Origin of the sequence: Plantactinospora mayteni, from assembly GCF_016862935.1 — a bacterium.
Classification (GTDB): Bacteria; Actinomycetota; Actinomycetes; order Mycobacteriales; family Micromonosporaceae; genus Plantactinospora; species Plantactinospora mayteni.
Genome location: NZ_BONX01000023.1, coordinates 115,343 through 173,013, shown reverse-complemented (window position 1 = coordinate 173,013; position 57,671 = coordinate 115,343). Strand labels below are relative to the sequence as shown.

Below are 57,671 nucleotides of genomic sequence, written 5' to 3'. Positions count from 1 at the left end.
GGGCCGGGGCGGCGACGCCGGTCCCGCCGGGGCCTCGGCCGACGTGTGGGAGGGGCGTGACCCAGTGACGGGCACCTCACCGACGACCGACGGTGGTGCGGTCAACTGGCGGGTAGCCGGGCAGGTCACATACGGTGCGTGGCCGTGGAGCAGCAACGCAACTTCCCGGAAGAACAGGCGCCCGGCTGGCGGTCCGACGGCCGTGGCTATCCCGACCAGCGATGGCCCGGCGTCGGCGAGGACCGGCACCCCGGTACGGAGCAGTCGGCCGCGTCGACCCCGCGCGGCGGTCCAGCGCCGGACGGCCGGTACGGCCAGCCCTTCGAGGCCGGCACCGAGCGGTACGCCGATCCGACCCGGTACGGCGCAGCCGGACCGGACCAGTACCAGGTGCCGGACCCGCGTGGCGGGAACCCTTTGGACGGCGGCTCCGGCGCGACCCCCGGATCCGACTTGCGGGGTTTCCCCGGCTTCGTGCCGACCGTCGCCTCTGATCCGGCCCGGTCCTCCCTGGAGGTGCCGTTGCCGAGCTTCGGCGCCGCCCCGATCGGGGCCGGTTCCGGGCATTCGCCCAGCCCATGGGCGGCGGGCCCGATCGGGCAGGTCGGCGACACGGCATCCGGCGCCGCCGACGTCACCGCTCGCATCCAGTCCCCGGACACCACGAGCCGCATTCCCGTCGGGACGGGGCACGAGACCGTTCCCGCCACCCCGGACGAGGGGCGGGTCGCCGGGCGACACGATGCCGGCCCACCCGCGCCGGAGGAGGGCTGGGGTGCCGGGCGGCACGGCGTCGCACCGGCCGAACCGGGTCACTCGGCTGCCGCGTTCACCGAACCGGGTCGGCCGACTGCCGGGTCCGCCGATCCGGGTCAGTCGGCTGCCGCGTTCGCCGATCAGGGACGGTCGGCTGCCGGGTCCGCCGATCCGGGGCGCTCGTCCATGACGGCTGACCCGAGCCGGTCGCCGCTGAGCGGGTACCCGATCGTGCAGCCGGGCCGTGGCGGCGACTCCGGCCTGCCAGGCCGTGGCGGCGACCCGGTCCAGCCGGGCCGTGGCGGCGACCCGGTCCAGCCGGGCAGTGCCGGCGATTCCGGCCTGCCGGGCCGTCGGGACGACCCCGGCCAGCCGGGGCACGGCTTCGACCAGGCCGGCGTGCTGGACCAGCCGACCAACCTGGTGCCGCAGGTCGATCGGCGAGCCGGCGCGGGCGGCGTACCGATCGGTGCCGGCCTGGCGAGCCAGCACAGCGAGCCGATCGACCACGCGACGCCGCACCGGCCGACCGCCCCGGGAGCGCCGGGCCACCCGGCGCCGGGTCTGCCCGGTGGACTCGGCCTGCCGGCCGGTGACGGCGTGTACCGGACCCGCCGGCCCGTCCTGGCCGTGGTCCTGGCGGTGCTCGCGGTGATCTTCGAGGTGCCGGCGGTACGCCTGCTTCTCGACGGTGCGCTCGGCGATCCGGTCCTGCCGTCGGCGGTACTCTCCGGGATCTTCCTGGTGCTGGGGTTGCCGATCTTCGCCGCCGGTCTGTACGGCCTCGTCACCAGCGCCGCAGCCCTGGCCGATCCGGGTCGGGCCTGGCTTCGCCCACCGACCGGGTATCTCACCGTCGGCCTCGTGCTCTTCGTCGCGGCGGCACTCGCCGCCGGCTGACGGGCCGCCCGTCGGCCGCTGTCCGGGCGCCGGGTGACGGCAGTGCAGGGGCGACGGCAGTTCAGGGCGACGGCCGGTCGGGGTGACGGCGACCGGAGGTACCCCGAACGGGGGCGCGGGACGGGACTGGCGGCCCGGCCGGTCCGGAGGGTGACGACCGGACCGGCCGGGCCGGGACGCCCCGAAACCGGGCACTGCCCACGGGGTTCGGCGGCCGGGTTGGACCGGATCCGCCGGTGAGCGGTGGTGGGTGGGGGTTTGTGTGCTGCTGGGTACGGCGGGGCGTACACTTGGCGATTGGCGACCGCCCCGTGCGGTCGACCTCGCGTGCCCTCCCCACGGTCCGTCCGTGGGGCGACGGCCCCCTGGTCCCGATTCCGATCGGGTCCGCCATGGCCGGCGACCAGGCGCCAGGACGCCAGGCCGCCGGCCCGGCGTGACAACCAGGGACAACTAAGGAGCACCCCACCATGGCCGTAGTGACCATGCGCCAGCTGCTGGAGAGCGGTGTCCACTTCGGGCACCAGACCCGGCGCTGGAACCCGAAGATGAAGCGCTTCATCTTCACCGAGCGCAACGGCATCTACATCATCGACCTGCGGCAGACCCTCGACTACATCGAGAAGGCCTTCGAATTCGTGCGCGGGACCGTCGCCGAGGGTGGCAGCATCCTCTTCGTTGGCACCAAGAAGCAGGCCCAGGAGGCGATCGCCGAGCAGGCGACCCGGGTCGGCCAGCCGTACGTCAACCACCGCTGGCTCGGCGGCATGCTGACCAACTTCCAGACGGTCTACAAGCGGCTCCAGCGGATGAAGGAGCTCGAGGCCCTCGGCGACCTGTCGGGCACCGCGCAGGGCTACACCAAGAAGGAGACCCTCCAGCTCTCCCGCGAGAAGGACAAGCTGACCCGCACCCTCGGTGGCCTGCGGGACATGCAGAAGGTCCCCGCCGCGATCTGGGTGGTCGACACCAAGAAGGAGCACATCGCCGTCGACGAGGCCCGCAAGCTGGGCATCCCGGTGATCGCCGTGCTCGACACCAACTGCGACCCGGACGAGGTCGACTTCCCGATCCCGGGTAACGACGACGCGATCCGCTCCGCCGAGCTGCTGACCAAGGTCATCGCGGCGGCCGTCGGCGACGGTCTGATCGCCCGTTCCGGCAAGCGCCGCGGCACCGACGAGAAGCCGGAGCCGGGTGTGGTCGGTGCCGACGAGCCGCTCGCCGAGTGGGAGCGCGAGCTGATCGAGGACAACGAGAAGAAGGCGACCGGCGAGGCGGAGCAGAAGGCGGCCGGCGAGGCGGAGCAGAAGGCCGGCGAGCCGGCGGGCGTCGCCGCCGAGTGACCTTCGTTTCGGGTTCCGCCGGCTGATCGTCCGGCCGGCGGACCCCGATCGGGTACGAGGCACGGCGGATCCCGATCCGGGTAAGCCGTACAAGACCATCCGGGTAATCCGCAGAAGACCACGAATCAGCCGCGTTACACACCGAAGAGAGAGTCATGTCCAACTTCACCGCCGCGGACGTCAAGAAGCTCCGGGACCTCACCGGCGCCGGCATGATGGACTGCAAGAAGGCCCTCATCGAGGCCGAGGGCGACTTCGACAAGGCTGTCGAGGTCCTGCGCGTCCAGGGCGTCAAGGACGTCGGCAAGCGGGCCGGCCGGACCGCCGCCAATGGTCTGGTGGCGCACTCCGGCAAGGCACTGCTCGAACTCAACTGCGAAACGGACTTCGTCGCCAAGAACGCCGACTTCGTCGCGTTCGCGCAGCTCCTGGTGGAGCACGGCGCGCAGGCCGGGGTCGTCGACGCCGAGGGTCTGCTCGGCAGCACGCTGCCCGACGGCCGGACCGTCGCCGACGCCGTACAGGAGCAGTCCGCCAAGATCGGCGAGAAGCTGGTGCTCAACCGCTTCGCCGCGGTGGACGGGACCGTCGCGGTCTACCTGCACCGCAAGGCGCAGGACCTGCCGCCGCAGGTCGGCGTGCTGGTGGAGTACGCGGGCAAGGCCGACGAGGCGGCCGACGCCGACGCGCGCGGTGTCGCCATGCAGATCGCCGCGATGCGCCCGAAGTACCTGACCCGGGACGAGGTGCCGGCCGAGACCGTCGCGTCGGAGCGGCGCATCGCCGAGCAGACCGCCCGCGAGGAGGGCAAGCCCGAGGCCGCCCTGCCGAAGATCATCGAGGGTCGGGTCAACGCGTTCTTCAAGGACTACGTCCTGATCGAGCAGGCGTCGGTCGCCGACAACAAGAAGTCGGTCAAGCAGGTGCTGGCCGGGGCCGGCATCGAGGTGACCCGGTTCGTCCGGTTCGAGGTCGGCCAGGCCTGACCGCTACCGTGGGCCCGGATCGCCGCGACTTGGGCCCACGGCGGAGTCGACACGGACGGGAGGCCGCAGGTGTACGTGACGGACACCGCGGCCTCCTCGTCACGTAGGGTCAGCAGCGGCAGGTTGGCTGAACTGGGCGCCGGCGTACCGGCGTGGGAAAGGCGGGTCGGATGACGCAGGTTGTGAATGACCGGACCCTCGCGGCGGACGATCCGACGGCACCGCCGCCCGGGCGAGCCCGCCGGGTGGTGCTGAAGCTCTCCGGCGAGGTCTTCGGCGGTGGGGCGATCGGCGTCGATCCGGACGTCGTCCAGGCCATCGCGCGGCAGATCGCAACCGTGGTACGCCGGGGTGTGCAGGTCTCGGTGGTGGTCGGCGGCGGCAACTTCTTCCGTGGCGCGGAGTTGCAGAAGCGTGGCATGGACCGGGCCCGGGCCGACTACATGGGCATGCTCGGCACCGTGATGAACTGCCTCGCGCTCCAGGACTTCCTGGAGAAGGAGGAGATCGAGACCCGGGTGCAGAGCGCGATCACGATGGCCCAGGTGGCCGAGCCGTACATCCCGCTGCGGGCCATCCGGCACCTGGAGAAGGGCCGGGTAGTGATCTTCGGCGCCGGCGCCGGCATGCCGTACTTCTCCACCGACACCGTCGCCGCGCAGCGGGCCCTGGAGATCCGCGCCGACGTGGTGCTGATGAGCAAGAACGGGGTGGACGGCGTCTACACCGCCGATCCGCGTACCGACCCCGACGCCAGCAAGCTTGACAAGATCACCTTCTCCGAGGTGCTGCGTCGGGGCCTCCGGGTCGCCGACGCCGCCGCGTTCAGCCTCTGCGAGGAGAATGGCCTGCCGATGCTGGTGTTCGGCGCCGAGGGCGACGACACCATCATCCGGGCGGTCGCGGGCGAGCCGATCGGCACGTTGATCACGACGTGAGTCGGGCAGGGACCCGGGCCGACGGGTGGGGGCCCGGGTGGAGTATTTCGGGAGCAGCAGCCAGCAGAGGGAGGCGAAGGAGCAGGTGATCGACGACACCCTCCTCGAGTCCGAGGAGAAGATGGAGCGCGCGGTCGAGCACGCCAAGGAGGAGTTTGGCGCCATCCGTACCGGGCGGGCCACTCCGGCGATGTTCTCCAAGATCATTATCGACTACTACGGCAGTCCCACCCCGCTGACCCAGATGGCCTCCGTCGGAGTGCCCGAACCGCGGATGGCGATCATCAAGCCGTACGACGCGTCGCAGTTGCAGGCCATGGAGAAGGCGATCCGCGACTCCGACCTCGGCGTGAACCCCAACAACGAGGGCAACCAGCTGCGCATCCTGCTGCCGCAGATGACCGAGGAGCGGCGCCGGGACATGATCAAGGTGGCCCGGCACAAGGGTGAGGAAGCCAAGGTGGCGATCCGGAACATCCGTCGGCGCGGCAAGGAGGAACTCGACCGCATCGTCAAGGACGGCGAGGCGGGCGAGGACGAGGGCCGGCGTGCCGAGAAGGAACTCGACGACCTCACCCACAAGTACGTCTCCCACGTCGACGAGTTGGTGAAACACAAGGAAACCGAGTTGCTCGAGGTCTGATGTCCCACGTCGACCCCTACGGCGATACCGCCGAGCCGCGTGGCTGGCAGCGGCCGGAGCAACCACGTGGCCCGGAGTGGTCCCGTGGCCCGGGACACCAGGACGGGCCGTCGGGCCGACAGTGGCCGGCCGGCGACGACGACGCCTGGGCTCGGGCGCGGCGCGGCGGTGCCGCGCCCGACGCCTATTCGGCCCCGACGGACGCGTATCCGATCACCTCGGAGTCCTATCCGGCCGCCCCGGAGGCGTACCCCTCCTCGGCGGACGCCTACCCGGGCGGGCCGTACCCCGGCCGGGGCGGGGCGTACCCGGGCACGCCCGGGGATCGTCCCGAGGAGGCGTACCAGGACCCGGCGGACGGGTACCGGGGCCCGGCGGACGGGTACCGGGCCGCGCCGAACGGCCATCCGGGGGCGGCGGAGACGTATCCGGCAGCACCGGAGGGCTATCCGGGGGCGGGTGACGGCTACTCCGACGCCGACCGGCGGGGAGGGTCGACCGGGCACCGCAACGGCCAGCGGGCCGAGGGCGTACCGGATCCGACGGCGGAGTGGCGTTCTCCCGAGCCGGCGCGTTCCGAGGAGGGCGCGGCGGCGTACCGCGATCGGGCCGACCGCGCCCGAAACCGTGCCGAGCCGGCGGCGGACGCCCCGACCAACCCGGTCGGCTGGCCGCTCGTCGACCCGGATCCGCAACCGGACCCTGACCCGGCGCCGCCCGGCCGTCCCGGCCCGGGCCGGCGTCGGGCGACCCGGTCCGGCAAGCCCGCCGGGCAGTCCCGGGCCGGCCGGAACCTGCCGGCCGCGATCGGCGTCGGCCTCGGGCTCGGCGCGGCGATCGTCGTGCCGCTCTTCCTGTTCCGCCCGGCGTTCCTGGTCGTGGTGGCGCTCGCGGTCGCCGTCGGCATCTGGGAGATGACCCGGGCGGTACGCCCCGCCGGAATGCACCCGCCGCTCGTGCCGCTGGTCGCCGGCGGGCTGCTGATGGTCGGGCTGGCCTGGTGGGCCGGTCCGGACGCGCTCAGCCTCGGGCTGCTGGTCACCGTGCTGGCCACCATGGTCTGGCGGCTCGGGGACGGGCCGGCCGGTTACCAACGGGACATGATCGCGGCCACCCTGATCGCGGTCTACGTGCCGTTCCTCGGCGGGTTCGCGGCGCTGCTCGCCGCCGAGCCGGCCGACGGCGAGCTGCGGGTGCTGGTCACCCTGGTCGCGGTGGTCCTCTCCGACACCGGCGGGTACGCCGCCGGAGTGGCCTTCGGCAAGCATCCGATGGCCCCCTCGGTGAGCCCGAAGAAGTCCTGGGAGGGCTTTGCCGGCTCGGTACTGGCGGCTGCGCTGGGCAGCTCGCTGCTGCTGGCGTACCTGCTCGACGTGGAGTTGTGGTGGGGCGCGCTCTTCGGGGTGGCGGTCTCGGTCGCGGCCGTCCTCGGCGATCTCGCCGAATCCATGATCAAGAGAGACCTCAAGGTCAAGGACATGAGCAACCTGCTGCCGGGGCACGGTGGGCTGATGGACCGGCTGGACTCGATCCTCTTCGCGGTGCCCACCGCGTACCTACTGTTGGCGATCTTCGTCCCGGCCGGCTGAGAGGTGAGATGAGCCCGCCCATCCGCGAGCTGCGAGCCTGGTCACGGGTTCGGCACCTCCGGCCAGGTGCGTTGTCGCGCCGACGTGGGAGACTGGACAGGCCATGACGAGCCTGCCCTTGATCCAGATCGCCTCGGACGACCCGACCGGGTCCACGTCGCGTCGCGCGGCGATGCCGCCCCGACACCTCGCCGACCTCGACCTGTCCGGACGGCAGGCGGTCGTCACCGAGTTGGGGGAGTCCGCGTTCCGGGCCCGGCAGATCTCCACGCACTACTTCGGGCGGCTGGTCCGGGAGCCGGCACGGATGACCGACCTGCCCGCCGCCGCCCGGGACCGGATCGCGGCCGAGCTGCTGCCGAACCTGCTCACCCCGGTACGCGAGGTCGCCACCGACGACGGCGCGACCCGCAAGGCGTTGTGGCGCCTGCACGACGGATCGCTGGTCGAGAGCGTGCTGATGGGTTATCCGGACCGGGTCACCGTCTGCATCTCCAGCCAGGCCGGCTGCGGCATGGCCTGCCCGTTCTGCGCCACCGGTCAGGCCGGGCTGACCCGCAACCTCTCCACCGCCGAGATCGTGGACCAGGCCGTCTACCTCGCCGGGGTGGCCGCGTCCGGTCTGCTCGCCGGCTCCCCGTCCCGGCTCTCCCACGTGGTCTTCATGGGCATGGGCGAGCCGCTGGCCAACTACGCCCGGGTGGTGGCCGCCGTCCGGCGGTTGACCGCTCCCGCCCCCGAAGGGCTCGGCCTCTCGCAGCGGCACGTCACCGTCTCCACGGTCGGCCTGGTCCCCGCGATGCGCCGGCTGGCCGACGAGGGACTGTCGGTGACTCTTGCGTTGTCGCTGCATGCGCCCGATGATGAGCTGCGCGACGAACTGGTTCCGGTCAACCAGCGGTGGAAGGTTGCCGAGGTGCTGGACGCCGCATGGCACTACGCGGAGCGTACGGGGCGTCGCGTGTCCATTGAATACGCGATGATCAGAGATGTGAACGACCAGCCGTGGCGGGCCGACCTCCTCGGTCGGCTGTTGACCGGTCGACTGACCCACGTGAACCTGATCCCGCTCAACCCGACTCCGGGGAGTCGTTGGGACGCGAGCCCGAAGCCGGTAGAGCGGGAGTTCGTCCGGCGGCTCCGCGCGGCCGGTGTCTCGACGACCGTCCGGGACACCCGGGGGCGCGAGATCGACGGGGCGTGCGGCCAACTGGCCGCCGCAGCGGTGACGCAGTGAGCGACCGGGTCAACAGGCTTAGTAGTGCCGCTTGCGGCGCCGACGCGAGTGGCGGGGCGGCGGCGTGAGCGAGCGAAGCGAGCGAGCGAACCAGGAGACATAGTGGCGAGTCAGGGTCAGCGTTTCCGGCGCAAGGCGCTCCGGCGGGGCTACAAGGTCGATGAGGTGGACACCTTCCTGGATCGTGTCGAGGCCACGCTCGCCGGTGAGTCGCTGGGCGCACCCGTCGCCTCCCAGGAGGTACACGACGTCGTCTTCCGGGTGCGCTTCGGCGGGTACGACGAGTGGCAGGTGGACCTGCATCTCGACCGGGTGGAGCGGCAGATCGCCGAGCTGGAGGAGCGCGGCGGCGGCCGGGGCGGAGACCCCCGGCTGGCCGACCGGGGGGCACCGGACCGGATGGGCCCGCCCGACCGGATGGGACCCCCCGACCGGATGGGACCCCCCGACCGGATGGGACCCCCCGACCGGATGGGCCCGCCGGACCGGATGGGACCCCCCGATCGGCTCGGCCCGCCGGATCGGATGGGGCCGCCGGATCGGATGGGGCCACCGATGCGCGACGACCGTGGTCTTCCACCCGGCCAGCCTCCGTCGCGGCCGATGCCGGCCCAGGCCGGTCCGCCCAACGACCCCTACGGCCAGTACGACGAACCGACCGGCACCTTCGGCGGCCAGCGCGGCGGATTCGAGCCGCAGCGCGGCGGGATGGAACCGCAGCGTGGGGGCTTCGACCCGCAGCGCGGCGGGTTCGAGCCCCAGCGCGGCGGGTTCGAGCAGCAACGCGGTGGTTTCGAGCCGCAGCGCGGGGGTTTCGAGCCCGAGCGCGGGGACTTCGATCCCCAGCGCGGGGACTTCGATCCCCAGCGCGGGGACTTCGAGCCGCAGCGGGGCGGGATGGAGCCACCGCCGCGCGGCGGGTTCGACCCGCAGCGGGGTGGTCCGCCCGAGCCCCAGCGGGGTGGCTTCGAGCCGCAGCGGGGCGGGTTCGACCCGCAGCGCGGCCCGGGGGCGGCACTTCCGCCGCGTACGCCCGGCGGTCCGGGTGGTCCGGGTGGTCCGCCCGGCGGCTTCGGGTCGAACGAGCGCTTCGACGGGTTCGACGCGGGGCGGCCCGGCCGGGCCGACATGACGGCCGAGATCCGGATGCCGGACCGAGACCCTCGTGGCCCGGGGCGTGGCATGGGCGACGCCCTGCCGCCGATGCCCGGGCCGGCCGGCGGGCCGCCGATGGGAGGCCCACCGGCCGGCGGCCCGGGGCTCGGCGGTCCGCCGCCGATGGCCCAGCCGGGCAGTGAGATGGCCCGGATCGACCACATCCGGCGCTCGTTCCAGGTACGCCGGTTCGGCAGCGGCTACGACCCGGACCAGGTCGACCGGTTGTTCGAGGGGATCCTCGGCAGCATGGCGGGCAGGGGCCCGATGCCGGTCAACCCGGCCGACCTCGACACCACCCGGTTCGGGCTGGTCCCCGGCGGCTACTTCGAGGCCGAGGTCGACGCCGCGCTCAAGGAGGTCAAGGACCTGCTGCTCGGCCACTGACGCGGATCCGGCCCCGGCCGCGCGCCTGGCACGGCGACAGGGCCGGACCACAGCCGCGGCCGGCGCCGGTCAGCGCCGGCCGCCACTGCGTGTCGAGTCGGCCGGCGCCACTGCGCGTCGGGTCGAGCGCCGGGTCTGTCGAGCGCGCCGGGCATGCTGCCCGACGTCGCGTCGAGAGCGGTCGGGAACCAGACCGTCGAGGGGTCAGGAACGCAGGCCGGCGAGGGCCTGGAACGCAGGCTGTCGAGGGTCAGGAACGCAGACCGTTGCGGCGCAGGATCGCGTCGCCGACGACGGCGAGGACCAGGGCGGCGGCGATCGAACCGAGCCAGATCTTCGCGGTGCCGCTGACCTCATTGTTGTTGAACATCATCAGCACCAGCGCCGCCGCGGAGAGGATCGCGCCGATCTGGCCCGCCCTGCGGTGCCCCGGCTTGCGTTGGTCAGGTGACGTCACCGGCTCGCTTCCAGCCACTTTCCGGTCCTTCCTCACGATCGGATGCCGGTAAGTCTGGCATGTGCCGCCCGGCGCACGGCGCACGGGCCGGGCCTTCCAGCCCGGCCCGGCAGCCCGGCTTCGCGGGTCGGCCGGTACGGGGCCTCCGTTGACCTCCTCCGCCGCCATGAATGGCGGAGATTCCCTCCGCGCTGCGTGCGGAAGGCGCAACGCCCCGGTGGGTTCCTGCTTCACTGCGGCCAGCCGGGACAAGTCCTGGTCTTGCGTCCGCTCCACAGGCGTTTAACGTCTCCGCAAGCCCTGCGGCGACAATGTCACGCTGTGTCCGTCGTGACGCTTCGGGGCTTCCGGAACTACCCTTCGCCCCGCACGTGGGCACCGTACCACCGGACGTAACGTCGACAAAAACGGCACGGCTCGGGCCTTGCCCCGCGCGGGCCTTCACCCCCGCCCTGAAGGGCGGAGCACCGGCCCGCATCTTGGTAGCGTTTGGGCGTACGCCTTTGATCGCCTGGGGCGAGGGACGAGACAGGGGGACTGTGCGGTGCGTTTGACCGGTACGGGGCACGCGAGCATGCGGATCGACACCGGTGCGGGCAGCATCCTGTGCGACCCGTGGGTCAACCCGGCCTACTTCGCCTCATGGTTCCCTTTCCCGGACAATTCACAGCTCGACTGGGAGACCCTCGGCGACGTCGACTACCTCTACGTCTCCCACCTGCACCGGGACCATTTCGACGCGGCGCACCTCAAGCACTTCGTCTCCAAGAAGGCGACCGTCCTGCTGCCGGAGTACCCCACCTCGGAGCTGGAGGACGAGCTGCGGGAACTCGGCTTCACCAGCTTCCTGAGGACGAAGAGCGACGAGGTCGTCGAGCTGGACGGCGGCCTGAAGGTGATGATCCAGGCGCTGACCAGCCCCACCGACGGCCCGATCGGCGACTCCTCGCTCTGGGTGGAGTACGACGGCGTACGGCTGCTGAACCAGAACGACGCCCGCCCGACCGATCTCGGCGTCTTCGCCGAGCTGGGGCACGTGCACGCGCACATGCTCCAGTTCTCCGGAGCGATCTGGTACCCGATGGTCTACGAGCTGCCCAGCGGGGCGAAGACCGCGTTCGGCAAGCAGAAGCGGGACCGGCAGATGGACCGGACCATCCGCTACATCGACGACCTCAAGGCGTCCTGGGTGTTCCCGATCGCCGGGCCGCCGTGCTTCCTCGACGACGCGCTGTGGCAGTTCAACGACATCCACGGCGACGAGGGGAACATCTTCCCCGACCAGCAGGTCTTCCTCGACCACTACACCGGGCTCGGCTACGACAACGGGGTGATCCTGCTCCCCGGCACCGTCTCCGAGATCGGCACGGAGAGCGTGCACACCACGCACCCGGTGCCCGACGTGCGGGAGTTCTTCGACCGCAAGGAGGAGCACCTGCGGGCGTACCAGGAGCGGGCGCGGCCGGTGATCGAGGCGGCGAAGGCGTCCTGGCGGCACCCGGAGATCGACGTACTGGCCGGGATGAAGCGCCGGATCGAGCCACTGCTGGACGAGTCGATCTATCTCGCCAAGGGTGTCGGCGGGCCGGTCCGGTTCGACCTGGTCGGACACTCCGAGGAAGATGGCGGGGAGACCGTTGAATCGATCCTGGTGGACTTCCCGGGCAAGGAGGTCCGGCCGTACGCGGACGAGAAGGTGCGCTACCGGTTCCGTACCGAGCGGGCGCTGATCGAGCACCTGCTGCACATCGACGAGGTGGACTGGGTCAACTCGCTCTTCCTCTCCTGCCGCTTCTCGGCGGCCCGGATCGGCCAGTACAACGAGTTCGTCTACGCCTTCTTCAAGTGCCTCTCCGAGGAGCGCCTCCAGTACGCCGAGGGCTGGTACGACGAGCACGAGCGGAGCACCGACGCCGAGGACGTCACCCTCGGCGACTGGGTGGTGCAGCGGCGCTGCCCGCACCTGAAGGCGGACCTGACCCGGTTCGGCATCGTCGAGGACGACCAGCTCACCTGCCAGTTGCACGGCTGGCGGTTCGACCTGGCCAGCGGGCGCTGCCTGACCAGCGTCGGGCACTCGATCCGGGCGCACCGCGCCGACGAGGCCCCGGCGACCGCGACCGCCGCCGCCGAGTCCGAGACCGCCGGCTGAGGCTCAGGCGGCCGGGCCGACCCGGCCGAGGTCGGTGAGGATGCGTCGGGCCGCGTTGTGCCCGGCCGCGCCGATCACGCTGCCGGCGGGGTGGCATCCGGCACTGCCGGCGTAGAGCCCGTCGATCCCGGTGGCGTAGGGCATCCGGTCGGTGAACGAGACGGTGTTGTCGACGTGGTGGATGTGCCCGCCGGTGATCCCGAAGTGCGCCTCGATGCCGGGCGGGGTCAGCGGCACCGCGTCGGCGACCAGTTCGGTGGTGCCGGGGGCGTACCGGTCGCAGATCTCCAGCAGCCGGGCCACATACCCGGGCAGCAGTTCGTCCCACGTGCCGCCGGTCGGGGCGTACGGGACGGACTGCACGAAGAGCGCCGACGAGTGGTGCCCGGCCTCGTCCTTCAGCGACGGGTCGACGGTGGTGTGCAGGTACCACTCGATGGTCGGCTCGGCCGGCAGCCGCCCGGCCCGCACGTCCGCCCACATGCCGCGCAGTGCCGCCATCGGCGAGTCGCCGGCCGAGCCGGGCAGCAGCGCCGCGGAGCCGGGCAGCAGGTGGATGGTGGCGCCGAACGGGCTCGGCGCCCCCTCGGGCAGGCAGGAGAAGTCCGGCAGCCCGGCGAGCGCCAGGTTGACCTTGAGGGTGGTGCCGGTGCGCCGGACCGCCGCCATCCGCTCGGTGAGCGCGGCCGGCAGCGCACCGTCGGGCACCAGCTCCATCAGCCGGTACGGGTCACCGGCGCCGAGCACCACCTCGGCGGCGACCGTCCGCCCGTCGTCGAGTACGACCCCGCTGGCCGCGCCGCCGTCCAGGGTGATCGCGGCGACCGGGGTACCGCTGCACAGCCTCGCCCCGGCGGCCCGGGCGGCGTCGGCGAAGGTACGACTGACAGTGCCCATCCCACCGGCCACGATCATCCAGGTGCCGCCGGCACCGGGCAGCCGGCACATGTTGTGGGCCAGGAAGTTGTATCCGGTACCCGGGTCGTCCGGCCCGGCGTTCAGTCCGGAGAGGCCGTCGGTGACCGCGTACATCGAGACCAGCAGTTCGGAGCGGAAGTCGAACCGGGCGAGGTAGTCGGCGACCGAGCCGCGTACCAGGTCGACGAAGACCTGGCGCAGCGCGGGCCGGATGTAGCGGTCGGCGGTCTCCGGCACCGGCAGCGGCTCGGCCAGCCAGGCCGGCGCCAGGTCGTCGCGGAGCGCGGCGAGTTCGGCCTGCATCGCGTCGTCGGCGGCCACGTCGGCCCGGGAGAAGAACCGTTCCATCTGCTGCCGGGTCGCCTCCCGGTCGGCGCCGAAGAGCAGGTACGGCGAGCCGGGCCCGCCCGGGGTGGGCAGGAAGTAGTGCGGGTCCCGGCGCAGCACCGGCAGCTTCACGTCGAGCAGCCGGATCAGTTCCGGCGGCATCAGGCCGAGCAGGTACGAGCCGGTGGAGTGTCGCAGCTCGGGCACCTTCGGGAACGGGTTCTCGGTGCGGGCGGCTCCGCCGATCGTGTCGGCGGCCTCCAGCACCAGCACGTCGAGGCCGGCCCGGGCCAGCAGGATCGCGGAAACCAGGCCGTTGTGGCCGGCGCCGACGATCACGACGTCGGCGCGGGAGGGTAGCTCGGCGGTCATGCTCGGGAAGCCTAGTGCGATTGGGTCGCCCCGGTGCGGGCTTGGCCGGTGCCGGCGCGGACTACCGCCGAGTGCCGCCGCCGAGTGCCACCGCCGCGCTGCCGCCGCCGCGCTGCCACCGTCGAGCTGCCGCCGCCGAGTGCCGTCGCCGAGCTGCCGCTGGCGGGTGCCGCCACAGCGCTGCCGCTGGCGGGTGCCGTCGCCGAGCCGCTACCGCCGGCTACCGCCCACTGCCGCCGTCGAGTTGCTGGAGGAAGGCGGCCAGCTCGGCGTCGAAGAGTGCCTCCGGATCGGTCACCGCCCAGCGGAGCTGGTGGTAGACCTCCATCGAGACCAGGCCGTAGAGCATGGTCCAGCCGGAGAGCATCAGGCAGGCCACCTCGACCGGCAGCTCGGGGTGCTTCTCCCGCAGCGGGGCCAGCGCCTCGGTCAGGCCGGCGTCGACCTGCCCGGCCAGCGGCACCGGGAACGGTCTCCGCCGCCACAGCTCCACCAGCGGTGTGATGAAGACGTCGCCGAGCCGGGCACCGGGGTCGCCGGGGTACCCGCAGTCGTCCGGGAACGCGTCGACGCCGGGCATCAGATTGCCGAAGACCAGCCGGAACTCGACCGGATGCCGGACGGACCAGCGCCGGAAGGCCCGGGCGGTGCCGACGAGCTGGTCGATCGGCTCGGCGCCGGCCGCGTCCCGGGCCGCTTCGAGGTGTTCGCAGAGTTCGTCCAGCAGATCGCCGGCCAGGTCGAGGACCAGGGCTTCCAGGCTGGGGAAGTACCGGTAGATGGCCGGAGCGGTCATGCCCATGTCCCGGGCGATGGCCCGCAGCGAGATGGCCTGCGGGCCGCCGGTCACCAACAGCCGTCGTGCCCCGTCCTTGATGTCGGAGACGGCGGCGGTACGCAGGCGTTCCCGGCGGGTCGGTGCCGTCATCGCGTACCCCCGTCGGCCGGAGAGAACGCCGTTTGCGATAGTAAACGGCGTTCACTCATTTGCAGACTTGTTACGGGTAAGACCCTAGCGGCTGACGGGGGAGAGCAGACGATGTTCATGTGGTGGGGCAGGGCGGTGGTCCGACTCCGGTGGGTGGTGCTCGCCGCCGGGCTGGTGCTGGTCGCGGTCGGGGCGACCTGGGGAACCGGGGTGTTCGGCACGCTGACCGGCGGGGGCTTCGACGACCCGGACAGCGAGTCGGTCCGTACCGAACAGCGGATCAGCGCCGAACTCGGCAACCAGGGCGCGGACCTGCTCGTCCTCTACTCCAGCCCGAGCAGCACCGTCGACCAGCCGGCCTTCCGGGACCCGGTCACGGCCACCCTCGACCGGCTCCGCCAGCACCCCGAGGTCGCCAGCGTGACGAGCTGGTACGAGACCCAGGCCCCGGCCCTGCTCTCTGCGGACCGGCACGCCACGTACACGGCGGTGCGACTGCGGGCGACCGACCCGGACGAGCGGGCCGAGGCGTACCGGGAACTGCGGCCGGCCCTGGACGCTCCCGGGATCACCACCGAGGCCGGCGGCACGGTGGCCTTCCTGGCCGAGGCGAACCGGCAGAGCACCGAGGACATCACCCGGGCGGAGATGCTCTCCCTGCCGGTCCTGCTGGTACTGCTCATCCTGATCTTCCGAGGGCTGGTCGCCGCCGCGACGCCGCTGCTGGTCGGCGGGCTGGCCATCCTCGGCGCCTTCGTCGCCACCCGGCTGCTCGGCATGGTCACCGACGTCTCCGTCTTCGCCATCAACATCATTACGCTGATCGGCCTCGGCATGGCCGTCGACTACGCGCTCTTCATCGTCAGCCGGTTCCGGGAGGAACTCGCCGCCGGCCATCCGAGCACCGAGGCGATCCGGCGCACCATGAGTACCGCCGGCCGGACCGTGATGGTCTCCGGGCTCACCATCGCGACCGCCCTGGCCAGTCTGCTGATCTTCCCGCAGGCGTTCCTGCGCTCGATGGGACTCGGCGGGATCGCCGCCGTCCTGGTCGCCATGCTCGCCGCGCTGACCGTACTGCCGGCGCTGCTCGCGGTCCTCGGACCGCGGATCAACGCGCTCGCCGTACGCCTGCCGTGGCGGCGCCGCTCGGACACAGCGGGGGCGGCGGGCGTCGGCGGCTCCGGTGCCTGGGCCCGGCTGGCCCGCAGCGTTATGCGTCGACCGGTGCTCTACCTGCTGGGCGTGGTCGCGGTGCTGGCGGTCCTGGCCGCCCCCTCGGTACGGATGGAGGCCGGCGGCTTCGACGAGCGGGTCCTGCCGGCCGACGCGGTGCCCCGGATGGTGGCCGAGCGGATCGAGTCGGACTTCCCGGGCGGCAGCGTCGGCCCGGTCGAGGTACTCGTCTCCGGCGCGTCCGCCGCCGAGACGCAGCGGTTCGCCGACGAGCTGCGCCAGGTCTCCGGGGTGACCGGTGTGCAGGTGACCGCGAACCGGGGCGACTCCACGCTGCTGTCGGTGACCTACCCCGGCGAGCCGACCGGCCCGGTGGCGGAGCAGGTGGTACGGCTCGTCCGGGACATCCCGGCACCGCCCGGCGCGGAGGTACTCGTCGGCGGGCGACCCGCCTTCGACGTGGATCTGCTGGACAGCCTCACCTCGCGGCTGCCCTGGATGGCCCTGATCATGGCATCGGCAACCCTGGTGCTGCTCTTCCTCGCCTTCGGGTCGGTGCTGCTGCCGATCAAGGCGGTGCTGATGAACCTGGTCTCGATCGGCGCGTCGTTCGGCGTGGTGGTCTGGATCTTCCAGGACGGGCACCTCGCCGACTGGCTCGACTTCACCCCGACCGGCTTCATCGAACCGAGCAACCCGATCCTGATGCTGGCGGTGCTCTTCGGACTCGCCACCGACTACGAGGTCTTCCTGCTCTCCCGGATACGTGAGGAGTGGGACCGGACCGGCGACAACACCGCCTCGGTGGCCGCCGGCCTCCAGTACACCGGCCGGATCATCACCGCCGCGGCGCTGCTGCTGGTCGTCGTGGTCGCCGGGTTCGCCACCGGAGGCGTGGTCCTCGTCAAGCTGATCGGGGTCGGGATGATTGTGGCGATCGTGGTCGACGCGACGCTGGTGCGGGCGCTGCTGGTCCCGGCCACGATGCGGCTGCTCGGCCGGTGGAACTGGTGGGCGCCGGGCCCGCTCGCCCGGGTCTACCGCCGGTACGGCATCCGCGAGTCACCGGCCGACCTGGCCGGGGAGCCCGAGACCCGGGAGCCCGGGGCCCGGGAGGTGGTCGAGTCCGCCCGGCGCTGAGCACCGGTGCGGGCGACGGGGTGTGCCGTAAATGGTTGGTCGACCCGGGGAGCGGTGGCTAACATCCGGCCGCGTGACGATCTACGAGACCGAGCGGCTGGTGGTCCGCGACTGGACGCTGGAGCCCGACGACCTGGCCCGGGTCTTCGACACGTACTCCCGGCCGGAGGTGGCCCGGTTCCTCAGCGCGCCGACGTTCCCGCTCCGCGAGCCGGCCGGCGCCGCCGAGACGGTACGCCGGTGGCACGTCCGCAACGCCGAGTTCGGTGCCGGGTACGGCATCTGGGCGGTGCAGCGCCGGGACGACGGCCGGGTGGTCGGCACGGTGATGCTGAAGCCGCTGCCCGGACGGGACGAGGGGAAACTGACCGACGACATCGAGGTCGGCTGGCACCTGCACCCCGACTCGTGGGGGCACGGCTATGCCACCGAGGCGGCCCGGGGCGCGGTCGAGCGGGGCTTCGCGGCCGGGGTTCCGGAGATCTACGCCGTGGTGGCACCCGGCAACGAGGCGTCGATGGCGGTTGCCCGGCGGATCGGCATGACCTCGGTCGGCCGGCGCACCGACTGGTACGGCGGCGAGGAACTGGAGACCTTCCGACTGTCCCGGCCGTAGCCGTCCGGGCGGCCGGGTCGCTGAGCACGCCGACCGGCTCATCGCCGATCGACCGGGCACTCCCGGCGGGCGCCCAGAACCGGTCAGGGAGAATGGCCGGGTGAGTTCTCCCCGCGAGATCGTCCTACTCGGCTCGACCGGCTCGATCGGCACCCAGGCGATCGACATAGTCCGGCGCAACCCCGACCGGTTCCGGGTGGTCGCGCTCGGCGCCGGTGGCGGCAACGTGGCCCAGCTCGCCGCCCAGGCGCTGGAACTCGGGGTGGAGGCGGTCGGGGTGGCCAGGGCCTCCGCCGCGCAGGACCTGCAACTCGCCTTCTACGCCGAGGCCGCCCGGCAGGGCTATCCGAGCGGCGGCTTCCGGATTCCCAAGATCGTCGCGGGCCCCTCCGCCATGGCCGAACTCGCGCAGTGGCCGTGCGACATCGTGCTCAACGGCGTCGTCGGTTCACTGGGGCTGGCACCCACCCTGGCGGCGCTGGGCGCCGGGCGTACCCTCGCGTTGGCCAACAAGGAGTCGCTGGTGGCCGGGGGACCGGTGGTCCGGGCCGCCCTCCAGCGACCGGACCAGATCGTGCCGGTCGACTCCGAGCACTCGGCGCTGGCCCAGTGCCTGCGCGGCGGCACCCGCGCCGAGGTACGCCGGCTGATCCTCACCGCCAGCGGCGGCCCGTTCCGGGGCCGTCGGCGGGACGAGCTGACCGGGGTGACGCCCGAGCAGGCGCTGGCCCACCCGACCTGGAACATGGGGCCGGTGGTCACGATCAACTGCGCCAACCTGGTGAACAAGGCGCTGGAGGTGATCGAGACGCACGAGCTGTTCGGCGTGCCGTACGACCGGATCGACGTGGTGGTGCATCCGCAGTCGATGATCCACTCGATGGTCGAGTTCGTCGACGGCTCGACGCTGGCCCAGGCCAGCCCGCCGGACATGCGGCTGCCGATCGCGCTCGCCCTCGGCTGGCCGGACCGGGTCGCCGAGGCCACGCCCGCAGTGGACTGGACGGCCGCCCAGAGCTGGCGCTTCGAGCCCCTGGACGAGGCGGCGTTCCCGGCCGTACGCCTGGCCAAGCAGGCCGGTACGGCCGGCCGCTGCCGCCCGGCGATCTACAACGCGGCGAACGAGGAGTGCGTGGCCGCCTTCCTGTCGGGCCGGCTACCGTTTCTCGGCATCGTCGACACGCTGGAGCGGGTGTTGGAGGCGGCCCCGGATTTTGCCGAACCGGGTAACGTCGAGGAGGTGCTCGCCGCCGAGTCCTGGGCGCGGGCGCGTGCCCAGGAGATCATCGCGGAAGCGGTGGAAGGAGCCTGATGCTGTATCTGCTCGGGGTGGTGGCGTTCGCCCTGGGGATCCTGATCTCGGTGAGCCTGCACGAGGCCGGGCACATGCTCGTGGCCAAGCGGTTCGGGATGAAGGTCACCCGCTACTTCGTCGGCTTCGGCCCCACGGTCTTCTCGTTCCGCCGGGGCGAGACCGAATACGGACTCAAGGCGATCCCGCTGGGCGGCTTCTGCAAGATCGTCGGCATGACGCCGCAGGACGACGACGTCGACCCGGCGGACGAGTCCCGGGTGATGTGGCGGTACCCGGTCTGGAAGCGGACCGCGGTGATGGCCGCCGGCTCGGTGGCGCATTTCACCCTCGCCATCGTGACCCTCTGGTTCGCCGCGATCTTCATGGGGCTGCCCAACCCCGACTACCCGACCAACACGGCCGAGATCCGCAGCGAGCCGGCCCGGATCGAGCTGGCGCCCTGCGTGGTCCGCGAGAGCGCGGCCCGGGCCTGCCAGCCCGGCGACCCGGCGAGCCCGGCGGCCCGGGCCAACCTGCGCGACGGCGACGTGATCACCACGATCGGCACCATCCCGGTGGCCAACTGGGGCCAGATGCTGGACGCCGTACGGGCGACCAAGCCGGGGCCGGTGCAGGTGACATATCTGCGGGACGGCTCGCCCCAGACCGCCCAGGTCGACCTGGCCGAGGTGCAGCGCCCGCCGCAGGACCAGGCGGACGGCCCGGTCGGCCCCGTCTCGGCCCTCGGCGTCGGGCTCGGCACTCCGCCGACGATCACCTACAGCCCGATCGGTGCCTTCGGCGCCACCGCCGACTTCACCGGCGAGATGGCGGTCAACACCGTCAAGGCGCTCCAGCGGATCCCGCAGAAGGTCCCGGCTCTCTGGGCGGCGATCACCGGCGAGGAGCGCGACGTCGACACCCCGATCAGCGTGGTCGGGGCGAGCCGGCTCGGTGGCGAGGCGGTCCAGCACGGGCTCTGGGAGGTCTTCGTCCTCCTCTTCATCTCGCTGAACTTCTTCATCGGCGTCTTCAACCTGTTGCCGCTGCTGCCGATGGACGGCGGGCACATCGCCATCGCCTGGTTCGAACGGGTCCGGTCCTGGCTCTTCGCCCGGCTCGGCAAGCCCGACCCCGGGCGGGTCGACTACTTCAAGTTGATGCCCGTAACGTACGCTTTGATCCTGATCGGCGGCGCGTTCACGCTGCTCACCATCACCGCCGACGTGGTGAATCCGATAACCCTGATCCAGAGGTGAAGACAGTGACCGCCGTCAGCCTCGGCATGCCCGCCGTACCGCCGCCACCGCTGGCGCCCCGGCGGTCCAGCCGACAGATCAAGGTCGGTTCGGTACTGGTCGGGGGCGGCGCGCCGGTGTCGGTGCAGTCGATGACCACCACGTTGACCGCCGACGTCAACTCGACGCTCCAGCAGATCGCCGAGCTGACCGCCTCCGGCTGCCAGATCGTCCGGGTGGCGGTGCCGTCCCAGGACGACGTGGAGGCGCTGCCGGCGATCGCCAAGAAGTCGCAGATCCCGGTGATCGCCGACATCCACTTCCAGCCGAAGTACGTCTTCGCGGCGATCGACGCCGGCTGCGCGGCGGTACGGGTCAACCCCGGCAACATCCGGCAGTTCGACGACAAGGTCAAGGAGATCGCGGCGGCAGCCTCGGCGGCTGGTACCCCGATCCGGATCGGGGTCAACGCGGGCTCGCTGGACAAGCGCCTGCTGGCCAAGTACGGCAAGGCCACCGCCGAGGCGCTGGTCGAGTCGGCGCTCTGGGAGTGCTCGCTCTTCGAGGAGCACGGCTTTCGGGACATCAAGATCTCGGTCAAGCACAACGACCCGGTGGTGATGATCCGGGCGTACCGGCAGCTCGCCGAGCAGTGCGACTATCCGCTGCACCTCGGGGTGACCGAAGCGGGGCCGGCGTTCCAGGGCACCATCAAGTCGTCGGTGGCCTTCGGCGCGCTGCTCGCGGAGGGGATCGGCGACACCATCCGGGTCTCGCTCTCCGCGCCGCCGGTCGAGGAGATCAAGGTAGGCAACCAGATCCTGGAGTCGCTGGGGCTGCGCGAGCGTGGCCTGGAGATCGTCTCGTGTCCGTCCTGCGGCCGGGCCCAGGTCGACGTCTACAAGCTGGCCGAGGAGGTCACCGCCGGTCTGGAGGGGCTGCCCGTGCCGCTGCGGGTGGCGGTGATGGGCTGCGTGGTCAACGGTCCCGGTGAGGCGCGGGAGGCGGATCTCGGGGTGGCCTCCGGCAACGGCAAGGGGCAGATCTTCGTCAAGGGCCAGGTGATCAAGACCGTGCCCGAGGGCCAGATCGTGGAGACCCTGATCGAGGAGGCCGTCCGGCTCGCCGACGAGATGGGCGCCGAACTGCCCGAGGAGCTGCGCGACCTGGTCGTCAAGCCCACCGTGACGGTGCACTGACCGTCGCTCCAGGTCGCCGGCCCGATAGTTGGCGTCGCCTCCGGCCGGCGGTGAGACGCTCCGGTCGCTGGAGCGCCGTGACCGCCTGAACGCTGTAGTCGCCCAAATGCTGCGGTTGCCGCGACGGGAACTACGTGAGCGTGCCCCCGAATGCTCTAGTCGCCCGACTGCTGTGGTCGCCCGACTGCTGTGGTCGCCCGACTGCTGTGGTCGCCCGAGCGCCGCGTCGGCGTGATGCCGGTTGCGGCGCTCGGGCGCACAGGTGGGGCAGCTCTACACTGCCCCGATCGACTGGTCCCCGCCCGGCGCGGCCTACGACCAACCGGCCCGGCCCGCCAGGCGGCCGGCCTGGTCCGGCCGCCGGTCCAGTCCCGCCTACCCTGCCTACTCTGACTCGGCGAGGATGGCGTAGAGCTTGCGCCGGGTCTCGTCGAGCACCTGGGCGGCCCGCTCGCGCTGGTCGTCGGTGCCGGTCATCATCACCTGACGCAGCGCGTTCATCGCCTGGAAGCCGGCCTCCCGGATGTCGTGCCAACTGTTGATGGTGTCCTGGGCGAACTCGGCCCACGGCGGCTGCGCGGCAGCCTGGGTGGCCTCCTCCTGCCCGGCCTCGGTGAGCCCGAAGCGGCGTCGACCGCCGCCCGACTCCTCGGTGCTGCTGGCGATCAGGCCCTCGTCCTCCAGGAGTTGCAGGGTCGGATAGATCGACCCCGGGCTCGGCCGCCAGGCGCCGCCGGTACGCGAGTCCAACTCCTGGATCATCTCGTAGCCGTGCATCGGCCGCTCGGTCAGCAGGGCGAGTACGGCGGCGCGGACGTTCGGTCGCCGTCCGCGGCCACCGCCACGTCCCCGGCCGCCACCCCGGCCGTGCCCGTGCCCGTGACCGGGCGGCGGAAAGCCGAAGCCGCGCATCCGGGCTTCCTGCATGGCCTGGAACCCTCGGTGAAAACCCATCTGGGCCTCCTTCTGACTGTCGTTGATAGCTCAACGATATATCGGGAAACTATCGACGACAACACACCGACTCCGGTGGTCGATTCCCCGGAGTGATCCTGGTCATGCTGAACGGCGCCGACCCGAGGGGCATGAACTGCCGTTCGGCACCCCGACCTCGCCGACCTGGCAGAGACGGGGAACCGCGACGGCGGCTCCGGCCCGGGTGGTCCGGGCCGGAGCCGCCGCAGGTCCGCACATCGGTCGGGCCGACCGGCCTCGCCTCAGATCGAGCCGAAGACCGCCAGCCCGGGCAGCGCGCGGTCGCCGTAGTCGAAGAGCGCCTGGTTCTCCCAGCCGTTGCCCGAGGACGGGTTGGTCGGGTCCCAGCCGTTGCCGGGTACCGCCGTCCAGGTGGGCTCCCAGTAGAAGACTCCCAGGCCCCGGCCGTTGGGTACCGAGCGGACGACGTCGAAGACCGCCCGCAGCGCGTCGGCCTGGCCCTGCGGGGTGGCCGGATAGCCGCCGGCCTGCTGCAACGAGGAGTTGAAGATGTTCGGCTCGCTGTCGTCGGCGTTCAGGGTGAAGCCGTACGCGGTCTCGGCGACCAGCACCGGCCGGCCGTACCGGGAGGCGAGGTCGTTGAGGTTGGCCTGGAGACTGCCCAGCGAGCCGTGCCAGTAGAGGTAGTGCGACACCCCGATCACGTCGAACGGCACTCCCCGGGAGGTGGCCTGGTCGAACCACCACCGGTGCTGCGAGTTGTTGCCGCCCTCGGCCAGGTGCAGCATCACCTGAGTCGAACTGTTCACCGCCTTCACCGCGTTGCTGCCGGCGGTGAGCAGGACGGCCAGGTTGGCCCAGTTGTCACTGCGCCCGTCCGGCCAGAGCATGCCGTCGTTGATCTCGTTGCCGACCTGCACCATGTCGGCCGTCGTACCCTGCGCCTTCAGCGCGTTCAGCACGTCGTACGTGTGGTTGTAGACCGCGTCCCGGAGCTGGGTGAAGCTGTACCCGCTCCACGCGGCCGGCTTGTTCTGCTTGCCGGGGTCGGCCCAACTGTCCGAGTAGTGGAAGTCGACCAGCAGCCGCATCCCCTGCGCCTTGATCCGGCTGGCCATGGTCAGCACCCGGGCCCGGTTGTTGTAGCCGTCGGCCGGGTTGACCCAGACCTTCAGCCGGGCGTAGTTGACCCCGTTGGCGGTGAGCAGTTGCAGCGGGTCCCGCTGGGTGCCGGCGGCATCCCGGTAGACGCCGCCCCGGTCCTGGCTCTTGAGCAGGGTGGAGATGTCGACGCCACGGATCGGCACGCTGCCGCCCGGATTGCCGGTGCCGCCGCCGGTGAACTCCACGTCGTCGACGTTGATCCAGTTGCCGGCCCGGGCGTCCGAGACCACCGCGGCGGTGCACTGCCCGCCGGTCACCTGGGCGGTCACCGAGACCTGGGTCCAACTGGAGGTGGTCGGGATGCCGACCCGCTGCTCGGCGCCGCCGCAGCCGCGCAGCGCCAGGTAGGCGGCGACCTGGCCGCCGCCGGAGCGGACCCAGGCCCGCAGGGTGTACGACCCCGCGCCGAGCCCGGTGAGCTGCTGGTGGGTCTCCACCCGGTAGGCGCCGGAGGCCCAGTGCGACAGGCGGTAGTTGCCGGACCGCCCACCGGCCTCGGTGAAGCTGGCACTCTGCTGGCCGGAGCTGGACGACTCGGACCAGCCCGGCGGGTTCTGGCTGGCGCCGGAGGACTCGAAGCCCGGGTTGGTGATGGTGGCGGCGGCGTGCACGGGACTCGGGGCGGGGCCGACGACCAGGCCGGCGGCGAGCAGTACGGCGCCGAGAGCGGCGGCTGCCGTACGGAGCGGATGGGACGGACCGCTCATGGGGATTCCTTCCGTCGAGGGGGATGAGTGCCTATCGAGCGGCGTCGCCGAGTACCCGCAGTCCGGGCAGGGCCCGACCGGAGTAGTCGAAGAGCGCCTGGTTCTCCCAGCCGTCCCCGGAGCTCGGGTCGGCCGGATCCCAGCCGGCTCCGGCGACCGCGGTCCAGGTCGGTTCCCAGTAGAAGACGCCGAGCGCACCGGGTACGGCGGCGACGGTGTTGACCATGTCGCGGATCGCGTCGGCCTGACCCTCGGGGGTGGCCGGATAGCCGCCGGCCTGTTGCAGCGAGGCGTTGAAGATGTTTGCCTCTTGGTCCTGCTCGGCCAGCGTGAAGCCGTACCCGGTCTCCACCACCATCACCGGCCGGCCGTACCGGCTGGTCAGGTCGAAGAGGTTGGCCTGGAGCGAGCCGAGCGGCCCGTGCCAGTACGTGTAGTGCGAGACGGCGACGAGGTCGAACGGCACGCCCCGGCTGACCGCGTTGTCGAACCACCACCGGTGGCCGCCGTTGTTGCCGCCCTCGGCCAGGTGCAGCGCGACCCGGCTGGCCGGCGAGGCGTCGGTGACCGCGGTGCTGGCCGCGGTGAGCAGGGCCGCCAGCCCGTCCCAGTTGTCCCAGCGCCCGTCCGGCCAGAGCATCCCGCCGTTGATCTCGTTGCCGACCTGCACCATGTCGGCCGGGGTGCCCTGCCGGCGCAGGCTGGAGACCACGTCGTAGGTGTGGTCGTAGAGCGCCTGCCGGAGCCGCTCGAAGGGCAGCTCCGCCCAGGCGGCGGGCTTGAACTGCTTGCCCGGGTCGGCCCAGGTGTCCGAGTAGTGGAAGTCGACCAGCAGGCCCATGCCGAGCGCCTTGGCCCGGCGTGCCTTGGCCAGTACGTCCGCCTTGTCGCTGAACCCGTCGGCCGGGTCGACCCAGACCTTCACCCGGGCGTAGTTGACGCCGTCGTCGCGCAGGATTCGCAGCGCGTCCCGGCGAGGTCCGGCGCGGTCGCGGTAGACCGCGCCGTGGTGCTCGTTCTTGGTCAGGTGCGAGACGTCGGCCCCGGCGATCCGCAGCGCGGGGGCACCCGCCGGCCGGGTGGCGGGGCGCAGCGTCAGGTCGTCGAAGTGCGCCCAGTCCCCGGCGTTGCCGTCCGAGACGAGGCCGACGGTGCAGCGGCCGGTGCTGACCCGGGTGGTCAGGGCCACCTCCACCCACCACTCGCCGCCGGTGCGGGGCAGGTCGACCCGCTGGCCCGGTCCGCCGCAGCCGGTGAGCGAGATGTACGCGTCGCGCTGGCCGCCGCTGGCGCGTACCGAGACCCGGAGGGTGTGGTCGCCCCGGCGTAGCCCGGTGAGCCGCTGGTAGGTCTCGACCCGGTACGGCTGGTCGGCCCAGTGGGTGAGCCGGTTCGCCCCGGTCCGGCCGCCCGGCTCGACAAAGCTGGCCGAGCGCTGGCCGCGTACCGACCAGCCGGTCGGCGAGCCGTCGGAACCGGTGGCCTCGAAGCCGGGGTTCGCCACCACCGCCCCGGGATCGGGGCCGGCCGCCGCCGGTCGACCCAGATCTGGTACGAGTACGGCCGCGACCAGCGCGAGGGCACCGAGCCCGAGCTTCCTGTTCGGCATCAGTGGACGTTCCTCCTTGGCAACCGCCGAGGCGGCAGTGCCCGCCCAGGCTCTGAATTGGGAGCGCTCACAGGAACGATCTGCCCCTGCTGAACTGGCACAACCGGCGATCTCTCCGGGCGCCATCGACAAGTGTGGTTGTGAGCGCTCACGGAACCATCACGGTGGAACGATGTCAAGAGGCGACCGACAGCGCCGTCCCGTCAGGCGCGCAGCGCGCGTACGCCGCCGGCCGGCACCCGGCATACGCCCGGCTGGAAGGTGCCGTCGAGCAGGTCGGTGCCGGTCGCCGCCAACTCCACCTCGCGGTCGGTGTGGTTGATCGCGATCAGGAACCGGCTGCCGTCGGCACCGGCCCGGCGGACCAGTTCGACGCCCTCCGGCACCCCGTCCGGCGGGACCAGACCGGCGTCCCGGTACGCCGCCCCGAGCACCGGGGCGAGGCCGGCGGCGGTGAGCCGGGTCGAGACGTACCAGGCGTGGCCGGCACCGAGGGTGTGCCGGGTGACCGCCGGTCCGCCGGCCGCAGGACCGTCCAGATAGCTCAGTACCGGCGCGGCGCCGTGCGGCACCACCACCTCGGCCCAGACGTCCCCGACGATCTCCTCGCCAGGCGTCGCCCCGGTCGGCTCGGAGTCGACGCCCAGCCGGACCGTCTCGCCGGAGCGCAGCGGCAGGAACTCCTCCACGGTCAGCCCGAGCAGCTCGCGTAACGCACCCGGATGCCCACCGGGATGCAGCGCGTCGTCCGCGTCCACGATCCCGGAGAAGTACGACACCAGCAGCGTCCCGCCACCCGCGACGTACCGGCGCAGGTTCTCCGCCGCAGCCGGCGTGGTCAGATAGAGGCTCGGTACGACGACCAGCCGGTAGCCGTCCAGCGCCCGTTCCGGATGGGCGAAGTCCACGGTGAGCCGGTCCCGCCAGAGCCGCTCGTAGTAGGCCGCCATCCGCTCCCGGTAGTCCAGGTCGACCGACGGGCGCCAGTCCAGCTCAACGGCCCACCAGGACTCCCAGTCCCACAGCACCGCCACGTCGGCGACGACCCGGGTGCCGCGCAGCGGTTCGAGGCTGGGCAGGTCGGCGCCGAGCGCCACCACCTCGCGCCAGATCCGGGTGTCGGTGCCGCCGTGCGGCAGCATCGCACTGTGGAACTTCTCGGCGCCGAACCGGGATGCCCGCCACTGGAAGAAGAGCGCCGACTCGGCACCCCGGGCCAGGTGGGCCAGGCTGTTGCGGCGCAGTTCGCCGGGGCGCTTGGCGACGTTGCGGGGCTGCCAGTTCACCGCCGAGGTGGCGTGTTCCATCAGCAGCCAGGGCTGCCCGCCGGCGACCGCCCGGGTCAGATCGGCGCACATGGCCAGCTCGATGTGGTTGTCCGGCTCCTCGGCCCGCAGGTAGTGGTCGTTGGAGACCACGTCCACCTCGGCGGCCCAGCGCCAGTAGTCGATCGTCTTGCAGTTGGCGATCATGAAGTTGGTGGTCACCGGCACGCCGGGGGAGAGCCGGTGCAGGATGTCCCGCTCCCGCCGGAAGTTGCCCAGGTGCGCGTCGGAGGAGAAGCGCAGGAAGTCGAGCTGTTGGCTGGGGTTGACCGCAGTGGGTGCGGCGAGCGGCGGTTCGATCTCGGCCCAGTCGGCGTACCGCTGGCCCCAGAAGGTGGTGCCCCAGGCCGTGTTGAGCCGGCCCAGGTCGTCGCCGTGGCGCTCGCGCAGCCAGTCCCGGAACGCCTCGGCCGAGGTGGCGCAGTAGCAGAGCGCGTTGGCGCCGCCGTACTCGTTGTGCGAGTGCCAGAGCACCAGCGCCGGGTGGCCGGCGTAGCGGCGGGCGAGCTGCTCGGTGATCCGCGCGCTGGCCTCGGCGTACGCGGGTGAGCTGGGGCAGAACGACTGCCGTGCGCCCCCGCCCAGCACCACGCCGTGCCGGTCGACCAGCCGGGCCTCCGGATAGCGGCGACGGAACCAGGCCGGCGGTACGGCCGTCGGGGTGGCCAGGTCGACCCCGATCCCGCCGTCGTGCAGCAGGCCGAGCAGCCGGTCGAACCAGCCGAACTCGAACCGCCCCTCGGCCGGCTCCAGCAGGGCCCAGGCGAAGATCCCGACGCTGACCAGGTTCACCCCGGCGACCCGCATCAACTCGACGTCCTCGGCCCAGACGGATTCCGGCCACTGCTCGGGGTTGTAGTCGCCGCCGTACGCCAGGCGGGTCAGCCGGGGCAGCGGCCCGGCCCGACCGGCGGAGTCCTCGGCGGCTACCACGAGTTGCGGGGTCTGACTCATGCGGGATCTCCGAACTGTGCGCGCTCCCAGGGTTAGTGGGCATGATTCCACACGGATCTACAAGGCGAACAAGTGCAAAAGCGTGTCTTGACATGATCGATCGGGAGCCCAAGACTGTGAGCGCTCCCAGTTGTTTCTGGTTGATCACCAGCCGATGACACCACGGAAACTGAGAGGTTGAGATGACCCGTACGCTCGCCGCGAAGATCCTGGCGGTGGCTCTCGGCGCCAGCCTGGTCGCTGCCTGCACCTCCACGTCGGACGACGACCCGGCGGAGCCGACCGGCCCGGTCGAGCTGACCTTCTGGTCCTGGGCGCCCAACATCGAGAAGCTGGTCGACCGGTGGAACGCCGACAACCCGGAGACCAAGGTGACGCTCAGCAAGCAGGCCGGTGGTGCGGACATCGTCACCAAGCTGCTCACCGCCGCCAAGGCGGGCAACCCGCCGGACCTCGCCCAGGTCGAATACCAGTCGCTGCCCACCCTGGTCAGCAACGACGTGCTGGCCGACATCGCCGAGCAGGCCAAACCGCTGGCGGAGAAGTTCTCCGAGGGCACCTGGCGACAGGTGACCCTCGGCACCGAGGCGGTCTACGCGATCCCGCAGGACGCCGCGCCGATGATGCTCTACTACCGCACCGACCTCTTCGGACAGTTCGGGCTGACCGTACCGAAGACCTGGGAGGAGTTCGCCCAGACCGCCCGTACGCTGCGCGGCAAGAGCAAGAAGCACTTCCTCACCACCTTCTCCGCCAACGACCCGGGCTGGTTCGCCGGGCTGGCCCAGCAGGCCGGCGCGAACTGGTGGGGGATCGACGGCGAGTCCTGGCGGGTCACCGTCGACGACGCCGGCACGAAGAGGGTCGCCGACTACTGGGGCGGGCTGGTCGGCGAGGGCGTGGTCGACGGCAAGCCGATGTACACCCCGGAGTGGAACAAGTCGCTCAACGACGGCACCCTGCTGGCCTGGCCGAGTGCGGTCTGGGCCCCGGGCGTACTGGTCGGCAACGCGCCGGCCACCAAGGGCAAGTGGGCGATGGCACCGCTGCCGCAGTGGAGCGCCGGCGAGAACCGGACCGGCAACTGGGGCGGCTCCTCGACCGGGGTCACGGCGGCCTCCACGCACAAGGCGGCGGCGGTACGCTTCGCCACCTGGCTGAACACCGACCCGGCCGCCACCACCATGCTGGTCCGGGAGTGCGCCGTCTATCCGGCGGCCCGGGACGCCCAGTCCGGCCCGGCGCTCGCCTCGCCACCGGACTTCTTCGCCAACCAGACCGACTTCTATCCGCTGGCCAAGCAGATCGCCGACACCGCCGCCGGGGTCACCTGGGGACCGAACGTCAACGTCACCTACGAGACCTACCAGGACGTGTTCGGCAAGGCGATCACCGCGAAGACGCCGTTCGGGGCAGCGGTCGACGCGATGCAGACCGCGACCGTGGACGACATGCGCAAGAACGGCTTCACCATCGCCGGCTGAGCGGCGGGCAGGCGGCAGAGACCTGCTGACCACCCGCCCGCCGACAGCGACCGGCCGACCGAACGGAGAGTCGATGCCAACGGCCACCCCCGGGGTGCGCCGCCGGGGAAGGCGTACCGGGGTCCCGTACGTCTTCCTCGCCCCGGCGGTGATCCTGTTCCTCGCCTTCTTCCTCGCCCCGATCGGGTACGCCGGGTACCTGAGCCTGCGCAAGGTGCGGATCTCCGGGCTGGGGCTCGGTCGGGGCTCCCGGACCGAGGTCTTCGCCGGGCTGGAGAACTACCGGAACGCGGTCACCGACTCCGAACTCTGGTCCGGCGCGCTGCGGGTGCTCGGCTACGGAGCACTGCTGGTGCCGACCATGCTGGGGCTGGCGCTGCTCTTCGCCCTGCTGCTGGACCGGCCCCGGGCCCGGCTCGCCCGGTTCAGCCGTACCGCGATCTTCCTGCCGTACGCGGTGCCGGCGGTGATCGCCAGCCTGCTCTGGGGCTTCCTCTACCTGCCGGCGACCAGCCCGCTCAACGATCTGCTGGCCCGGTTCGGGCTGCCCGAGCCGGATCTGCTCGGCACCGGCGCGGTCTTCTACGCGGTGGTCAACATCGGGCTCTGGGGCGGCGTCGGCTTCAACATGATCGTGCTCTACACGGCGCTCCGGGCGATCCCGCCCGAGCTGTACGAGTCGGCCCGGCTCGACGGCTGCTCCGAGATCCAGGTCGCGCTCCGGATCAAGATCCCGCTGCTCACCCCGGCGCTGGTGATGACCACGCTGTTCACCATGATCGCCACGTTGCAGGTGTTCAGCGAGCCGATGACGCTGGCGCCGATGACCAACTCGATCTCGTCCACCTGGACGCCGCTGATGAAGATCTATCGCGACGCCTTCGCCACCGACGACCGGTACGCCGCCGCGGCCACCTCGGTGCTGATCGCCGCGATCACCCTGCTCCTGTCGCTGGGCTTCCTGCGGCTGGTGCAGCGGCGGGCCTTCGGACAGGAGCAGTGAGATGGCCGGAACCGACACCGTCACCGCCGCCCGGGGCACGGCCACGGGGCGGACGGCACCACCGGCGCGGGCCGGGATGAGCGGCCCGGGGGAGGGCCGGATCACCCGGCTGGTGCCGACCGCGATCCTGCTGATCGGGGCGTTCTACTGCCTGCTGCCGGTGGCCTGGGTGCTGGTCGCCGCCAGCAAGGACGCGGCCACCCTCTTCACCAGCTCCACCTTCGCGCCCGGCGACGCGCTGGTCGGCAACGTGACCGACCTGTCGACGTACCGGGACGGGCTGTTCTGGCGGTGGATGCTGAACACCCTGCTCTATGCCGGGGTCGGGGCGGCGCTCTCCGCGGCCGTCTCCGGGCTGAGCGGCTACACCCTGGCGAAGTTCCGGTTCCCGGGCCGGTCGGTGGTGTTCAACGTACTGCTGGCCGGGGTGCTGGTGCCGGGGATCACGCTCGCCGTACCGCAGTATCTGCTGCTGGCCAAGGTGGGGCTGACCGACACGTACTGGTCGGTGCTGCTGCCCAGCATCGTCAGCCCGTACGGCATCTACCTGGCCCGGATCTACGCGGCGGCGGCGGTGCCGGACTCGGTGGTCGAGGCGGCCCGGGTGGACGGGGCGAGCGAGTTCGGCATCTTCCGCCGGGTGGCGCTGCCGATGATGGTGCCCGGCCTGATCACCGTCTTCCTGCTCCAGTTCGTGGCGATCTGGAACAACTTCCTGCTGCCGTTCATCATGCTCGCGAACGACGAGCGGTTCCCGGTGACGCTGGGCCTCTACACGTTGCTCAACCAGGGCAACACCCAACCCGCGCTCTATCGGCTGGTGATCGCCGGGTCGCTGCTGTCGATCATCCCGCTGGTGGTGCTCTTCCTGTCGCTGCAACGCTACTGGCGGATCGACCTGCTCTCCGGCGCGACCAAGGCATAGCGGCGGGTGGGGAGTGGGCGAGCTGTGTCACAAGCTCCGGTGCCGCCGCCGGGTGCCGGCGCGAGCACAATGACAGGGTGACCGCGCCTGATCGCAGCCGTACCCGCCGCCGGACGAGGCCCCGCCCGACCATGGACGACGTGGCGGCGGTGGCCGGGGTCTCCCGGGGCACCGTCTCCCGGGTACTCAACGGCGGGCACAACGTCAGCGGCCCGGCCCTGGAGGCCGTCCGGCGGGCGATCCGCAAGACCGGGTACGTGCTCAACCAGCACGCCCGGAGCCTCGTCACCCAGCGCTCGGACTCGGTGGCGTTCATCCTCTCCGAGCCGCAGGACCGGCTCTTCGAGGACCCGAACTTCAACATCCTGCTCCGGGGCTGCACCCAGGAGCTGGCCGAGCACGACATCACGCTGCTGCTGACCATCGCCGGCACGCAGGAGGACCGCAAGCGGGTCGGCCGGTACGTCACCGGCGGGCACGTGGACGGCGCGCTGGTGATCTCCACCCATGCCGGCAGCCCGCTGCTGGACGAGCTGGACGAGCGCGGCCTGCCCTTCGTCGCCGTCGGCCGCCCGCTCGGCCGGGACTCCGACGTCAGCTACGTCGCCGCCGACGACCGGGGCGGGGCCCGGCAGATGGTCAGCTACCTGCGGTCCCGGGGGCACCGGACCATCGGCACCATCACCGGCCCGCTGGACACCTCCGGCGGGGTGGACCGGCTCGCCGGCTATCACGACGTGCTCGGCGAGACCGATCCCCGGCTGGTGGTGACCGGCGACTACACCCACGACAGCGGCGAGGCGGCGATGGAACGGCTGCTGCGCCAGGCGCCGGAGCTGGACGCCGTCTTCGTCAGCTCGGACCTGATGGCCACCGGCGCGATCGCCGCGCTGCGCCGGGCCGGCAAGCGGGTACCCGAGGACGTCGCGGTCGGCGGCTTCGACGACTCGAAGGTGGCCACCACCTCCGTACCGCGGCTCACCACGATCCGGCAGCCGTGGGCCCGGATCAGCGCCGAGATGGTCCGGCTGCTCCTCGGGCACCTGGCCGGCGACTCGCACGCGGCGGTCATCCTCCCCACCGAGCTGGTGGTCCGGGAGTCCGCGTAACGGCCGGTGTGTCCGGTACCGCTCGACAGGGTCCGGACCGCCCACCGGACCCACCCGGGGCGGGCGCGGTGATCCGGGCCGTTCCCCCGCCGATGATCTGGCACGCTGGTAGGCGTGCTGATGGTGCCGGTACGCCAGCTCGGAGAGGCCGAACGCGGCGCGGTGGAGCGGATCCTCGACCTCGACCCCTTCGCCGCCGCACAGGTGGCCGAGCGGGTCGCCGCGAACGGGCTGTCCTGGTGGCGGGCGGACGGCCGGGTCCTCGGCTACGGCACCCGGGACAACCTCGAATCGCTCTGCTGGCTGGGCGGGCAGGTCACCCCGGTCTGCGCCGGCCGACCGGCGATCGCCGCCTTCGCCGAGGCGCTCGGAGCCGAGGAACGTACCTGCTCGTCGATTGTCGGACGGGCCGACGGGGTGCTCGGGCTCTGGGAGCGCCTCTCCGGGCGGTGGGGACCGGCCCGGGACGTACGCCCGAACCAGCCGTTGCTGGCGACCGGGGCGGTGCCGCAGGTGGCGCCGGATCCGGACGTGCATCCGGTGCGGGCGGGTGAGATCGACGCGCTCTTTCCGGCGGCGGTGGCGATGTACACCGAGGAGGTGGGCGTGTCGCCGTTGGCCGAGGACGGCGGGCGGGCGTACCGGCAGCGGGTGGCCGAGCTGGTCCGGGCCCGCCGGGCGTACGCCCGGATCGTCGACGGCCAGGTGATCTTCAAGGCCGAGCTGGCCGTCGTCACCCGGCGCACCGCGCAGATCCAGGGGGTCTGGGTCGAGCCGGCCTGGCGGGGGCGGGGGATCGGCGTCGCCGCGATGGCGGCGGTGGTCCGGGACGCGCTGGCCCGGGTCGCCCCGACGGTGAGCCTCTACGTCAACGACTACAACGCCCCGGCCCGCCGGGTCTACGAGCGCTGCGGATTCCGCTCGGTCGGCACCTTCGCCACCGTGCTCTTCTGACCCTGCTCGCCGGGCCCGTTCTGGCGCTGGTCACCGGGCCAGTTCTGGCCCTGCTCGCCGGGCCAGTTCTGGCGCTGGTCACCAGGCCCGGAGGTATTGGTCCGGGGTGTGCACGGTGGCGCCGAGCCGGTCCGCCGCGCGGCGCGGCCAGTACGGGTCGCGCAGCAGTTCCCGGCCGAGCAGCACCAGGTCGGCCTCGCCGGTCGCCACGATCGCCTCGGCGTGCTCCGGCTCGCTGATCAGCCCGACCGTGCCGGTCGGCACCCCGCTCTCCCGGCGCACCTGGGCGGCCAGCGGCACCTGGTAGCCGGGGCCGAGCGGGATCTCGGCCTCCGGCACGCCGCCGCCGGACGAGCAGTCCACCAGGTCGGCGCCGGCCTCGGCGAGCAGCTTGGCCAGCAGCACGCTGTCGGCCGGGGTCCAGCCGCCCGGTACCCAGTCGGTGGCCGAGATCCGGACCAGCACCGGTACGTCGTCGCCGACCGCCGCCCGGACCGTCCGGGTCACCTCCAGGGCGAACCGGCTCCGCCCGGCCAGGTCGCCGCCGTAGGAGTCGGTGCGGAAGTTGACCAGCGGGGAGAGGAACTCGTGCAGCAGGTAGCCGTGCGCGGCGTGGATCTCCACCGCCCGGAACCCGGCATCGAGGGCACGTCCGGCGGCTCGCCCGAACGCCTCGACCACCCGGGCGATGCCGGCCCGGTCCAGCGCGACCGGCGTCCGGTACGCCGGCACGAACGGCTCGGTGCCCGGGCCGACCGGGGTCCAGCCGCCCTCGTCGTCCGGTACCCCGCCCTTGACCGGCGACCAGGGCCAGTACGTGGACGCCTTGCGGCCGGCGTGCGCGAGCTGTACCGCCGGTACCGCACCGGCTCCGGCCACGGCCGCGGTGATCGGCCGCCAGGCGTCGACGTGCGCGTCCGACCAGAGCCCGGTGTCCCGGGGACTGATCCGGCCCTCCGGTACGACCGCGGTGGCCTCGCTGATCACCAGCCCGACCCCGCCCACCGCCCGGGATCCGAGGTGGATCCGGTGCCAGTCGGTGGGCAGCCCGTCCGGACCCGCCGAGTACTGGCACATCGGTGACATCACGATCCGGTTCGGCAGCGTCACGCTACGCAGCGTCAACGGGCTGAACAGCACACTCATCCTCGCCTCTTCCCCGCGCCCCTCACGGGCGCCGAAACAACTCGCGCCCCTACCGGGCGCCGGACGGTCAGCGCCCGGTGCGCGGGCACCGAACGGGTCGGCCTGGAGTGGATCGTGGTCTCCTGCTGCCCCTGGAGGGGTAGCAGGAGACCACGATCAACGTAGCGTCAGGCGGGTTGTGGGGTTGGGTCGAGATTGCGGGTGGGGGGTTCGGTGGGGTCCTCGTCTAGGAGTTCTTGTCGGCCGGCGGCGTTGTAGGCGGTGCGGTCGAGTACGCCCTCTCGGGCGGCGACCACGGTCGGGACCAGCGCCTGTCCGGCGACGTTGGTGGCGGTGCGGATCATGTCCAGGATCGGGTCGATGGCGAGCAGCAGACCCGCCCCGGCCAGCGGCAGACCCAGCGTGCTCAGGGTCAGCGTCAGCATCACCAGCGCGCCGGTCAGCCCGGCGGTGGCGGCCGAGCCGACCACCGAGACGAAGGCGATCAGCAGGTAGTCGAGCGGGCTCAGGCTGACCCCGAAGACCTGGGCGACGAAGATCGCCGCGAGCGCGGGGTAGATCGCCGCGCAGCCGTCCATCTTGGTGGTCGCGCCGAACGGCACGGCGAACGAGGCGTACTCGCGCGGCACGCCGATCCGCTCCACCGAGCGCTGGGTCACCGGCATGGTGCCGACCGACGAGCGGGAGACGAAGGCGAGTTCGATCGCGGGCCAGGTGCCGGCGTAGAAGCGCAGCGGGTTGAGCTTGCCGGCGATGATCAGCACCAGCGGGTAGACCACCAGCAGCACGATCGCGCAACCGACGTAGACCGCGGTGGTGAACTTGGCCAGCGGGGCCAGCAGGTCCCACCCGTACGCCTCGACGGCGTGCCCGATCAGCCCGAGGGTGCCGATCGGGGCGAGCCGGATCAGCCACCAGAGCGCCTTCTGGGTGATCGCCAGCAGCGCCCGGTTGACGTTGACGAACGGCTCGGCGGCGGCGCCGACCAGCAGCGCGGCGACCCCGGCGACCACGGCCAGGAAGACGATCTGGAGCACGTTGTTCTCGACGAACGCGCCGACCGGGTTCTCCGGGATGATGCCGGTGAGGAAGTCCGTCCACGAGCCGGTCCGCTCGGGCGCCTTGGCCCCGGCGACGTCCAGGGTGACGCCCCGGCCCGGGTTGACCAGCAGGCCCAGCCCGATGCCGACGGCGACCGCGATCAGCGCGGTGATGCCGAACCAGAGCAGGGTCTTCAGCGCCAGCCGGGCGGCGTTGGCCACCCCGCGCAGGCTGACCACGCTGACCACCAGGGCGGTGAAGACCAGCGGGGGTACGGCGAGCCGCAGCAGTTGGACGAAGATGCTGCCGATCTCGTCGAGGGTGGTGCCGAGCCAGGAGATGTCGGCGGCCCGGGCCAGATAGCCCAGCGCGATGCCGAGGACCAGACCGGCGAGGATCTGTACGGAAAATGGAATCTTACGAATGGTGGAAATCGCGGAAGTCATAAACGGAATCCCTACGTCTGGGTCGGCGGGTCGGTGTGGTGGCCGGGGTACGCCGGACTGGCGGACCTGCGGTGTGCGGACCTGCGGGTTGCGGAGACGCGTCAGCCGCGACAGCAGCCGCTGGCCTGTAGTCGGAGATCGACATACAGGCGCACGGTCAGGAACCAGACATTGGTCATCGTCAAGAGACGATACGACGCCGGAGCCGCTAATGAAAGGACGGATCTTCGTGAGGCGCCTTACAGCCGACCCCGACCCGCACCGTCCCGGTCGACCCGCGCGGCGGGTGCCCGGCTCAGCCCGAGGGTGAGCGCGGTGGCGACTCCCCAGGCGGCCAGGTCGAGCAGGAGCAGCCGCTCGACCGCGCCCATCAGGACGCTCCGGCCGAGCAGCAGCAGGGTGAGGCCGGCAACCGCCGAGAGCGGCAGCGCGACCGCGGCGGCGGCTCCGGAGATCCGGCGCAGCGGCCGGGCCACCCCGGGCGTACCGGCCACCGCCAGCATGGCGAAGACCGCGCCGGCCACCGCCGCGATGCTGGCGCCGCCGTGCACCACGTCGGCCAGGGTCACCTGGTAGAACGGCGGCAGCGGGCAGGCTGCCCGGCAGCTCACCCCGGCCGAGACCACGGTGGCGACCGCACCCGCCACCAGCAGCCCGGTGGCCAGCCGCAACGCGGTGGGCAGGGCCGCGCCGAGCAGTACCAGGCCGGTGGCGGCGGCCAGCAGACCGAGCCGGTACGCCCAGACGGTCGGACTGTCCGACGCGCCGGCCTCGCTGACGTACGCGGCGAGTTCCGGAGCCGGACCGGCGAGTACGGCGAGAGCCACCGTGACCGTGCCGGCCAGCGTGCACGCCGCGGCGGCGAGCGCGACGGCGGGCCGCTGGGGGGCCGTCACCTCCGTGCGGGTCACCTCTGTGCGGGGCGGGGCCGGGGCGGGTGGCCGGTCCGACGGGGCGACCGGCCGGCCGGTCGGACGACCGGGCCATCGACATCGGTCTCCCGGACGAACCGCGGCTGCGCCATGCGGCCAAACCTATCCCGCCGCCGTACGGCCGGTAGAAGATCCGCTGGACAGGCCCTAAAGTGTGGATCGATCACCACGACCCGCCGGGTTCGTCGGCGCCGCCTGCCCGGGGCAGGTCGTGGCCGACAGCCCCTGCACGGGCCGGAGTGACGAGCTGAGGCGGAGATGCGACTTCCGGACGGGCTACCCACGGACATCGATCTGACCCGGCCTCGCGCCGCCCGGGTCCACGACGAGTACACCGGGATGATGCACGCCGACCTGCCCGACGAACCGGGCGACCCGGGGGAGCATCCGGAGCGGCTCGGCGCGTTCGGCGGGGTGGGCCGGCACGACCACGGCGCGGGCTAGTGGTGTCGATCTCCGTCACCGCAGCCGGTGGAGACGAGTCTCCGGCCGAGGAGTCTCCGGTCGACGATCCATCGGTCGAGGAGTCGTCGGGCGGGGAGTCGGCGGTCGACGGGTGGCCGGCCCCGGTCACCGGCTCGGAGTTCGACCGGCCCGGCGCGCACCGGTACGCGGAATGCTGGGCGCGGGAGGTGGCCCGGTGCGGTTTCGTGGCGACGAGTACGGCCGAGAGCCAGCGGCTGCTGCTCGCGCAGACCGTACGACTCGCCCGGGCGGTGCTGGCCGAACCGTTCACCCCGCAGCCGGGGTACGACATCGGCCGGGCCCTGGTCGACGCCCACCTGACCGAGCCGGGCGTGCTGGACTGGTCGGTACGCGCCCTCGGTGAGCAGTTCCGGGCCGTCGTCCTGCCCGCCCTGCCCGACGCGACAACCACACCCCGGATCGCCGCCCTGGCGGGTGCCCTCTCGGCGGGGTTCGCCGGTGCGCTGCGCCAGCGGACGCTCAGCCAGCAGGAGCGGATCGCCCAGGCCGCCTGGGAGGCCCGGGACCGGGTCGAGCGGGCGCTCCGGGACAGCGAGGCGCGGTTCCGGGCGGTCTTCGTCGACGCCGCGATCGGGATCGGCATCGCCGACGTCAACGGGCAGGTCATCGACGTCAACCGGGCCTTCGCTGACCTGCTCGGATACTCCGTCGACGAACTGCGCGAGATCAACGTGGCCGCGCTGTTCCACCGGGACGACGCGGCCGGGATGTGGGAGCTGTACCAACAGTTGATCGAGGGCAAGCAGGACGCCGTACGGGTGGAGAAGCGCTACTTCCGCAAGGACGGCAGTGCGGTCTGGACCGATCTCGCGGTCTCGCTGATCCGGCACGACGACGGGCGGCCCCGGTTCACGGTGGCGATGGTGGAGGACATCACCGAACGGCACGAGCTACAGCAGCGGCTGCGTTACCAGGCGTCGCACGACCCGCTGACCGGGCTGCCGAACCGTACCCTCTTCTTCGACCGGCTCGGCGAGGTCTTCGCCACCGGCGGGCCGGACGACCGGGTCGGGATCTGCTTCCTCGACCTCGACGGCTTCAAGGCGGTCAACGACAGCCTCGGGCACGACCTCGGCGACAACCTGCTGGTCACGGTGGCCCGGCGGCTCGCCGACTGCGTGGCCGGGCAGGGGCACCTGGTGGCCCGGATGGGCGGCGACGAGTTCGTGATCCTGATCGACCACAACGCCGGCTGCCGGGCGGTCAAGGCGGTGGCCGACCTGGCGCTGGCGGCGGTCGCCGAGCCGGTGCAGATCGGCGAGCACCGGCTGTCGGTGTCGGCCAGCATCGGCGTGGTCTCCGGGCCGCTCGCCACCACCTCGGTCGCCGAGCTGATGAAGGCCGCCGACGTCACCCTCTACTGGGCCAAGGCCGAGGGTCGGAACCGGTGGGTGAGCTACGACCCGGCGCGGCGGGCCCGGGAGCAGACCCGGTCGGCCCTGATCGCCGGCATGTCGGCGGCGCTGCACCGGGGCGAGTTCGTGGTCGACTACCAGCCGATCGTGACCCTGGCCGACGAGGCGATCTGCGCGGTCGAGGCGCTGGTCCGGTGGCGGCATCCCGAGCTGGGGCTGCTCGGCCCGGACGAGTTCATCGGGCTGGCCGAGGAGACCGGGCTGATCGTCGACCTCGGCCGCTGGGTGCTGGCCCGGGCCTGCGAGGCCGCCAGCCGGTGGCACCGGGACTTCCCCGAGGCCCGGCTCGTGGTCAGCGTGAACCTGGCCGCCCGGCAGGCCCGGGATCCGGCCATCGTGGGCACGGTCTCGGAGGTGCTGCGCCAGACGGAACTCCCGGCCGACCTGCTGCAACTCGAACTCACCGAGAGCGCGGTGATGGCCACCGCGGGCGAGCCACTGCCCGCGCTGCGCCGGCTGGCCGCCCTCGGGGTACGGCTGGCGATCGACGACTTCGGCACCGGCTACTCCAACCTGGCGTACCTGCGCCGGCTGCCGATCCACAATCTCAAGCTCGCCGGCCCGTTCGTCGAGGGGATCCGGTCCAGCGACCGGCAGGGTCTGGTGGACGGCCGGATCGTCGACGCGCTGGTGCGGCTGGCCCACGCCCTCGGGTTGACCGTCACCGCCGAGGCGGTGGAGACGCTGGGCCAGGCGGACCAGCTCCGGGCGCTGGGCTGCGACGCCGCCCAGGGCCGCTATTTCGCGGCGCCGGCCCCGGAGGGCGAGATCACCGGGTGGTTGACCGCCCGTGCACGGCGGCGCCGGGACGATGTCGCCTGACGCCTGACGCCTGACGCCTGACGCCTGACGCCTGACGCCTGACGCCTGACGCCTGACGCCTGACGCCTGTCGCCTGTCGCCTGACGCCGGGTGGCGGGTGGCGGTGCGGCGTGACCGGCGCCGGTAGGGCACCCTGGGGGCGTGGACATGACCGACACCGAGTCAGTGGTGACCCTCCTGTGTGGCGTGACGATCGTGATCGGCGTCTGCGGGGTGATCGTGCCGATCATCCCCGGGCTGATCCTGTGCTGGCTGGGCGTACTGGTCTGGTCGTTCTTCGGTGACGGGGAGGGGGTCGGCCGCTGGGTCGTACTCGGCCTGGTCACCGTGATCACGGTGCTCGGCACCGTCGTCAAGTACCTCTGGCCGGGGCGGAACCTGAAGCGCAGCGGGGTGCCGACGATGTCCCTGCTCGCCGGGGGCGTACTCGGGCTGGTCGGGTTCTTCGTGGTGCCGGTGGTCGGGCTGGTGCTCGGCTTCGTACTCGGGCTCTGGCTCGCCGAGCTGGCCCGGCTCGGTGACGCGAAGCAGGCGTGGCCGTCCACCCGGCACGCGCTGTCGGCGGTCGGGCTCGCCCTGCTGGTCGAGTTGGCGGCGGCGCTCGGCATCACCGGCGTCTGGCTGGTCGGCCTCGTCCTCACCTGAGGTCGGCGGCACGGACCAGGATCGTCATCGGCTGTCGGTGCGAGTGCGAGTGCGAGTGCGAGTGCGGCGGCGCGGGGCGGGCGTTGGCACGACCTGCGTCGTACCCGATGAGAGAGGTGACCGCGCCCCGCGCCGCCGCGGGAGCCGGGTTGTCCGAGAACCCGGCGTCGGACCCCGGGTGGGGTCCTACGGGTCCGGCGGTGCCGGACCGGCGCGCCGAGATCGCGCGCGATGCCATCCGGTCAGGCCAGGGACCCGGTGCGCCGCCGTCGGCGGCGCGTGGTGGGTGGCTCCTGCCGTGTCACGCTTAGATCATGCGCCGATCGCGCCGCGTCGGCAACGCAATTACCCATGTCAACGGCACGGTGCGGGGTGCTCGATCGGCTCAGGTGACGGCGATGTCCAGTTCGGGGACGTGCTCGGTGCCGGCGGCCAGCACGGCGCCGGTGAGCCCCGGCGGCAGTCCGGCCCGGACGGCCAGCCGGTCGACGGTGACCTGCTGCCGGCCGAGGAGTTCGACGGCCTTGCCGAGCAGGGACGGCTGCTCGCGCGGCCCGAGGTCGCCCGGCTCCGGAAAGCCCCACTGGGCGAGCAGCGCCATGCCGCGCCGGTAGGTGTGCTCCCGGTAGACGCCGAGGTCGTGCCCCCGGTAGACCAGCGCCTTCAGGCTGATCCCCCAGCGGCGCTTGAGATCGTGCAGCTTGTCGAAGTCGAGCCGGGGCGGCAACTCGTCGCGCAGCGCCGCGCTCGGGGCCAGGAACTCGGAGGCGAACGCGGTGGCCTGCCGCTCCAGCAGTTGGCTGCCCGGCTCGGCGTCGTGGTGCATCAGCAGGTGTCCCAGCTCGTGCGCGGCGTCCATCCGGGACCGGGCCCGGTCGTCCTTGCCCGGGTTGAGGAAGACGAACGGACGCTGGCCGTACCAGTGCGAGAAGGCGTCGACCCGTTCGGAGACGTCCGGCAGGGCGAGCACGATCACCCCGGCCGACTCCAGCAGCCGTACGGTGTGCGGCACCGGGGCGGCGCCGAGGTCGAACGCGTCCCGGGCGGTGACGGCGGCGGCGCGTACGTCGTCGGGGCCGGTCGGCTCGGCCAGCTCCAGGTGCGGCAGCCGCAGCCGGGGCAGCCGGAGCTGTCGTTCGACCACCTCCACCACCCGCCAGGCGAGTTCGCCGAACGCCTCCGCCTGATCCCGTTCAGCCTGGCTGGTCGTACGCAGGCTGCGGAAGTGCGCCTGGCCGGAGGTGACCGGGACGGGAAAGCCGGCGGCGAAGAACTCGACCGGCATCGAGAGCGCCAGGGCCAGCCGGGCCAGCGTTGCCGCCGAGGGGCGGGCCTGGCCCAACTCGTACTGGCTGACCGCCGCTGCCGTGACCCCGACCTGTCGGGCCAGCTCGTTCTTGCGCATCCGCCGCCATCGGCGGGCCAGCGCGAAGGCGTGCGGCGCGAACGCGGCGGCGGCTGCGCGGCTGGCCGGCGGCAGTACCGGCGGTCGGAGCCGACCCGTCACGCGGACCGCTCGGCCGGACGGCCGAATGCCGAGCCGAACCCGCCACTCCGGTCGTCGGGCTGGAGGGCCAGCAGGTCCAACTCGGGGATCGGCAGCTCGTCGGTGCGCGGCTGCGGTACCGCGTCGCCGACGACCACCGGCAGGGGCGCTCCGGCGGTGGCCGGCTCGCCGAACCAGAGGCGTACCTCGAACCAGGGGGAGCCGCTGTCCCGGTTGTCCCGGGGCAGCCCGAGGTAGGCGACCGCCTCGCCGGTGACGATGTCTCCGGTGTGCGCGACCCGGACGTGCCGCTTCGACGGCACCACGTCGGCGAAGACCTCGGGGAACTGCCCCTCGTCGTCGAAGGCGAGCTGCCCGTCGCGGCTGTTCTCCACCGCGCCGCCGAGCCGCGCCTCGCTGCCCTCCCAGCGGATCGACTCGATCCCGCCCGGTAGGGAGTAGAGCCGGACGACGTAACCGGCGCAGAGGACCTCCAGCGAGTTGTCCTCCAACCGGACCCGGATCCCGTCCAGACCGTCGAACTCGGCCTTGCCCAGGTTGGTCAGGTTGCGCCACACGGTGGTGCCGAAGCTCATCGCGTCGTCGCCGAGCTCCGGCTCGTGCCGGTCCGCCGCGCGCCGGTAGACCTGCTGGATCAGCCGACCCAGCCGGTCCAGTACGCCCCGCTCGTCGAGCACCGCCACCGCGTCGTCCAACAACGTCATGCGGAAAAACCTAGCCGAAGCCCCGGATGATATTGCCGAAATCAAGTGCCGACACGCCACCGCGATACCGGGCCGCCGAGCTTCTCCCCACCCCGGCGGCCCCGATTCGCAGCGGCCCCGGCTTCGGCTGTCCCGGCTGCGGCTGTCCCCGGTTTCGACCGTCCAGGCTGCGACTTGTCCGGGCTGCGGCTGTCCCGGGCTGCGACTGTCTCCCGGGCTGCGGCTATCCGGACTTCACGGCGGCGATCGCGGTCGGGGCGTCGTGGTGTACCCGCTCCCGGAGCAGCGCCAGCACACCCAGCGCGGCCAGGGCCCGGCGGTGTTCGGGCCGGATCCCGGAGACGTGCACGGTGATGTTCCGGTCGTGCAGGTCCTCGACCGCCTCCCGTAGGGCGAGCGCGCCGGAGGCGTCGATGGCGGTGACCCGGGACAGTCGCAACAGCACCACGTCGACCCCGTCGATGTGCGAGAGCGCCTGTCGCAGGTGGTGCGCGGCGGCGAAGAAGAGCGGCCCGGTCGGCCGGTACACGGCGAAGTGCGGCAGGTGTTCGCCGTGCGGTACCTGGTCGACCCGCATGGAGCCGGCGATCTTGCGCAGGGCCAGGCCCCCGGCGACGATCAGGCCGAGGAGGACAGCGGCGACCAGGTCCAGCAGCACCGTGGCACCGGCGGTGAGCACCAGGACGAGCGCGTCCGAGCGGCTGGCCCGGGCCAACGCGCGCAGCGTGCCGAGGTGCACCATCCGGACGGCGGTGGCCAGCAGCACCCCGGCCAGCGCCGCGATCGGGACGCCGGCCACCAGCGGGGCCGCGGCGAGCATGATCACTGCGAGTACGAGCGCGTGCGACAGCGCGGCGAGCCGGGACACCGCTCCGGCGCGTACGTTGACGGCGGTCCGGGCGATGGCGGCGGTCGCGGGTACCCCGCCGAAGAGCGGCGTGACGATGTTGGCGATGCCCTGCCCGAACAGTTCGCGGTCGGGGTGGTGCCGTTCGCCCCGCCGCATCCCGTCGGCCACGGTGGCGGAGAGCAGCGACTCCAGGGCCGCCAGTGCCGCGACGGCGACCGCCGAGGTGAGCAGCGCCCCGACGGCGTCCAGCCGGAGGAACGCCAGCGACGGTTGGGGCAGAGTCGCCGGCAGCGCGCCGATCCGGGCGACGTCGACGTTCCACACCTGGGCGCAGAGGGTCGCCGCCCCGACCGCGAGCAGCGCGGCGGGTAGCTGTGGTCGCCACCTCAGCACGACCAGCAGTACGGCCGCGACGCCGACCGAGAAGAGCACGGAGGGCCAGTGCGGGTGCGCGGCGAACGCCACCACCGCGCGTACGGCGACCGGCAGCACCTGTTCGCCGTGTGTCGGTACACCCAGCGCGGCCGGCACCTGCTGGAGAAAGATCACGATCGCGATGCCGGCGGTGAAGCCCTCCACCACCGGGGCGGGTACGAACCGCGCGTACCGTCCGGCCCGGGCGATCGCGAGCCCGACCAGGATCAGCCCGGCGAGCAGGCCGACGGTGAGCACCCCGCCGGGGCCGTACTGCGCGACGATCGGGACGAGCACCACGGTCATCGCCCCGGTCGGCCCGGAGACCTGGAGGTTGGAGCCGCCGAGGACGGCCGCCAGCGCGCCGGCCACGATCGCGGTCACCAGTCCGGCGGCGGCACCGAGCCCGGAGGCGACGCCGAAGCCGAGGGCCAGCGGCAGCGCGACCACCGCGACGGTGAGCCCGGCGAGCAGGTCGGCCCGGGGGTTGCGGCGCATGCTGGCCAGGTCGGCCCGGCCCGGCAGCAGACCGACGAGACTCGCCCGGCCGCCTGCACCGTAAGCACTCGCCCGGCCACCCGCACCCTCGGCACTCGCCCGGCTGCCGGCACCGTCAGCGCTCACCCGGCTGCCCGCACCCTCAGTGCTCATCTGGTCTTCGCCGTCGGCGTTCGCCCGCTCCGCGGCGTCAGCGCTCACTCGGTCTCCACCGTCAGCGATGCCAGCAGTTCGGCCTGGCCCTGCAACATCTCGGTGAGGATGCGCCGGGCCGCCCGCATCAGGTCGGCCACGTCCGGGCCGGCGAGCGCGTAGACCACGGTGGCGCCGTCCCGGGTCGACACCACGATCCCGGCCCGGCGCAGCACTGCGAGCTGCTGGGACAGGTTGGACGCCTCTACCTGGGTCTCGGCCAGCAGGTCGCGTACGGGTCGGGGACCGTCGCCGAGGAGTTCGAGGACCCGGATCCGGATCGGATGCCCGAGCATCCGGAAGAACTCGGCCTTCGCCTGGTACAGCGGAACCTGCATATGAGCAATTGAAGACTTCTTCAACTGGACGGATCGACGCCGGGGGAAGAGTCGTGATCCCGGTCACTCGGTCGGGATCGGTTGACGTGGATCTTCGAGAGGCGCACGATCTCGGACAGAGGCGTGATGCCGATCACAGTCTCCGGCCCCGCCCCGCCCCGGATCCGGATGAAGGAGACGCCGATGAGCGCACCTGTTCCGCCGACCCGTACGCCGGTGGCCGCCGGGGCCGACCTCGACGAGCAGCGCCTGGCCGAACTCGGGTACCAGCAGGAACTGCGCCGGAAGCTCTCCGGCTTCTCCAACTTCGCGGTCTCGTTCTCGATCATCTCGATCCTGGCCGGCGCGATCACGTCCTACGGGATCGCGATGACCGCCGGCGGGCCGCTGGCGATCACCCTGGGCTGGCTATTCGTCGGCGGCATGGTGACCCTGGTCGCGCTGGCGATGGCGGAGATCTGCTCGGTCTACCCGACCGCCGGGGCGCTCTACTGGTGGGCGGCGGCGCTGGCCAGACGGAACAAGGCGGCCTGGGCCTGGTTCATCGGCTGGTTCAACTTCCTCGGCGAGGTGGCGGTCACCGCCGCCATCGACTTCGGCGCGGCGATCACCACCTCGGCGTTCCTCAGCCTCACCTTCGACCTGGCGGTGACCCCGGAACGCACCTTCGTGGTCTTCCTGGTGATCATCGTCGCGCACGGCCTGCTGAACACCTTCGGGGTCAACCTGGTCCGGCTGCTCTCCGACGTCAGCGCCTGGTGGCACCTGACCGGGGTGGCGATCATCGTCGGGGTGCTGGCGATCGTGCCCGACCAGCACAAGCCGATCTCCGAGGTCTTCTTCGAGGTACGCAACGCCACCGGCTTCGACTTCTCCGGCGCGGCGGTCTACGCCGTACTGATCGGGCTGCTGATGGCGCAGTACACGTACACCGGGTACGACGCGAGCGCGCATGTCGCCGAGGAGACCCACGACGCCTCCCGGGCGGCACCCCGGGGCATCGTGATGTCGGTGGTGGTCTCGGTAGTCGCCGGCTTCTTCCTGCTGGTCGCGATCACCTGGTCGATCGGGGACTACGACGCACAGCGGCAGACCGAACTCGAGCTTCCGCCGGCCCAGATCTTCATCGACGCCACCGGCGACACCATGGGCACCTTCCTGCTCTTCATCTGCGTGGTGGCGCAGTTCTTCTGCGGGATGGCCTCGGTCACCGCCAACTCCCGGATGGCGTACGCGTTCAGTCGGGACGGCGCGCTGCCCGGCTCGGCGATCTGGCGCCGGGTCAACCCGCGCACCGGTACGCCGACCAACTCCATCTGGCTCTGCGTGGCCTGCTCCAGCCTGCTGGTACTGCCGTCGCTCTGGAACACCACCGCCTACCTGGCGGCCACCTCGATCGCGGTGATCGGCCTCTACATCGCGTACGTCGGGCCGGTCTTCCTGCGCCGCCGCAGCCCGGACTTCCAGCCCGGCCCGTGGCACCTGGGCCGCTGGAGCCCGCTGGTCGGCTGGCTGGCGATCGGCTGGGTGGCGGTGATCTGCGTACTCTTCGTGCTCCCCACCGCCGCGCCGATAACGGCGTCGACCTTCAACTACACGATCGTGGCGGTCGCGGTGGTGCTCGGCGCGGCCTGGCTCTGGTGGCTGCTCGGCGCCCGGCACTGGTTCACCGGTCCACGGCAGAACGTGGTCCCGACCGTGCCGCAGCCCGACCCGACCGCGCCGGACCCGCCCGCACAGCCAGGTGGTCCGGCACCACAGCCGGGTGACCCAGCCGCACCGCCGGACGGTCCAGCCCCGCAGCCGGATGGTCCGGCTCGGGACCGGGCGGGCGCGGCGGACGGGGAGGGCGGATGAGGGCACGGGTTCCGGCGCTCAGCCTGGAGGCGCTCCGGGTGGCGGTCGACAGTGGCGAGATCGACACGGTGGTGCTGGCTCTGACCGACATGCAGGGGCGGCTCCAGGGCAAGCGGTTCCACGCGCCGTACTTCCTGGCCGAGGTGCTGGCGCACGGCAGCGAGGGCTGCGACTACCTGCTCGCCGTCGACGTCGAGATGAACACCGTCGACGGGTACGCGATGTCGAGCTGGGAACGCGGGTACGGCGACTTCGCGATGATCCCCGACCTGAGCACCCTGCGCCGGGTCCCCTGGCAGCCCGGCACGGCGCTGCTGCTGGCCGACCTGCGCTGGCTGGACGGCGGCGGGGAGGTACTCGCCTCGCCCCGACAGATCCTGCGCCGCCAGCTCGACCGGCTCGCCGGGCACGGGCTGACCGCGTACGTCGGGACCGAGCTGGAGTTCGTGCTCTACCGCGACTCCTACGAGGACGCCTGGCGCCGGGGTTACCGCGAGCTGACCCCGGCGAACCTCTACAACGTGGACTACTCGCTGCTCGGTACCGCCCGGGTCGAGCCGCTGCTGCGGCGGATCCGGACCGAGATGGCCGGCGCCGGGCTGACCCCGGAGAGCGTCAAGGGCGAGTGCAACCTCGGCCAGCACGAGATCGCCTTCCGGTACGCCGAGGCGCTGACCTGCGCCGACAACCACGTCGTCTACAAGAACGGGGCGAAGGAGATCGCCGCCCAGGAGGGCATGTCGATCACCTTCATGGCCAAGCCGAACGAGCGGGAGGGGAACTCCTGCCACATCCACTTCTCGCTGCGTACCGCGAACGGCCGGTCCGCGATGCTCGGCGACGGGCCGGCGCGGCTGTCGACCATCGGGCAGCGGGTACTGGCCGGGCTGCTGGCGACGATTCCGGACCTCGGCCTGCTGATGGCGCCGAACGTCAACTCCTACAAGCGGTACCAGCCCGGTTCGTTCGCGCCGACCGCGCTGCGCTGGGGCACCGACAACCGCACCTGCGCGCTGCGGCTGGTCGGGCACGGCCAGGGGATGCGGGTGGAGAACCGGCTGCCCGGGGCGGACGTCAACCCGTACCTGGCGATCGCGGCGCTGGTGGCCGGGGCGGTACACGGGATCGAGGCGGAGTTGGCGTTGGAGCCGGAGTTCGCCGGCAACGCGTACGCCGACGAGTCCGCACCCCGGGTGCCGGGTACCCTGCGGGACGCCCTCGACCGCTGGACGGAGTCGCCACTGGCCGAGGGCGCGTTCGGGGCCGAGGTGGTGGCGCACTACGCCAACCAGGCGCGGGTGGAGTTGGCCGCCTTCGAGGCGGCGGTGACGGACTGGGAGCTGCGACGTGGCTTCGAACGACTCTGAACCCGTTCCCGGCTCGACGTCGGCCCCACCGACCGAGGTGGCTGACGCGCTGACCAAGGTGGCTCCGGTCTGGGCCGGGAGTTGGGCCCGGACGCCCTGCACGCGTTCACCGACGTCAAGAACGTCTTCCTCGCCACCGACGGCTGACCACGGACTACCGGACGGTCGGCCATCCCTCCCACCCCTGGTTGACCAGCGAGTTCATCGAGTGAAGCCGAACTGAATGCGGCTCCTGATTGCCTGGTGTCCGACATCGCGTACGTCAATCAGACATGGGGGCTGAAGCATGGTACGCAGAAATCTCATGACCCTGGCGATTGTTGTCGCCGCCATCACGGGTGCCTCGATGCCACTGAACGCCGCAGTTGCCGCGCCGGCCGCGCCGTCGACTGTGGAGGTTGTCCGGACGTCACTCACGGCTACCCGAATCGACCAGGCCATCGCGAACCAGCACGGCTACAAGGTCATCGTGAGGAATGGCGGGCTGGACAGTGTCAAGGTGGCTGATCACCCGATCACGCAAGATCCGGTCGTTACTCCGCTGGACGCACCAGTCGTTTACGGCAACTGCGGAGTCTCGTTCCTCTACTACGCCAGGAGCGCTCCCCGCAAGGCCATCGTGCATACCGGGTTCGATCTGAACACCATCCCACCGTCGGTCCTGGGTTCGTGGACCGTCGCGGTGACTGACAACGCCGGTGTCGGCTCGCGGACGTGGACGCCTTCACTCGGATGGAGCTGGGACACCACCTGGGACACGACTCACAGCGTCGGCGGGTACTCGGTCGCGCAGGTGACGAACGGCTACGTGGTACTGGCCGACGGGCGTGTCTGCGTGTCGGGGAATCCCTGGCAGCACACCTACCTGTAGCGCCACGAGGCAGTTCGCGGGCCAGGGCTGGACCCCGGCCCGCGAACTCTGCCTGCAAGCTCTGCCGAACCGTAGGTCTGCGGCTCCGGCCAGCCGGACGGTGGATCAGGCTTCGCTCTTCTTCCCGTCCGTGCAGTTCTTGACGGCGTCGCCCTTCCCATGCAGCATGCGGCCGGGGTCCCGCCGGGCGTCCCACAGCCCATCTCCGACCCCTTATTTATAGAACGCCTACAGGTTTTCTATAGCCCGTCGCTCGATGATCCGGCCGTGTCAATACCCTCCAGGGACGGTGGTTGGCCGCTGTCCGGCGTCCAGTCCGGGATCTGGCACGCGCAGCAGCTCCACCCCGGCAATCCCGCGTACCGGATCGGGGTCTACCTCGCGGTGGATGGCCCGGCACGGCCGGATCTGCTGGAGGCTGCGGTGCGGCGGGCCGTCGCGGAGGCCGAGGCGCTGCGGCTCCGTATCGTCCTGGTCGACGGCGTGCCCCGACAGGTTCCGACCGAGGACTCCGGGTGGCCGGTCGAACAGGTCGACCTCGGTGCGGCGGCGTCTCCGGAGACGGCGGCACAGAGCTGGATGCAGGCGGCGCTGGACCGGCTCCCGGACCCGGCGGGCCGGCTGTTCGGGGTCGCGCTGCTGAGGCTCTCGCCGTCCCGGGTCTGGCTCTTCGTCCAGGCGGACCACCTGGTCATGGACGGCTACAGCATCGTGCTGCTGGCCCGCCGGGTGGTCCGGCTCTATGCCGCCGGCCTGACGGGCGCCCCGCCGGAGCAGAGCCGCTGGGGATCGCCGCGCCTGCTGGTCTCGGAAGAGGCGACCTACCGCGACTCCGCCGACCTCGACACGGACCGGCGGTACTGGCGTGACCGCCTCGCCGGCCGTACCGCCACGTCGGGACTCACCGGCCGGCGCGGTCGGCTGCCCCGGCGTACCCTCCGGGACGAGTACCGGGTGGCTGCCGGCTTCCCCGACCAGCTCCGGTCGTACGCCGAGCGGCTCGGCATCGGCTGGCCCGCGTTGGTCGTCGCCGGGTGCGCCGGCTACCTGCACCGGGCCACCGGTCGCCGGGATCTGGTGGTGGGATTTCCGGTACTCGGCCGGTCCACCCGGGCGTCCCTGGTCACCCCGGGGATGACCGCCAACGTGGTACCGCTGCGGCTCGCCCTCCGACCGGAGACCAGCCTGGCGGCGCTGGCCCGGGCGGCGTACGACGAGATGGTCGCCGCCCGGCGCCACCAGCGGTACCCGTACGACGAACTGCTGCGCGACCTCCATCTCGACGGCGGCCTCTGCGACATCTCCGTCAACGTGCTGCCCTTCGGCGCCGGGCTGCGGGCCGGGGACCACCGGGTGACGCTGCACGTGCTGGCGAACGGGCCGACCGACGACCTCTACGTCGGCTACCTCAGCGAACCGGACGGCCGGAACCCGCTGCTCTGTCTGGAGGGCCATCCGGAGGTCTACGACCGGCCCGACCTCGCCCGGCACCGGGCCGGACTCGTCGGCGTGCTGGCGACCTGGCTCGCCGACCCCGAACTGCCGATCGGCGCCGTCGACGTGCTCACCGCCGACGACCGCCACACCCTGCTCGCCGCCCCTGCCGAAAGCCTCGACACCCGTGCTGTCGCCGAAAGCCTCGGCACCGCCGCTGTCGCTGAAAACCTCGACACGCCCGCCGACAGCCTCGGCACCCGCGCCGACAGCACCGTTGCGGGGGTCGGCGCCGGGCACGGCTGGGACACGCTGCCGGAGGGGATCGCGGCACAGACCGCACTCACCCCGGAGGCCGTCGCGGTGCTGGCCGGCGATCGGAAGGTCGACTACGCGGACCTGGACACCCGGGTCCGCCGACTGACCCGGGTACTGGTCGAGCAGGGCGTACGACCCGAGTCCCCGGTCGTGGTCGCGATGGAGCGCTCGGTGGAGATGCTGGTGTCGCTGCTCGCGGTCTGGCGGGCGGGTGGCTTCTTCGTACCGGTGGACGCCCAAGGGCCGGCCGCCCGGCTGCGGCTGATACTGCGGCAGAGCGGCGCCGTGCTGCTGCTCGCGGACCGGCGACCGGCCGGGTTGGACGTGCCGGTGCTGCTGCCGGCGGAGGTGCTCCGCACGTCGGCCGAGCCGTCCTGGCCGGTGCCATGGACGCCAGATCCCGAGCCAGATCCCGAGCCAGATCCCGAGCCAGATCCCGAGTCAGATCCCGGGCCGGATGCTGGACCGGAGCGGTCGGGCGGGGCAGGTGTCGACCCGGCGCGGCTGGCGTACGCGATCTACACCTCCGGATCGACCGGCACGCCGAAGGGCGTGCTGGTGAGCCACGGTGCGATCGCCAACCGGGTCCGCTGGACCGTACGTCGGCACCGGCTCGGACCGGCGGACCGGATCCTGGCGAAGACCGCGCTCAGCTTCGACGCCGCGCTCTGGGAGCTCTTCGCCCCGCTGGTAGGCGGCGCGGTGGTGGTGCTCGCCCCGGCCGGCGCCGAACACGACCCCGGGGTGATCGCCGCTGCGGTCTCGGCACACGACGTCACCGTCCTGCAAGGGGTGCCGTCGGTGCTCCGGACGCTGGTCGACACCCCCGGCTGGGCGGACTGCCGCTCGCTGCGGCTGGTCTTCTCGGCCGGTGAGCCGCTGCACGCCGGGCTCGCCCACCGGCTGGTGGCGCCCAGCGGGGCGCAACTGTGGAACACGTACGGTCCGACCGAGTGCGCGATCGACGTCACCGCGTATCCGTTCGCGGTGGCGCAGCGGACCGGACCGGTGCCGATCGGCCGGCCGATCGACGGGACCCGGGCGCTGGTGCTCGGCGAGTCCGGCGAACTGGTGCCGCCGGGCGTGGCCGGTGAACTGTACGCCGGCGGCGTCGGCCTGGCCCGGGGCTATCTCGGCAACCCCGGGCTGACCGCCGAGCGCTTCGTGCCGGACCCGTACGGGCCGCCCGGCGCCCGGCTCTACCGCACCGGTGACCTGGTACGCCGCCGCGCCGACGGGGCCCTCGAATACCTGGGCCGCTGCGACGACCAGGTGAAGGTCAACGGGGTACGCGTCGAGCCGGGCGAGATCGAGGCGGTACTGGCCGAGCATCCGGCCGTCTCCGGTGCGGTGGTGCTGGCCTTGGACGACGAGACGCGGTGGCGGGACGACGAGACGCGGTGGCGGGACAACGGGACGCGGTGGCAGGACGACGGCAGCGGCGAAAGTGACCGGAGCGGCGGAGCCGACGGGAACGGCGTAGGCGGCGGGAGCGGTGGAGGCGACGGCGGCAGCGGGCGGCGGCTGGCCGCGTACGTGACCGCGCGGGGCGAGCTGACCGGGCCGCGGTTGCGGGCGTACCTGGCCGAGCGGCTGCCCCGGCCGCTGGTGCCCTCGACGTTCACGGTCGTCGACCGGTTTCCGCTGACCAGCGGCGGAAAGGTGGACCGGGCAGCGCTCCGGAGCACCGCCGTCGGCGGGCCGCCGTACGTGGCGCCGCGTAGCCCGCAGGAGCGGCTCGTCGTACGGGTCTGGAGCCGGCTGCTCGACCTGGAGCGGGTCGGCGTGCACGACGACTTCTTCCAGCTTGGCGGCACCTCACTGCTGGTCACCCAACTCGCGGAGGCGCTACGCGGCGAGACCGGGCGCCCGGTGCCGTTCCGGCGGCTCTTCGACGCCCCGACCGTCGCCGACCAGGCCCGACTCGTCACCGCCCCGCCGGACGGCGGACAGCCCGCCGCGAACGGCTCCGGTGGACAGCCGGCCGGCGGTGGACAGCCCGCCGGGAACGGCTCCGGTGGACAGCCCGCCGGGAACGGCTCCGGTGGACAGCCCGCCGGGAACGGCTCTGGTGGAGAGCCCGCCGGGAACGGCTCCGGCGGACCATCCGAAGTGGACGCGTCGGCGCCGGCCGAGGTCGGGCCGGAGCTGTCGGTGCCGATCGGCCCGGTCGGCACCGGACCGGCCGAACTGTCGGTCGGGCAGTACCGGCTCTGGCTGCTGGACCGGATGGATCCGGGCAGCCCGGAGTGGGTGGTGCCGATCCTGTTGACCCTGCCCCGGCAGGTCGACGCCGCCGTCGAGCTGCGACAGGTCGGGACCGCGCTGCGCGGGCTCGTCGACCGGCACGACGTGCTGCGGACCCGCTATCCGGTGCTGGCGGGCGAGCCGCGGCAACTGGTGGAGCCGGCCGGCGAGGTCGAGGTGGCGGTCGCGTACCGCCGCGAGGCCGAGGTCGCGGACGCCTGCGCCGAACTGCTGCGGCACGGGTTCGACCTGGCGGCCGGGCCGGTCTGGCGAGCACTGCTGGTCCGGGTACCGGACGGGCCGTCCCGACTGGTGGTCGGCGTGCACCACATCGCCTGCGACGGCTGGTCGACGGTGCTGCTGGAGCGGGACTTCCAGCACCTCTACCGCCAGGCCGCCAGCCTGGAGGGTCCGTCCGACGGCGCGAGCGCCGCGCTGCCCGTACCACCGATCCGGTACGCGGACTTCGCGGCCTGGCAGCGGCAGGTCCTGGCCGGGGCCGCCCTCGACGGCCAGCTCGCCTTCTGGCGGGAGAACTTGGCCGGTCTTCCGGTGCTGGAGTTGCCGACCGACCACCCCCGGCCGGCGCACCGGGACCCGGCCGGAGCACTGGCGACGTTCACCGTGCCGGCGGTACCGGCCGAACGGCTGCTGCGGCTCGGCCGGGCGCACGGCGCGACTCCGTTCATGACCCTGCTGGCCGGCTTCGCCGCGATGCTGTCCCGGTACACCGGGCAGTCCGACCTGGCGATCGGCACCCCGCTGGCCGGCCGACCCGGTTCGCAGGTGCGGGACGTCGTGGGCTTCTTCGTCAACTCGGTGGTGCTCCGCTGCGACCTCGGCGGCGAGCCGACCTTCCGGGACCTGCTGGACCGGACCCGCCGGATCTGCCAGGCCGCCTTCGCCCACCAGGACGTGCCGTTCGAGCGGCTGGTGGACGAGCTGGGCGTGCGGCGGGACCCGTCCCGGACGCCACTGGTCCAGGTCGGCTTCGACCTGGACGAGGAGGGCGTCACCAGTACCGCACTCGCCGGGTCCGACGCGGAGACGCTGGGTCGGGCGTGGCGGATCGCCAAGACCGACCTGACGCTGCGGATCCGTCGGCTCGGCGACGGCAGCCTGCTCGGCGTCCTGGAGTACGCCACCGCGCTCTTCGCCGCGGAGACCGCGAACCGGATGGCGGCGTACCTGCGTCACCTGCTGGTCGCCGTCGCGGACCGGCCCGACCAGGCGGTGGCCGACCTGGCACCCACCGACCCACCGGCCACCGACCCACCGGCCACCGACGTCCCACCCGTGGTCGACGTCCCGGAGAGTGGCGCTCCGACGTCGGTGCCCGAGGCGTTGGCGGCACGGGTCCGGCGGGAGCCGCACGCCACCGCCGTGGTCGCCGGCGACCGCACGGTCAGTTTCGCCGAACTCGACCTCCGGGCCGAACGGCTGGCCGGGGCGCTGCGGCGGCGGGGAGTCGGGCCCGAGACGGTGGTCGGGGTGCTGCTCGACCGCGATCCCGACCTGGTGGCGAGCCTGCTGGCGGTCTGGCGATCGGGTGCGGCGTATCTGCCGCTCGATCCCGGAACCCCCGCCGAGCGGGTCCGCGAACTCCTCGACGACGCCCGCGCGGTGGCCCTGCTCACCAGCTCGGTGCAGCGGGACCGGATCGGTGCGGACCGGCTGCTGCCGTGCGTGCTGGTGGACCGGGAGACCGGACCTCCGGTCGCCCCTGCACCGGCCCGGCCCGTCGACCCCGACCAGCTCGCCTACGTCGTCTACACCTCCGGCTCCACCGGACGCCCGAAGGGGGTGCAGGTCAGCCACCGCTCGCTCGCCCACCACCTGGACTGGGCGGTCCGCGAGCTGGCCACCCGGGGTACCGGTGGGGCGCCGCTCCTCTCGTCGGTCGGCTACGACCTGGTGGTCACCACCCTCTACGCGCCGCTGCTGGCTGGCCAGCCGCTGCACCTGCTGCCGCCGGCCCTGCCCGTCACCGGGCTCGGTCGCGCCCTCGCCGAGGCGGGACCGTTCAGCTTCGTCAAGCTGACCCCCGGTCACCTCGAACTGCTCGGGTACCAGCTCGACGACGCCACCGCCGCCCGGATCGCCGAGGTACTGGTGGTGGCCGGCGACGCGCTGCCGGCACCGCTGGCCCGGCGATGGCTCCGGCTGCTCGGCCCCGGCCGGCTGGTCAACTCGTACGGGCCGACGGAGGCGACGGTGAACGCGACCGTCCAGCCGGTCGACTCCGCCCCGCCGGCCGGAGTGGTCCCGATCGGCCGGCCCCGTCCGGGCGTGCGGGCGTACCTGCTCGACGGTGCGCTGCGGCCACTGCCCCGGGGCGCCGTCGGCGAACTCTTCCTCGGCGGAGCCGGAGTGGCCCGTGGCTACCTCGACCGGCCCGCGCTGACCGCCGAGCGCTTCCTTCCCGACCCGTACGGGCCGCCCGGGGCGCGGATGTACCGGACCGGTGACCTGGCCCGGATGACGGTGCACGGCGAACTCGCCTTCCACGGGCGCACCGACCAGCAGGTGAAGATCCGGGGGCACCGGGTGGAACCGGGTGAGGTCCGGGGCGTACTGCTGGGGCATCCGGGTGTCCGGGACGCGGTGGTCGGAGTCGACGGCGACCGGCTGGTCGGTTACCTGGTGCCGGCCGGGGACGGTGCTCCGGCCGGGGACGGTGCTCCGGCCGGGGACAGTGCTCCGGACGGGGCCGAGCTGGGGGCCGAGTTGGCCGCGTACTGCCGGCGGCGGCTGCCGGAGCACATGGTGCCGGCGCACTGGGTGACGCTGGGTGCCGTACCGCTGACCCCGAACGGCAAGGTGGACCGCGCCGCGCTGCCGGCCCCGGCGGCCGAGCCGGTCGATCTGGTGGGCCCGCGTGACGGCGTCGAGGAACGGCTGGTGGAGTTCTGGGCGGAGCTGTTCGGCGACCGGGTGGGTGTGCACGACGACTTCTTCCGGCTGGGCGGGAACTCGCTGCTCGCGATGCGGATGCTGGCCCGGGTGCAGCGGGAGTACGAGGTGGAACTGCCGGCCGCCGCGTTCTTCGCCGGGCCGACCGTCGCCGAACTCGCCGCCGAGCTGGTCCGCGCGATCAGCGCGGAGGTGGCGGACCTGACGGATGCCGAGGTCGACGACGCGTTGGCGGCCACCGGCACCGCGCGGCTGGTGACGGAAGGAGAGCCGGCGTGACGGCCGACGGAGAGCAGCCCGGCGTGCCGACAGCGGAACAGCAGCCCGGCGTGCCGACAGCAGGACAGCAGCCCGGCGGTCCGGTCGCGGGGAAGGAGCCCGGCGGTTCGGCGGCGGGTCAGGAGTCCGGCGTGCCGGCCGGCGGGGCGGGCGATGACGCACTGGCCCGGCGGGCGGAGTTGTTGCGGCGGCGGCTGGCCGGACGGTCGGCCGGGGTCGGGCGGGGGCGCCGGATCGGGCCGGTCGACCGGGGCGTACCGATCCCGCTGTCGGCCGGGCAGCGCCAGCTCTGGCTGCTCGACCAGCTCGACCCGGGCAGCCCGGCGTACCTGATGACCGGCTCCTTCCGGTTGCGCGGCAAGCTCGACGTGCCGGCCTGGCGGCGGGCCTGGACCGAGGTGGTGGCCCGGCACGAGATCCTGCGGACCCGGTACGTGCGCGTCGCCGACGAGCCCGCGCAGCTCGTCGACCCGCCCGGCCCGGTCGAACTGCCGCTCCTCGACCTCACCGGCGAACCGGACCCGGAACGCCGGGTCGGCGAGCTGACCCGGGCGGAGTCCCGGCGGCCGTTCGCGCTGGACCGGGAGTGGCCGACCCGGAGCTGGCTGTTGAAGACCGCCGACGACGAGCACGTGCTGCTGACCGTCTGGCACCACATCGCCCTGGACGGCTGGTCGCTGTCGCCGCTCCTGGCCGAGCTGGGCACCCTCTACCGTGGACACGTCGAGGGGCGGCCCCCGGCCCTGCCCCCGGTCACCCCGCAGTACGCCGACTACGCCGGCTGGCAACGGGCCCGGCACGCCGGCGGGCTGGTCGACACCGAACTGGACTACTGGCGCCGCCAGCTCGCCGACCTCGCCCCGCTGGAGCTGCCGACCGACCGGCCCCGGGCCACCACCCGGAACTGGGCCGGCGCCGTCGCGCGGTTCGGCGTACCGGCGCCGTCGGCGGAGCGGCTCCGGGAGCTGGGTCGGGCACACCGGGCGAGCCTGTTCATGGTGACGCTCGCCGCCTTCCAACTGCTG

41 protein-coding genes (1 of these 41 cut by a window edge) are annotated in these 57,671 nt (G+C 72.4%); 27 read left to right on the top strand and 14 right to left on the bottom strand.

The annotated features are described in order from the left end of the window. Positions 1-144: 144 nt before the first annotated feature. The 8 genes from Pma05_RS44010 to Pma05_RS16895 all read left to right on the top strand — a co-directional run bounded on the left by Pma05_RS44010 (position 145) and on the right by Pma05_RS16895 (position 9,937). Complete coding sequence (locus Pma05_RS44010) at positions 145-1,656, top strand: hypothetical protein (RefSeq protein ID WP_239312500.1); 1,512 nt, start codon at positions 145-147, stop codon at positions 1,654-1,656. Positions 1,657-2,126: 470 nt separating this feature from the next. Beyond that, positions 2,127-3,002: a 30S ribosomal protein S2 gene (gene rpsB, locus Pma05_RS16925; protein WP_203858375.1), complete on the top strand. Its 876-nt coding sequence runs from the start codon at positions 2,127-2,129 to the stop codon at positions 3,000-3,002. 155 nt (positions 3,003-3,157) lie between these two features. Then, a complete protein-coding gene (tsf, locus tag Pma05_RS16920; RefSeq protein WP_203858374.1) occupies positions 3,158-3,988 on the top strand; it encodes a translation elongation factor Ts in 831 nt (276 codons plus the stop codon). A gap of 170 nt (positions 3,989-4,158) precedes the next feature. Further along, the gene (pyrH, locus tag Pma05_RS16915; protein ID WP_239312498.1) at positions 4,159-4,926 is read left to right on the top strand and encodes a UMP kinase; all 768 of its coding nucleotides are present in this window, start codon (positions 4,159-4,161) and stop codon (positions 4,924-4,926) included. Between the two features lie 85 nt (positions 4,927-5,011). Then, positions 5,012-5,569: a ribosome recycling factor gene (gene frr, locus Pma05_RS16910; RefSeq protein ID WP_203858708.1), complete on the top strand. Its 558-nt coding sequence runs from the start codon at positions 5,012-5,014 to the stop codon at positions 5,567-5,569. Beyond that, positions 5,569-7,158, top strand: coding sequence for a phosphatidate cytidylyltransferase (locus Pma05_RS16905; protein ID WP_203858373.1), 1,590 nt, complete (start codon positions 5,569-5,571; stop codon positions 7,156-7,158). The genes frr and Pma05_RS16905 overlap by 1 nt, the downstream gene beginning before the upstream one ends. 103 nt (positions 7,159-7,261) lie before the next feature. Further along, the gene (rlmN, locus tag Pma05_RS16900; protein WP_203858372.1) at positions 7,262-8,395 is read left to right on the top strand and encodes a dual-specificity RNA methyltransferase RlmN; all 1,134 of its coding nucleotides are present in this window, start codon (positions 7,262-7,264) and stop codon (positions 8,393-8,395) included. 102 nt (positions 8,396-8,497) lie between these two features. Beyond that, positions 8,498-9,937: a DivIVA domain-containing protein gene (locus Pma05_RS16895; protein ID WP_203858371.1), complete on the top strand. Its 1,440-nt coding sequence runs from the start codon at positions 8,498-8,500 to the stop codon at positions 9,935-9,937. A 250-nt stretch (positions 9,938-10,187) separates the two neighbouring features. Here Pma05_RS16895 and Pma05_RS16890 read toward each other — a convergent pair whose 3' ends face one another. Further along, on the bottom strand, positions 10,188-10,412 hold the full coding sequence (locus Pma05_RS16890) for a hypothetical protein (RefSeq protein WP_203858370.1): 225 nt from the start codon (positions 10,410-10,412) through the stop codon (positions 10,188-10,190). Between the two features lie 526 nt (positions 10,413-10,938). On the opposite strand from Pma05_RS16890, the gene Pma05_RS16885 reads away from it, so the two are divergent. After that, entirely contained in the window at positions 10,939-12,546 is a 1,608-nt protein-coding gene (locus tag Pma05_RS16885; protein WP_203858369.1) for a Rieske 2Fe-2S domain-containing protein, read from the top strand. Positions 12,547-12,549: 3 nt separating this feature from the next. Here the strand turns inward: Pma05_RS16885 and Pma05_RS16880 are convergent, their stop codons facing one another. Together Pma05_RS16880 and Pma05_RS16875 are read right to left on the bottom strand one after the other, a co-directional pair. Continuing rightward, a complete protein-coding gene (locus Pma05_RS16880) occupies positions 12,550-14,163 on the bottom strand; it encodes a phytoene desaturase family protein (RefSeq protein ID WP_203858368.1) in 1,614 nt (537 codons plus the stop codon). A gap of 220 nt (positions 14,164-14,383) precedes the next feature. Continuing rightward, positions 14,384-15,091 (bottom strand): TetR/AcrR family transcriptional regulator, encoded by a 708-nt coding sequence (locus Pma05_RS16875; protein WP_203858367.1) that lies wholly within the window; start codon positions 15,089-15,091, stop codon positions 14,384-14,386. 111 nt (positions 15,092-15,202) lie between these two features. On the opposite strand from Pma05_RS16875, the gene Pma05_RS16870 reads away from it, so the two are divergent. From Pma05_RS16870 to ispG, 5 genes are all read left to right on the top strand, one after another. Beyond that, on the top strand, positions 15,203-17,407 hold the full coding sequence (locus tag Pma05_RS16870) for an MMPL family transporter (RefSeq protein ID WP_203858366.1): 2,205 nt from the start codon (positions 15,203-15,205) through the stop codon (positions 17,405-17,407). 73 nt (positions 17,408-17,480) lie between these two features. After that, a complete protein-coding gene (locus tag Pma05_RS16865) occupies positions 17,481-18,023 on the top strand; it encodes a GNAT family N-acetyltransferase (RefSeq protein ID WP_203858365.1) in 543 nt (180 codons plus the stop codon). A gap of 100 nt (positions 18,024-18,123) precedes the next feature. After that, positions 18,124-19,335, top strand: coding sequence for a 1-deoxy-D-xylulose-5-phosphate reductoisomerase (gene dxr, locus Pma05_RS16860; protein ID WP_203858364.1), 1,212 nt, complete (start codon positions 18,124-18,126; stop codon positions 19,333-19,335). Further along, the gene (locus Pma05_RS16855) at positions 19,335-20,576 is read left to right on the top strand and encodes a M50 family metallopeptidase (protein ID WP_203858363.1); all 1,242 of its coding nucleotides are present in this window, start codon (positions 19,335-19,337) and stop codon (positions 20,574-20,576) included. The genes dxr and Pma05_RS16855 overlap by 1 nt, the downstream gene beginning before the upstream one ends. 5 nt (positions 20,577-20,581) lie before the next feature. Next, positions 20,582-21,754, top strand: a complete 1,173-nt coding sequence (gene ispG / locus Pma05_RS16850; RefSeq protein ID WP_203858362.1) for a flavodoxin-dependent (E)-4-hydroxy-3-methylbut-2-enyl-diphosphate synthase — start codon at positions 20,582-20,584, stop codon at positions 21,752-21,754. A 384-nt stretch (positions 21,755-22,138) separates the two neighbouring features. On the opposite strand, the gene Pma05_RS16845 is transcribed toward ispG, so the two are convergent. The 4 genes from Pma05_RS16845 to Pma05_RS16830 all read right to left on the bottom strand — a co-directional run bounded on the left by Pma05_RS16845 (position 22,139) and on the right by Pma05_RS16830 (position 28,449). Beyond that, positions 22,139-22,708: a PadR family transcriptional regulator gene (locus tag Pma05_RS16845; protein ID WP_203858361.1), complete on the bottom strand. Its 570-nt coding sequence runs from the start codon at positions 22,706-22,708 to the stop codon at positions 22,139-22,141. 263 nt (positions 22,709-22,971) lie between these two features. After that, a complete protein-coding gene (locus tag Pma05_RS16840; RefSeq protein ID WP_239312495.1) occupies positions 22,972-24,561 on the bottom strand; it encodes a glycoside hydrolase family 53 protein in 1,590 nt (529 codons plus the stop codon). A 31-nt stretch (positions 24,562-24,592) separates the two neighbouring features. Next, positions 24,593-26,170 (bottom strand): glycoside hydrolase family 53 protein, encoded by a 1,578-nt coding sequence (locus Pma05_RS16835; RefSeq protein WP_203858360.1) that lies wholly within the window; start codon positions 26,168-26,170, stop codon positions 24,593-24,595. A gap of 203 nt (positions 26,171-26,373) precedes the next feature. Further along, positions 26,374-28,449, bottom strand: a complete 2,076-nt coding sequence (locus Pma05_RS16830; protein WP_203858359.1) for a beta-galactosidase — start codon at positions 28,447-28,449, stop codon at positions 26,374-26,376. A 182-nt stretch (positions 28,450-28,631) separates the two neighbouring features. Here Pma05_RS16830 and Pma05_RS16825 point away from each other — a divergent pair, with 182 nt between their 5' ends. The 5 genes from Pma05_RS16825 to Pma05_RS16805 all read left to right on the top strand — a co-directional run bounded on the left by Pma05_RS16825 (position 28,632) and on the right by Pma05_RS16805 (position 33,924). Further along, positions 28,632-29,933 (top strand): ABC transporter substrate-binding protein, encoded by a 1,302-nt coding sequence (locus Pma05_RS16825; protein WP_203858358.1) that lies wholly within the window; start codon positions 28,632-28,634, stop codon positions 29,931-29,933. A 73-nt stretch (positions 29,934-30,006) separates the two neighbouring features. After that, positions 30,007-30,936: a carbohydrate ABC transporter permease gene (locus Pma05_RS16820; RefSeq protein WP_203858357.1), complete on the top strand. Its 930-nt coding sequence runs from the start codon at positions 30,007-30,009 to the stop codon at positions 30,934-30,936. Position 30,937: 1 nt separating this feature from the next. Beyond that, positions 30,938-31,861 (top strand): carbohydrate ABC transporter permease, encoded by a 924-nt coding sequence (locus Pma05_RS16815; RefSeq protein ID WP_239312493.1) that lies wholly within the window; start codon positions 30,938-30,940, stop codon positions 31,859-31,861. Positions 31,862-31,938: 77 nt separating this feature from the next. Then, entirely contained in the window at positions 31,939-32,970 is a 1,032-nt protein-coding gene (locus tag Pma05_RS16810) for a LacI family DNA-binding transcriptional regulator (RefSeq protein WP_307836858.1), read from the top strand. A 114-nt stretch (positions 32,971-33,084) separates the two neighbouring features. Beyond that, positions 33,085-33,924 carry a GNAT family N-acetyltransferase gene (locus Pma05_RS16805; RefSeq protein WP_203858356.1) on the top strand — a complete coding sequence of 280 codons (840 nt, stop codon included), beginning with the start codon at positions 33,085-33,087 and terminating at the stop codon, positions 33,922-33,924. Between the two features lie 78 nt (positions 33,925-34,002). On the opposite strand, the gene Pma05_RS16800 is transcribed toward Pma05_RS16805, so the two are convergent. From Pma05_RS16800 to Pma05_RS16790, 3 genes are all read right to left on the bottom strand, one after another. After that, the gene (locus Pma05_RS16800; protein ID WP_203858355.1) at positions 34,003-35,070 is read right to left on the bottom strand and encodes an NADH:flavin oxidoreductase/NADH oxidase; all 1,068 of its coding nucleotides are present in this window, start codon (positions 35,068-35,070) and stop codon (positions 34,003-34,005) included. Positions 35,071-35,237: 167 nt separating this feature from the next. Then, positions 35,238-36,536, bottom strand: coding sequence for a dicarboxylate/amino acid:cation symporter (locus Pma05_RS16795; RefSeq protein WP_203858704.1), 1,299 nt, complete (start codon positions 36,534-36,536; stop codon positions 35,238-35,240). 260 nt (positions 36,537-36,796) lie between these two features. Next, a complete protein-coding gene (locus Pma05_RS16790; RefSeq protein ID WP_203858354.1) occupies positions 36,797-37,453 on the bottom strand; it encodes a DUF998 domain-containing protein in 657 nt (218 codons plus the stop codon). A 294-nt stretch (positions 37,454-37,747) separates the two neighbouring features. On the opposite strand from Pma05_RS16790, the gene Pma05_RS16785 reads away from it, so the two are divergent. From Pma05_RS16785 to Pma05_RS16775, 3 genes are all read left to right on the top strand, one after another. Then, positions 37,748-37,933: a hypothetical protein gene (locus Pma05_RS16785; RefSeq protein ID WP_203858353.1), complete on the top strand. Its 186-nt coding sequence runs from the start codon at positions 37,748-37,750 to the stop codon at positions 37,931-37,933. Further along, on the top strand, positions 37,933-40,212 hold the full coding sequence (locus Pma05_RS16780) for a putative bifunctional diguanylate cyclase/phosphodiesterase (RefSeq protein WP_239312491.1): 2,280 nt from the start codon (positions 37,933-37,935) through the stop codon (positions 40,210-40,212). Before Pma05_RS16785 ends, Pma05_RS16780 begins: the two co-directional genes overlap by 1 nt. Positions 40,213-40,353: 141 nt before the next feature. Continuing rightward, a complete protein-coding gene (locus tag Pma05_RS16775) occupies positions 40,354-40,857 on the top strand; it encodes a DUF456 domain-containing protein (RefSeq protein WP_203858352.1) in 504 nt (167 codons plus the stop codon). 385 nt (positions 40,858-41,242) lie between these two features. On the opposite strand, the gene Pma05_RS16770 is transcribed toward Pma05_RS16775, so the two are convergent. The 4 genes from Pma05_RS16770 to Pma05_RS16755 form a co-directional block, all read right to left on the bottom strand. Next, positions 41,243-42,364, bottom strand: coding sequence for an XRE family transcriptional regulator (locus Pma05_RS16770; protein WP_203858351.1), 1,122 nt, complete (start codon positions 42,362-42,364; stop codon positions 41,243-41,245). Then, positions 42,361-43,068: a hypothetical protein gene (locus Pma05_RS16765; protein WP_203858350.1), complete on the bottom strand. Its 708-nt coding sequence runs from the start codon at positions 43,066-43,068 to the stop codon at positions 42,361-42,363. The genes Pma05_RS16770 and Pma05_RS16765 overlap by 4 nt, the downstream gene beginning before the upstream one ends. 223 nt (positions 43,069-43,291) lie before the next feature. Then, a complete protein-coding gene (locus Pma05_RS16760; RefSeq protein ID WP_307836857.1) occupies positions 43,292-45,031 on the bottom strand; it encodes a SulP family inorganic anion transporter in 1,740 nt (579 codons plus the stop codon). Further along, complete coding sequence (locus Pma05_RS16755) at positions 45,028-45,360, bottom strand: ArsR/SmtB family transcription factor (protein ID WP_203858349.1); 333 nt, start codon at positions 45,358-45,360, stop codon at positions 45,028-45,030. Before Pma05_RS16755 ends, Pma05_RS16760 begins: the two co-directional genes overlap by 4 nt. A 183-nt stretch (positions 45,361-45,543) precedes the next feature. Between Pma05_RS16755 and Pma05_RS16750 the strand changes: the two genes are divergently transcribed. From Pma05_RS16750 to Pma05_RS16730, 5 genes are all read left to right on the top strand, one after another. Further along, positions 45,544-47,217 carry an amino acid permease gene (locus Pma05_RS16750; protein ID WP_203858348.1) on the top strand — a complete coding sequence of 558 codons (1,674 nt, stop codon included), beginning with the start codon at positions 45,544-45,546 and terminating at the stop codon, positions 47,215-47,217. After that, positions 47,214-48,584, top strand: coding sequence for a glutamine synthetase family protein (locus tag Pma05_RS16745; protein WP_203858347.1), 1,371 nt, complete (start codon positions 47,214-47,216; stop codon positions 48,582-48,584). Before Pma05_RS16750 ends, Pma05_RS16745 begins: the two co-directional genes overlap by 4 nt. A gap of 304 nt (positions 48,585-48,888) precedes the next feature. After that, the gene (locus Pma05_RS16740) at positions 48,889-49,455 is read left to right on the top strand and encodes a hypothetical protein (RefSeq protein ID WP_203858346.1); all 567 of its coding nucleotides are present in this window, start codon (positions 48,889-48,891) and stop codon (positions 49,453-49,455) included. Between the two features lie 267 nt (positions 49,456-49,722). Further along, the gene (locus tag Pma05_RS16735; RefSeq protein WP_203858345.1) at positions 49,723-56,646 is read left to right on the top strand and encodes a non-ribosomal peptide synthetase; all 6,924 of its coding nucleotides are present in this window, start codon (positions 49,723-49,725) and stop codon (positions 56,644-56,646) included. Continuing rightward, positions 56,643-57,671, top strand: partial view of a non-ribosomal peptide synthetase gene (locus tag Pma05_RS16730; RefSeq protein WP_203858344.1) — the start only. The gene runs 8,202 nt beyond the window's last position; the window shows 1,029 of its 9,231 coding nt (coding positions 1-1,029); it begins with the start codon at positions 56,643-56,645; its stop codon lies off the right edge, out of view. The genes Pma05_RS16735 and Pma05_RS16730 overlap by 4 nt, the downstream gene beginning before the upstream one ends.

Coding starts and splice junctions, on each gene's coding strand:
- Pma05_RS16880 (WP_203858368.1), bottom strand. CDS start 14,163: ATGACCGCCGAGCTACCCTCCCGCGCCGACGTCGTGATCGTCGGCGCC.
- Pma05_RS16740 (WP_203858346.1), top strand. CDS start 48,889: ATGACCCTGGCGATTGTTGTCGCCGCCATCACGGGTGCCTCGATGCCA.
- Pma05_RS16825 (WP_203858358.1), top strand. CDS start 28,632: ATGACCCGTACGCTCGCCGCGAAGATCCTGGCGGTGGCTCTCGGCGCC.
- rpsB (WP_203858375.1), top strand. CDS start 2,127: ATGGCCGTAGTGACCATGCGCCAGCTGCTGGAGAGCGGTGTCCACTTC.
- Pma05_RS16855 (WP_203858363.1), top strand. CDS start 19,335: ATGCTGTATCTGCTCGGGGTGGTGGCGTTCGCCCTGGGGATCCTGATC.
- Pma05_RS16765 (WP_203858350.1), bottom strand. CDS start 43,068: ATGACGTTGTTGGACGACGCGGTGGCGGTGCTCGACGAGCGGGGCGTA.
- Pma05_RS16815 (WP_239312493.1), top strand. CDS start 30,938: ATGGCCGGAACCGACACCGTCACCGCCGCCCGGGGCACGGCCACGGGG.
- Pma05_RS16750 (WP_203858348.1), top strand. CDS start 45,544: ATGAGCGCACCTGTTCCGCCGACCCGTACGCCGGTGGCCGCCGGGGCC.
- tsf (WP_203858374.1), top strand. CDS start 3,158: ATGTCCAACTTCACCGCCGCGGACGTCAAGAAGCTCCGGGACCTCACC.
- Pma05_RS16905 (WP_203858373.1), top strand. CDS start 5,569: ATGTCCCACGTCGACCCCTACGGCGATACCGCCGAGCCGCGTGGCTGG.
- Pma05_RS16820 (WP_203858357.1), top strand. CDS start 30,007: ATGCCAACGGCCACCCCCGGGGTGCGCCGCCGGGGAAGGCGTACCGGG.
- rlmN (WP_203858372.1), top strand. CDS start 7,262: ATGACGAGCCTGCCCTTGATCCAGATCGCCTCGGACGACCCGACCGGG.
- Pma05_RS16830 (WP_203858359.1), bottom strand. CDS start 28,449: ATGAGTCAGACCCCGCAACTCGTGGTAGCCGCCGAGGACTCCGCCGGT.
- Pma05_RS16835 (WP_203858360.1), bottom strand. CDS start 26,170: ATGCCGAACAGGAAGCTCGGGCTCGGTGCCCTCGCGCTGGTCGCGGCC.
- Pma05_RS16785 (WP_203858353.1), top strand. CDS start 37,748: ATGCGACTTCCGGACGGGCTACCCACGGACATCGATCTGACCCGGCCT.
- Pma05_RS16800 (WP_203858355.1), bottom strand. CDS start 35,070: ATGAGTGTGCTGTTCAGCCCGTTGACGCTGCGTAGCGTGACGCTGCCG.
- Pma05_RS16840 (WP_239312495.1), bottom strand. CDS start 24,561: ATGAGCGGTCCGTCCCATCCGCTCCGTACGGCAGCCGCCGCTCTCGGC.
- Pma05_RS16875 (WP_203858367.1), bottom strand. CDS start 15,091: ATGACGGCACCGACCCGCCGGGAACGCCTGCGTACCGCCGCCGTCTCC.
- Pma05_RS16870 (WP_203858366.1), top strand. CDS start 15,203: ATGTTCATGTGGTGGGGCAGGGCGGTGGTCCGACTCCGGTGGGTGGTG.
- Pma05_RS16845 (WP_203858361.1), bottom strand. CDS start 22,708: ATGGGTTTTCACCGAGGGTTCCAGGCCATGCAGGAAGCCCGGATGCGC.
- pyrH (WP_239312498.1), top strand. CDS start 4,159: ATGACGCAGGTTGTGAATGACCGGACCCTCGCGGCGGACGATCCGACG.
- Pma05_RS16745 (WP_203858347.1), top strand. CDS start 47,214: ATGAGGGCACGGGTTCCGGCGCTCAGCCTGGAGGCGCTCCGGGTGGCG.
- Pma05_RS16755 (WP_203858349.1), bottom strand. CDS start 45,360: ATGCAGGTTCCGCTGTACCAGGCGAAGGCCGAGTTCTTCCGGATGCTC.